Here is a 54,707-nt window from a genome sequence, read left to right as displayed (position 1 = left end):
AAACTGGCCAATGGCAGCTTTCAGGTGGTGCCTGCCGCCAACCTGCGCAAAGGTGATGTGGTGCGCGTCGAAGCGGGGGAGATGATCCCCGGTGACGGCGAAGTCATCGAAGGGATCGCGGCGGTCAATGAAGCGGCGATTACCGGTGAGTCGGCGCCAGTGATTCGCGAGTCCGGCGGCGATCGCTCGGCGGTCACCGGCAACACGCGCCTGGTGTCCGACTGGTTGCTGGTGAAGATCACCGCCAACCCCGGTGAGTCGACCCTCGACCGCATGATCGCACTGGTCGAAGGCGCCAAACGCCAGAAGACCCCGAACGAAGTCGCGCTGGATATCCTGCTGATCGGCCTGACCCTGATCTTCCTGCTGGTGGTGGTGACCCTGCAACCGTTCGCCCACTTCGCCAACGGCAGCCTGCCGCTGGTGTTCCTGGTGGCGCTGCTGGTCACGCTGATTCCGACCACCATCGGCGGCCTGTTGTCGGCCATCGGTATTGCCGGGATGGATCGTCTGGTACGCCTGAACGTGATCGCCAAGTCCGGTCGCGCCGTGGAAGCGGCCGGTGACGTGCACGTGCTGCTGCTGGACAAGACGGGCACCATCACCTTCGGCAACCGTCGTTGCAGCGCGGTGTATGCCGCGCCGGGCGTGAGTGGTCGCGAGTTGGCCGAAGGTGCGTTGTTCGCCTCGCTGGCGGACGAAACCGCCGAAGGCAAGTCCATCGTCGAATACCTGCGCGGTCTGCACCCGCAATCCGAGCCAGCGCTGGATACCTTGACTGCCGTACCGTTCAGCGCGGAAACCCGCCTGTCCGGTGTCGACTATCAGGGCCGCGTGTACCGCAAGGGCGCCGTGGATTCGCTGCTGGCCTTCCTTGGTCAACAACGCTCCGATCTGGCCCCGGCGCTGTCGCGGGAAATCGACAAGATCGCGCAGAGCGGCGGTACGCCGTTGCTGGTCTGCGCCGACGGCAAACTGCTGGGTGCGATCCACCTCAAGGACGTGGTCAAGCCAGGCATTCGTGAGCGTTTTGCCGAGCTACGCAAACTGGGGATTCGCACCGTGATGGTCACCGGTGACAACCCGTTGACTGCTGCGGCCATCGCGGCGGAAGCGGGCGTCGATGACGTGCTCGCCGAGGCTACTCCGGAGAAGAAACTGGCGCGTATCCGCCATGAACAGAACGACGGCCGTCTGGTCGCCATGTGCGGCGACGGCGCCAACGACGCCCCGGCGCTGGCCCAGGCTGACGTCGGCATGGCGATGAACGACGGCACGCAAGCCGCGCGCGAAGCGGCGAACATGGTCGACCTCGACAGCGACCCGACCAAGCTGCTGGACGTGGTGCAGATCGGCAAGGAATTGCTGGTGACCCGTGGCGCGCTGACGACCTTTTCCATCGCCAACGACGTCGCCAAATACTTCGCGATACTGCCGGCGCTGTTCGCCGCGATTTATCCGCAACTGGGCGTGCTGAACATCATGCACCTGACCAGTCCGCAAAGCGCGATCCTCTCGGCCATCGTGTTCAACGCCCTGATCATCGTGGTGCTGATTCCACTGGCATTGCGGGGCGTGCGCGTGCAGGCGGCGAGCGCCGCGGCATTGCTGCGACGCAATCTGCTGATCTACGGACTGGGCGGGATTCTGGTGCCGTTCGTGGGGATCAAGGCGATCGACATGCTGCTGACGGCGCTGCATCTGGTGTGATCCCTTCGCGAGCAGGCTCGCCCCTACAGTTGCAAATGCGGTCCCCTATGGGAGCCAGTCTGCTGGCGATGAAATCGACTCGGTCCACCTGAATTAACGCGGTATCCGCTTTCTGAATTCGAGGATTTTGCAATGTCCACAATGTTACGTCCGGCCCTGAGCCTGCTGGTGCTGATGACCTTGGTCACCGGTGTGGCCTATCCACTGGTGGTGACCGGCGTTGCCCAGGTCGCCTTTCCTGAACAGGCTAACGGCAGCCTGGTGCACGATGCCGAAGGCAAAGTGCGCGGCTCGTCGCTAATCGCCCAGGATTTCGTCGGTGATGCCTGGTTCCATCCGCGTCCTTCGGCGGGCGCGTTTGCGACCGTGTCCAGCAGTGCCAGCAACCTTGCACCAAGCAATCCGGCGCTGGCCACGCGGGTGATCGACGACGCCAACAAGTTGCAGGTGCCCGGCCAGGGGCCAGTGCCCTTGGCGCTGCTGACCACCTCCGGCAGTGGCCTCGATCCGCACTTGCCACCGGCGGCAATTGCCTATCAACTGGCGCGTGTCGCGCAAGCGCGCAACCTGCCGGTGGCGACCTTGCAGCAACTGCTCGATGCGCACATTGAACAGCCGCTGGTGGGGCCACCGGTGGTGAATGTGCTGGAGCTGAACATGGCGCTGGAAAAGCTGTAATTCGGCGGCGCGGCCATTCGCGAGCAGGCGCGCTCCCACAAGAGCAACACTGAACCTGTGGGAGCGAGCTTGCTCGCGAAGAGGCCACAACTGGCAACACATAAACATCTGACTGAAGAGATCAAGCATGAGCGACTCCGGCCGCGCCGACGCGCTGTTAGCAGACCTGCCACGCGACGGCCGTGGTCGGCTGAAGATTTTCCTCGGCGCCGCTCCCGGCGTCGGCAAAACCTACGCCATGCTCCAGGCCGCACACACGCAATTGCGCCAGGGCGTTAAAGTCATCGCCGGCGTCGTCGAAACCCACGGCCGCGCAGAAACCGAAGCGCTGCTCGGCGGTTTGCCGCAGCAGCCGTTGGTGCGCTCGGAATACCGAGGCGTGATGCTCGAAGAAATGGATCTCGACGGTCTGCTTGCGGCTAAGCCGAAACTGGTACTGGTGGACGAACTGGCGCACACCAACGCCCCGGGCAGTCGTCACGCCAAGCGCTGGCAGGATATTCAGGAACTGCTCGCCGCCGGCATAGACGTCTACACCACGGTCAACGTCCAGCACCTGGAAAGTCTCAACGATCAGGTGCGCGGCATCACCGGTGTGCAGGTGCGCGAAACCCTGCCGGACTGGGTGCTGCAGGAAGCCTACGAACTGCTGCTGATCGACCTGCCACCGCGCGAGCTGCTGGAGCGTCTGCGCGAAGGCAAGGTCTACGTGCCGGAACAGGCGCGGGCAGCAATCGATGCGTTTTTCACCCAGACCAACCTCACCGCGCTGCGTGAACTGGCGATGCAAACGGCGGCCGCGCAGGTTGATAACGATCTTGCGCAAGGCTATCGCCAACTCGGTCAGGCGGCTCCGGCGGTGCGTGGTCGGTTGCTGGTCGGCGTCGATGGCGACGCGCATGCCGAACGCCTGGTGCGTCACGCCAGCCGCGTGGCCCAGCGTCGGCATTTGCCGTGGAGCCTGGTGCATGTCGACAACGGCACGGTGCGCGACGAGCAATCGCGCCTGCGCCTGCAAAACGCCCAGCAACTGGCCGAACGCCTCGGCGGCGAGGTGGTGTTGTTGCGCGCCGGCGAAGTGGCAAAAACCCTGATCCAGCATGCCGCCGAACGCCGTGCGAGTCTGCTGCTGGTCGGCCAGTCGCGGCCGAGTCTGCGCCGTCGTCTGTTCGGTGGTGGGCTCGCCGCGCGTTTGTTGCGCCAGGCCCACGGCCTGGAAATCAACGTCCTCGATAACGACCATGAACACCCGCAGCCGCGTCTGCGGGCGACGCCGACGCTGGTCTGGTTCGACTATCTGTTGGCGCTGGTTGCCACGCTGTTGGCCAGTGCCCTGGCGTGGGCTGTCTCGAGTATTTTGCCGCTGCCGAACATCTCGCTGGTGTTTCTCGCGGCGGTGCTGCTGGTGGCGGTGCGCAGCAGTCTGGGGCCGGCGCTGGCGTGCGCGGCGCTGTCGTTTCTGACCTACGATTTTCTGTTCATTCCGCCGAATTTTTCCTTCGCCATCCAGCGCGAAGAAGACGTTTTGACCTTGCTGTTCTTCCTGCTGATGGCGGCGCTCACCGGTAATCTCGCTGCGCGTCAGCGACGGCAGTTGCAGGCGCTGCGCGACACGCAGGAAGAGACCACCGAGCTGCTCGACCTGTCGCGCAAACTCACGGCGGCGACGGATCGTCAGGCCGTGATCAGCGCTGCCGCGCAGCACCTCAATGGCTGGAGTGATCTGCAATTGTGCCTGCTCAACCGCGACGGTCAGGGCGGCTGGAAAGTCGAGACCGGCGGGCCGCTGGAATTCAGCGAATCCGAACGTGCCGCCGCCGACTGGGCCTGGCAGCACGATCAACCGGCGGGCATGGGCACCGGCACGCTGCCATTCGGTCGCTGGTGGTGGTGGCCGCTGTCGGTGGAAGACGGGCCGCTGGCGCTGCTCGGGGTCTGCGCCAAAGAGGGCCAGACTTTGAGCGGGCAGCGTCGACGCCTGCTCACCGCGTTGAGTCAGCCACTGGCGCAGGCACTGGCCCGGGCGCAGCTGGCGGACGATCTGGAAGCCGCGCGCCTGCACGGCGAAACCGAGCAATTGCGCAGTGCGCTGCTGGCCTCGGTATCCCACGATCTGCGCACGCCGCTGACCGCCATGCGCGGCAGCATCGACAGCTTGCTCGCCCTCGGCGAAGCGATCCCGCTGGAGGATCGCCGCGAGTTGCTCGAAGGCACGCGCGATGAAGCCGAACGCCTCGATCGCTACATCCAGAACCTGCTGGACATGACCCGCCTCGGCCACGGTGCATTGAAGCTCGCGCGCGACTGGGTAGCGCCGGCGGACATCGTCGGCAGCTCGCTCAATCGCCTGCGTGCAGTGCTCGCGCCGTTGCAGGTCAGCACCGATGTGCCGGCCGAGTTGCCGCTGCTGTTCGTGCACGCCGCGCTGATCGAGCAGGCGCTGGTCAATGTGCTGGAAAACGCTGCGCGCTTCTCGCCGCCACACGGTCGTTTGCAACTGAGTGCCGGCGCCAATGACGAAGAGATTTTCTTCTCGGTCAGCGACGAAGGCCCGGGAATTCCCGAGGACGAGCGGGCGAAGATTTTCGACATGTTCTACACCGCCGCCCGTGGTGATCGCGGCGGGCAGGGCACCGGTCTGGGGCTGGCGATCTGTCAGGGCATGGTCGGTGCGCATGGCGGGCGCATCAGCGTCGCCGACGGCATCGACGGCCGCGGCACTTGCATCACCTTGCACCTGCCGTTGCAGGCGCAACCGGGGATGGACCATGAAGCCTGATCGCGACTGCGCTACTCTCTTGCCAATCTTTTGTGTCGATGTGAATTCATGAGCCAGACCGCGACCATTTTGGTCATCGATGATGAACCGCAGATCCGTAAATTCCTGCGCATCAGCCTCGCCTCACAAGGCTACAAAGTGCTCGAGGCCGGCACGGGGGCCGAAGGCCTGGCACAGGCGGCGCTGAACAAGCCCGACTTGCTGGTGCTCGACCTCGGCCTGCCGGACATGGATGGCCAGCAGGTACTGCGCGAGTTTCGCGAGTGGGCCACCGCGCCGGTGCTGGTGCTCTCGGTACGGGCCAGCGAAGGGCAGAAAGTCCAGGCGCTGGATGGCGGCGCCAACGACTACGTGACCAAACCGTTCGGCATTCAGGAGTTTCTCGCCCGGGTCCGCGCGTTGTTGCGTCAGGCACCGGCCGGCGAGGCGCAACAGGCGGCGCTGACGTTCGGCCCGTTGACCGTGGATCTGGCCTATCGGCGGGTGTTGCTCGATGGCGCCGAAGTGGCGCTGACCCGCAAGGAATACGCGGTGCTGGCGCAGCTGGCACGGCATCCGGGGCGGGTGATCACCCAGCAGCAATTGCTCAAGGACATCTGGGGGCCGACGCATACCGAGGACAGTCATTACCTGCGGATTGTCGTTGGGCATTTGCGCCAGAAGCTGGCGGATGATCCGACTCGGCCGCGGTTTATTGTCACTGAAGCTGGCGTTGGGTATCGGCTGATTAGTGATAACAGTCTGTAGGTTTCGGGTTGGCTGAGCTGACGCCTTCGCGGGCAAGCCCGCTCCCACAGTGGACGGTGTGAAATACAAATTTCAATAACTGCGCAGAACCCTGTGGGAGCTGGCTTGCCAGCGATGAGGCCCTGACAGCGAGCCGGGATTTCAACCCTGCTCACTCTCATACCGATCCAGCGTATCCCGCGCAATTTCCCGCCCCAACGCGATCAGTTCCGGCGCTTTGTAGAATTCGAAAAACCGGCACACGCGCTTCGGCACGTTGATCAGGATGTCCGGCGGATAGCCGGCGATCTTGTACTGCGCCAACGAGGTCTGCATCACCTCGAAACTCTGGTTGATCAAGTCCAGCAGTGACGCCGGTCCGACGTTGTCGATGATGAACGAACCGGTGGCGGATTTCGGCGCGCCTTCGCGCTCGGGGGCCGCTGCCGGTTGCTGACTTTCCGGTTCGCTGCCTTCCAGCCACGGGTTGATGTCCGCCGCCTCCGCACGCAGGGCTTCCTGTTCAAGCAGCAGCAATTGCTCGGCCTGTTTGCGGCGGAACGGCATCTTCGAACCCAGCGAGCTGAGCAGGCTGTCAAAGCGCGAACGAAAGGCTGGCGGGCGCTGAATTACCGGCAATTTGTAATGCCGCTGGTTGGTGGCGTTGAGGTTGACCGCGATGATCAGGTCGCAGTGGCTGGACACCACCGGCACAATCGGCAACGGGTTGAGAATGCCGCCGTCCACCAGCATCCGATTGCCCTGCATCACCGGCGTGAACAGGCTGGGGATCGCCGCCGAGGCGCGCATCGCCTGATGCAGGCAGCCTTCCTGAAACCAGATTTCCTGCTGGTTGGTCAGGTCGGCGGCGACTGCGGTGTAGGGGATGCGCAGGTCTTCGATGTTGATTTCGCCGACGATCTTGCGGATCTGCCCGAAGACCTTTTCGCCGCGAATGGCCCCGAGACGAAAACTCACGTCCACCAGCCGCAGCACGTCCAGATAGTCGAGGGTTTCGATCCAGTTGCGGTACTGATCGAGCTTGCCTGCCGCATAGATTCCTCCGACCACCGCCCCCATCGAACAACCGGCAATGCAGGCAATGTCGTAACCGCGTCTTTCGATCTCTTCGATGACTCCGATATGGGCATAACCCCGGGCGCCACCGGAGCCCAGCACCAGTGCGACACGCTTTTTCATCAAGCTTCCTCCCCGACAAGGCTTCACAATGCACCCATCCGGGGGCGGGCGACAATCGTCAGGGTCGTTCGGGGCCGCAGGCGCGTCGTTTTTCGCTACGGCGTGACCACTCGGCGCTATGCTTTGGTCACCGCAGATTCATGGGGCGCCAAGGCACTTTTCCCGCGCCGTAACGTCTTACCTGCACGACTGTTGACCTATTTTGAGGTGTGAGTGATGAAAGCCTGGATCTGTGTGCCGTTGATTGCGCTGGCATTGGCCGGTTGCGCTGGCAAGACTGCTTATCGTGACAGCTGTGGCAGTCAGCTCGATGCGGCGTGGCATGAACTGGACCTGGCCAAGGCCGAAGGTTTTGCCGGCACGGTCAGTTACTCCAAGGCGCTGTCGTTGCTGACGGCGGCCAAGACTCAACAGCAATTCGAAGGCTTCGAAGGCTGCAGCAAAAAGGCCGAGAAAGCCCGTTTCTATATTCGCGAATCCCGCGCCGGACGCTAAGCTGCTGACTTGACGCAAGGATGCGCCTGCCTTCTGACGGCAGACTCATCCTTCAAGCCATGTGAATCAGGAGCAAGTGATGTCTGCGTTGGTTGACCGGTTGGTGGCTCATGTCCTGAGTCTGGAAGTGCGTTTGCTGGCCTGTCAGGCGCGTTTGACTGCGCGTACCGACCCCGAGGCGCTGCATGACTTGCGCACTACGGTACGGCGCTTGCGCAGCCTGCTTCGGCCTTTGCGCGGTTTGCCCGGGGTCGAGCAACTGGAAGGTGCGGCATCCGCGGTGGGGCAGTTGACCACGCCGTGGCGCGACCGCGAGGTGCTGGCGGCGTACCTGCTCAAGCATGATCAACCGCAAGCGGCGCAGCGGCGCATGGCGCAAATGGACGAAGCCTATCCAGCGTTGGCAGCCAGCGCCGAAGTGGCTTCGCTGCTGATCATCCTCGACGCTTTCCCGCGATTTTTGCGTGCCTCCGAGCGTCAGGGTCTGCTCAAGGGGCTGGGCAAACGCATCGAAAAACGCCTGCACAAACAATGGAAAAAACTCGACGAGGCCCTGCACGATCCGGCCCATGACCGGCATCGTCTGCGCTTGCTGATCAAGCGCGTGCGGTATGGCATCGAAGCCTATCCGGAACTGGATCGCCTGCCTGAGCCGGCGCTGAAGCGGCTGAAGTCGGCGCAGGGTGCGCTGGGCGACTGGCACGATTGCTGGCAGTGGCTGGCGCGGGCCGAGCAGGAAAGCGATCTGCAACCCTGCGTCGCGACCTGGCAGGCCGGCCTGATCAAGGCTGAAGCCAAGGCCGATCGCGTTCTGGAAAAACTCAGTTCAGCCTGCTTCAAATAACCTCGATATTACCCGGCCCCTGTAGGAGCTGCCGAAGGCTGCGATCTTTTGATTTTAAAAAACAAAGATCGCAGCCTTCGGCAGCGCCTGCAGGGGGTTTTGTTTGAATGGGAAATCGGGGTAAGGCCTTTCTGTCAGTCCATTTGACCGGAATAGACGCTGCGACGCTCTGCCATGCTGGTTAAGATCGCTGCATTCCTTTTTCGCTTGCCGAGGTTGTCATGCGCTTTTCCGATCTGCTCGAGGCGGTTCGTCGCCAGCCAGAAGTGACCATTCCCGCCGAATGGGGTCAGGGCCGGGCCAGTTTTGGCGGCCTGGTCGCGGCGCTGCAATACGAAACCATGCGCGCGAAAGTGCCGGCCGAGCGCCCGGTGCGTTCGTTGGCGATCACCTTTGTCGGCCCGGTTGAGCCGGACGTACCGGTGCGTTTCGAAGTCGATGTGCTGCGTGAAGGCAAAGCAGTCAGCCAAGTGCTGGGCCGTGCCCTGCAGAACGGTCAGGTGGTCACGATTGTGCAAGGCAGCTTTGGTGCCTCGCGACCTTCGGAAGTCGCGGTGGCAGCCTATCCGGCAGCCGAGATGAAGCACTGGGACGATTGCCAGGAGTTGCCCTATATCAAAGGCGTGACCCCGGAGTTCATGCGGCATCTGGCGATGCGCTGGAGTGTCGGCGGCATGCCGTTCACTGGCAATAAATCGCGGCAGATGGGCGGTTGGGTGCGCTTGCGTGGAGACGTTAAGGAAGAACCGGTCAATGAAGCGCATCTGCTGGCGCTGGTGGATGCCTGGCCTCCGGCACTGTTGCCGTATCTGAAGAAACCGGCGCCGGGCAGCACGTTGACCTGGACCATTGAATTCGTGCAGCCGTTACGCGACTTGAGCACCCTGGACTGGTGCAAATACCTGGCGGATATCGAGTACGCGGCTGATGGTTACGGCCATGTGGCCGCCAAGCTGTGGAGCTCGGAGGGGGAGTTGATCGCCATGAGTCGCCAGACCGTGACGATTTTTGCCTGAGTCACTCAGTGCCGACGATGGCGCTCCCGCCAGGCGCGCCACCAGCCGCCACTGAGGAAAAACCGTGGAAAGGTCAGGAACTGCTCGACCAGCAAGCGCGACACGGCATCTTTGCGATCACTGAACGGCTCGGAGGCTTGCGCCTCCAGGCTGTGGCCATGGCGCTGCAAACCCAGCGCCGCGACAATCCCGATTACGCCGATGGCGACACTGGCCAGGCTCAGGCTGAACACTCCGGACACGATCAACAGAAATGCGACGATGAACAACGGCACGGCGATCAGGTGCAACACCAGATTGGTCGGGTGCTGGTGATTGTTCGGGTACGCGCGCCATTGCCACGCGGGAAGGTTGGGATGACGTTTGCCCATGTTGACTACTCCTCGATCCATGTTGAACACATGCTTGAAGAATAGGCCGGGGCGGGTGGGGCGGCGAATCAAGGTTGGCTATTGGCATCATAGTAATGGTGAACAAAAAAAGATCGCAGCCTTCGGCAGCTCCTACATTGAAATGCGTATACCTGTAGGAGCTGCCGAAGGCTGCGATCTTTTGATCTTCAGAGTTTCAACTGCCCGATTGCCTTGTTGAGCTCCCCGGCCAACGTCGCCAACTCATTACTGGTGGTCGCCGAATCCACGGTCTGCTGCACGGTGTTTTCGGTCACATCACGAATGCTCACCACTGCCCGATTCATCTCTTCCGCCACTTGGCTCTGCTGCTCGGCCGCCACCGCAATCTGCGTGTTGCTCTCGCGCATCTGCGCCACGGCGCCAGTGATTTCCGCCAGCGCCTCGCCAGCCTCCTGTGCCTGCTGCACGCAGTCGTCGGCCTTGTACGAACTCTCCTGCATGAAGTCCACCGCATCGCGGGTGCCGGCCTGCAGCGCCGAGACCATGGTGGTGATTTCATCGGTGGAGGTCTGCACGCGTTTCGCCAGGTTGCGCACCTCATCGGCGACTACCGCAAAACCGCGGCCCATCTCGCCGGCACGGGCTGCTTCGATGGCGGCGTTCAGCGCCAGCAGGTTGGTTTGCTCGGCGATGCTGTGAATCACGCTGACCACGCCGTTGATCTTCTGGCTGTCTTCGGCCAGGCGCTGGATCATTTCGGCGGTCTGCTGCACGCCGCTGGAGAGTCCGGCAATCGATTGCTGTACGCGACTGACCACTTGCTGACCGCTGCCGGCCAGACCATCGGCGGTCTGCGACAGATCGCGGGTGGCGCCGGCGTGCTGGGCGATGTGATAAACCGTGGCGGTCATCTCGTTGATTGCGGTGGCGGCCTGATCGGTTTCGCTCTGTTGGCCGAGCATGCCGTGGCGCACTTCGTTCATGCTCGCCGCCAGACGCGCGGCGCCGACGTCGAGTTGCCGCGCGGTGTTGGCGACGGTGGTGACCACGCGTTGATAACCGGCCTGCATCGCGTTGAACGCATTGGCCATCTGCCCGACTTCGTCCTTGCACGCCAGCGGCACGCGAGCCGAGAGGTCACCGCTTTTCTCCACATGCAGCATCACGTCTTTCAATGTGTTGAGTTGGCTGAGCAGGAAGCGGATCAGCAGTTGCGAAGCGCCGAGCATGGCCAGCATCAGGATGAACACTGCCACCGCGTAGTTGGCAAAACGTTCACTGAACACTTGCGCCAGGCTTGGACCATAGGCAATGACTGCCACCTGCTGGCCGTCGGCACGGCTGAACACTTCGGCGCCCATTAACGGGTTATTGCCGAACAATGGCAGGTGATTGATTTCGTTCCAGCCGTTGTTGTCACTGATCTCCAGCACCGGCTGATCGTTGAGGCGCGGCGCTTCCCCGCGTTTGAAGGTCAGAATCTGATCAGCCTTGGGCAATGCCTGCCCGGCCGGCCAGGCCTTGAGCAATTGTGCCTGGGCCTGGGCGGAGGCCTGCGCCGCGTGGCTGCGCGCCTGCTGTTCCAGTTGCACGGCGTACAGCACCAGCAACAGAGTGGTGACGAAAGCGACCGCGTTGACCGCCCAGAATTTGTATTTCAGCGAGATATTGCTAAGCCAGGCACCCATGGAGGTCTTCTCTGATAGCGGAAACAGTTTTGGCAAGGTGCCAGCATTGTGCCGCCATGCAGATCTGAAGATCTTGATACATATCAAAAGAACACATTCCCCCTGTGGGAGCGAGCCTGCTCGCGAAGAGGGCGTGTCAGCCAACACCCATGCCATCTGAACCACGGCTTTCGCGAGCAGGCTCGCTCCCACAGGAGAATTTCGGTGTGTCAGGGAAGGGCGGGAAGGTTGAAAAACGCACGGGCACACGCGGTGGTGTGCGCCGCCAGGTCTTCCTCGCTCTCGCCTCGGTGCAGCGCCACTTCGCGCAATACTTCGGTCAGATACGCCGGCTCATTGCGACCGTTCTTCGGCTTTGGCCGCAGGGTGCGGGGCAGCAGGTACGGCGCGTCGCTTTCGAGCATCAGTCGTCCGCGTTTGATCTCCTTGACCAGCGAGTGCAGGTGCGTGCCGCGGCGCTCGTCGCAGATCCAGCCGGTGATGCCGATGTGCAGGTCCAGATCCAGGTAACTGAACAAGGCTTTCTGCTCGCCGGTAAAGCAGTGCACCACAGCGGCGGGCAGTTGATCACGAAAGTCCCGGAGGATTTCCAGCAGACGCTGACTGGCATCGCGTTCGTGGAGAAACACCGGCAATTGCAGTTCTACCGCCAGCGCCAGATGTTCTTCGAGGACTTTTTCCTGTTGCGGGCGCGGCGAGAAATCACGGTTGAAATCCAGCCCGCATTCACCCACGGCGACCACGTTTGGCTCGTGCAGCAGACTGCGCAACCGGCGCGCGCTGTCAGCATTCCAGTCACTGGCCGAATGCGGGTGAATGCCGGCGGTGGCGAACAGCTGTTGGCCACCGTCATCCAGTTGCCGGCATAGCTCCAGCGCCTGTTCGCTACCTTCGACGCTGGTACCGGTCAGTACCAGTTGGCAGACCCCGGCGGCGTAGGCGCGGTCGAGCACGGCCTGATGTTTTTCAGCAAAACCGGGGTTGGTCAGGTTGACGCCGATATCGATGAGTTGCATGGTTCTACCTCGGGCCGAAGGCCGGAAAGCATACCAGAGCTGTAGATTTATAAGAAAAGCCAAGAACTACAAAGAGTTATAGCTGTCTTTTGATGCCGTGACAGAGCCCGGGTTGGCGGATAAGCCATCACTGTGCCAGTCTCTCGCACTTTGCCAGCGCTCCAGGCGCTCTGTTTTCGTCGGCGATTTCGACCGTTCAGCGGTTAAAAAACGCCCCGTATTCTTTCCGGAGAGTGGATGCATCGTCCCTCGGTTTTGCTCCTGTTGTGTGCGTCGCTGCTACTGCCGATAACGGCGGTTGCGCGCTTGCCCGGGCCACAGCAAGCCGTGCCGGCCGCCAAGGTCCGCGACCTGTCGGAGATACGCAGCAGCCGCGTACTGCGAGTGCTGGTCAACCAGAGTCGCAACAGCTCCGGAGAAGTCCAGGGCCAGGCCATCGGGGTCGAATACCATCGCCTGCGCGCCTTCGAGCAATACCTCAATGGCCACGCCCGCGACGGCCAGGAAGTCACTCTCAAGATCATTCCCAAAGCCAAGGATCAACTGCTCGGCGCGTTGCAACGCGGCGAAGGCGACCTGGTGGCGCCCGGCGAGCTGCTTGATCTGCAGCCGGGCCACGCGGTGGCCAGCAGTGAGCCGATCGCCAGCAACGTGCCGCTGGTACTGGTCGGCATCAAGGGCGAGCGTCGTTACACCAAGGTCGAGCAGCTTTCCGGCAAGACCCTGGCCTTGCCCACCGGCAGTGCGGCGGGGGACGCGGTTAGCCAGCTCAATCAGAAACTGGCGCTGCACAAACTGGCACCGATCAAGATCGAATGGGTCGATCCGACGCTGGCGGTCGAGGACGTGCTGGAGATGGTGCAGGGCGGAATCTTCCACCTGACTATCGTTGAGCAACCGATCGCCGAGCGCTGGGGCAAGATCCTGCCCAAGCTGCGTTTTGACCGGCAATTGATGATCAGTGAACCGGGTGAGGAGTACTGGTTCGTGCGTCGTGATGCCTCGATGCTGCGGGCGAGCATTGATCGCTTCCTCGGCGGCTACAAGAAACCGGCGAACGAGGATGCCGAATTTTTGCGGATCTATCGGCGCCTCTACCAAGTGCACTATCCGTTGGCCAAGGCTGACCGTCAGCGTCTGGAAAAACTGCGCCCGACGCTGCAAAAACACGCCGATGCGCAGAACATGGACTGGCTGAACCTGGCGGCGCTGGCCTTCAAGGAGTCGGCCCTGCAACCCGACGCCCGCAGCGGCAGCGGCCCGACCGGGTTGATGCAGATCACCCCGTCCGCGGCGCAGCGGGTCGGTGTGAACAACATCCAGAATCTCGATGCGAATGTGCAGGCCGGGGCCAAGTATCTGGCGATGATCCGTCGCAAGTTTTTCAACAGTCCGAAACTCAATGAGCGCGAGCGCATGGCGTTCACCCTGGCCGCTTACAACATCGGTCCGGAACGGGTGCAAGGCATGCGCGCCGAGGCTCGGCGGCGCGGGCTGAATCCCAACCAGTGGTTTTTTCAGGTCGAGCGCATCGCCATGGAGCAGGTGGGCATGGGCCCCGTCAGCTATGTTAATAGCGTGAACAAGTACTACCTGGCGTTCGACCGGGAGCGGGAGTCACTGGAGCCCCGGGAACAGAAAGTCGCCTCACGTAAATGATCAAATAATTTGATTGTTATGGCGGAATAATTGCGCTTTTAACATGAATTTAACTGATTAATATAGCGGCCAATCCCAACACACTTCTCGCAAAACAAGGAATGCCCCATGAGCTCACTGATCAACAAGGTTCTGTTCACCCGCGCCGGTTACGGCCTGACCATTCTGCGTATCGCGGTCGGCGTGATCTTCGCCGCCCACGGTTCGCAAAAACTCTTTGGTCTGTTTGGCGGTTACGGTCTGGCAGGCACCGCGCAGTACATGGACAGCATCGGTCTGCACCCGGGTTACCTGATGGCCACATTGGCCGGCGGTACTGAGTTTTTTGCCGGTCTGGCGTTGATCATCGGCCTGCTGGTGCGCCCGGCGGCGCTGGGCCTGACCTTCCTGTCGCTGGTGGCGATCTTCACCGTGCACATCAGCAATGGTCTGTTCATGGCCAACAACGGTTACGAGTTTGCCCTGGCGCTGCTCGGTGGCAGCCTCGCGGTGATGATCGAGGGCGCCGGCAAGCTGTCGGTGGATCGCGCCATCGCCGGTTGAGCGCTCTGGATCAAGCAAAAGGCCCGCATTGTGCGGGCCTTTTTTTGTTGTGGCTGATTCTTGACACTCATCGGTCACGTTCTCTAGGATGTTGCACATGCGCCGATTTAAACAGCTACTTGCGGGGCGCCAGGTGACTCAGACAGTTGCCGTCAGAAGCCGGAACAGGGCTTCGAAATACCGCTAAAGCGCTGGTTCGGTGTTGCCTCTCACCTGCCATGCAGACTTTTGAGGCAGAGACACGACACGATGAATGCACTACGCCCTCCAGCACGTCCCGCGCCGATCACGGCACATATCACCCAACGCAATCCAAAAATCCTGCTTGGCGGCAAACACCAGCCGACGCTGTTGCGTTATCTGGATGGCTGGCCACGTCGCAGCGGCGGTCCTGCCGCGTTCCTGATCCAGTTCGTTGAAGACGGCGAGTCGCTGGCGCGCTTTGCCAGTGACAGTTTTGACCTCGCCGTGATTCAGGCGCCGAGCGCTGAAGACGCCCCAGAAATGATCAAGCAACTGACCCGCGTTGCGCGGCAGGGACTGATCACGCGCCGCTGAGCGTTACGGATACTCGATCGCCACGATATAGACAAACTGCTCACCGGTTGGCGTCTGCACCCGAACCTCGGCGTCCAGCGCCTTGCCGATCAAGGCACGAGCCAGCGGTGAGTCAATGCTGATCAGACCCAGTTTCAGATCCAGTTCATCCGGGCCGACGATACGGTAGCGCGACTGCTTGCCGTCTTCGTCCTCGATGGTCACCCAGGCACCGAAGTACACCTTGTTCGGATCGCTGGGTTTTTCGCTGACGACCTTCAGTGCTTCGAGTCGCTTGGTGAGAAAACGCACGCGGCTGTCGATCTCGCGCAGCATTTTCTTGCCGTAGGTGTACTCGGCGTTTTCCGAACGATCACCCTGCGCCGCTGCCTCGCTGACTGCCTGCGTCACTTGCGGGCGGCGCACATGCCACAGTTCATGGAATTCGGCGCGCATCCGCGCTTCACCTTCAGGGGTGATCAGCGCGGTGCCGGCGGTGCGGGGAGGGCGATAACGACTCATGGCAACTTCTTCTGGTGACGAAGGCTGGAGTCTATCAACCCTCGCGCAAGACTGTCAGCGGACTCGCATTCAGTGCTCGACGCGTGCCGAACACCCCGGCACCGCCAATCAGTGCGGCGCCAATCAATGGCAGCACCAGCAGCCATGGATGCGGATGCCATGGCAGATCGAAGGCAAAGCGATACAACACCAGACTCACCACTTCCGAACCGATGGCCGCCAGCAAACCGCTGACCGCGCCGAGCAGACCGAACTCGATACGCCGCGCCTTGACCAGCAACTGCCGTTGCGCGCCCAGTGCGCGTAACAACGCGCCTTGGCGAATGCGCTCGTCCAGCGTGGCCTGCAAGCCAGAGAACAGCACCGCCATCCCCGCCGCCAGCACAAACAACAATACATACTCCACCGCCAGGGTGACCTGGGCGAGGATGCTGCGCAGTTGTTCCAGCAGAGCTTCGACCTGAAGGATGGTCACCGCCGGGAATGCCCGTGACAGCTCGACAATCTGCTGATCGTGACCAGGTGCCAGATAGAAACTGGTCAGGTAAGTCGCCGGCAGATCCCTCAGGGTGCCGGGCTGGAAGATCATGAAGAAGTTCGGCTGAAAGTTGTCCCAATTGATTTCGCGCAGACTGGTGACCCTGGCTTCACGATTGACCCCGCCCACGCTGAACACCATGCGATCGCCGAGTTTGAGCTTGAGGCTTTCGGCGACTTTGCCTTCCACCGACACGCCCGGTATGTCCTCCGAGGGTTGCCCGGTCCACCACACACCGGCGGTGAGCGTGTTGCCGGCCGGCAAGTCGGCGGCCCAGGTCAGGCTCAAGTCGCGTTGCACTGCACGGTCGCCGGCGGAATCCTTGCTGACGATCTGCTGCACCGGTTCGCCGTTGATGCTGATCAGCCGTCCTGGCACCACTGGGTACAACGGTGCCGCTTGAGCCGAGACTTTGATCAGGTGGTCGGTGAAGGCCTGTTTATCCGCGGGCAGGATGTTCAGGGCAAAGTAATTCGGTGCGTTTTTCGGCAACTGGTTTTGCCAGGTGTCGAGCAGCTCGCCGCGAAGCAGAGCGATCAATGCCATCGACAACAGGATCAGACCGAACGCCAGCGCTTGCCCGGCCGCCGCCAGCGGATGACGCAACAACTGCCCCAGACCGAGGCGCCACGGCAGCGGCGCACGGGCGAGCATCCGTCGCAGGCTGTTGAGCAGCAACAACAGCAAACCACCCAATACCAGCGCCGCGATTACACCGCCGCCCAGCAGGGCGAAAGTCAGCAACAGATCCAGACTCAGGCGCCACATGATCAGACCCAGTGCGCCCAGTGCCGCGCCATAGACCATCCAGGTACTCGACGGAATCGGCAGCATGTCACGGCGCAGCACGCGCAGTGGAGGCACCCGACCCAGCGCGGCAAGCGGTGGCAGGGCGAAACCGGCCAGTGCGACCAGTCCCGTACCGATGCCGGCCATTGCCGGAAACAGGCCGCCCGGCGGGACATCTGCCGGCAGCAGATCATGCAGCAGGGCAAACAGCCCCAGTTGTGCCAGCCAGCCAAGCACCGCACCACTGAGGGCGGCGAACAGACCCAGTACGCTCAGTTGAATACTGAACAACAGCATGGTTTCTCGACGCGACAAACCGAGGCAGCGCAGCAAGGCACTGGCGTCGAAGCGACGACTGGCAAAGCGGTTTGCAGACAGCGCCACGGCCACGCCGGCCAGCAGGACCGCGACCAGACTCGCCATGTTCAGGTAGCGCTCGGCCTTGCCCAGTGCGCCGCCAATCTGCCGGTTGCCGTCGCGCGCATCCTGAATGCGCTGATTGGCGGCCAGGCCCGGTTTGAGCAATTGCCGATAGGTTTCCAGCGCCTGCGGTTCGCCGCGCCACAGCTCGCGGTAGCTGACGCGGCTGCCGGGCTGTACCACGCCGGTGGCGGCAAGGTCGTCGAGGTTGATCATCACCCGAGGCGTCAAGCTGTAGAAATTGCCGGCGCGATCCGGTTCGTAGGTCAGCACGCGGGTCAGTTTCAGCGTTTTCATGCCGACGTCGATGCTGTCGCCGATTTTCAGATCCAGGGCGGTCAGCAAACGTGCCTCGACCCACGCTTCACCGGGTTGCGGTTCGCCGCCGGTTGTCTCGGCGGCAAACGGCGCCGGGGCACTTTTCAGTTCGCCGCGCAGTGGATAAGCGCGGTCGACGGCTTTGATGCTCGATAACTGAATGCCGTTGTCGGTGGCGACGACACTGGAAAACTCCACGACCCGTGCATGATTCAAACGCAGCTCGGTGCCGCTGCGAATCTGTTCGTCGCGGGCCGGCGAACTGCCTTCAAGGACCAGGTCGGCGCCAAGGAACTCGGTGGCGCGCAGCATCATCGCGCCGTTGAGACGGGCGCCGAAGTAGCCGATGGCGGTACTCGCGGCCACCGCCACCAGCAGGGCGAAGAACAACACGCGAAGTTCGCCGGCGCGAGCATCGCGCAGCAATTGGCGAAGGGCGAGACTGAACAGACGCAAGAGCGGCAGACGTGCCATCAAGGCTCCAGAGGGGCGACCAGCAGCCCGGCTTCAAGTCGAATCAGGCGCCGGCAGCGATGGGCCAGGCGTTCGTCGTGGGTCACCAGTACCAGCGTGGTGCCGCGTTCCTTGTTCAGTTCGAACAGCAAGTCGCTGATGCGCTCGCCGGTGTGGCTGTCGAGGTTGCCGGTGGGTTCGTCGGCGAACAGCACGTCGGGCTCGGCAGCGAAGGCGCGGGCAATCGCCACGCGCTGCTGTTCGCCGCCGGAGAGCTGGCGCGGCGAGTGCGTCAGGCGCTGGCCGAGGCCGACGCGCTGCAACAATTCAGTGGCGCGCTCACGGGCGTCCTTGCGGCCATCGAGTTCCAGCGGCAGCATGACGTTTTCCAGGGCGTTGAGGCTGTCGAGCAACTGGAACGACTGAAAGACGAAGCCTACGTGCTCGGCACGGATGCGCGCGCGCTGGTCCTCGTCGAGACTGCTCAGGCCCTGGCCGGCGAGAATGACTTCGCCGCTGCTCGGCAAATCGAGACCGGCGAGCAGGCCGAGCAGGGTGGATTTGCCGGAACCGGACGCGCCGACGATGGCCAGGCTGTCGCCCTGGTTCAGTTCCAGGCTGAGTTCGTGCAGGATAGTCAGTTCACCTTCCGCGCTGGGAACCACTTTGCTGAGGTTCTTCGCGGTGAGAATGCTTGCGCCCATGGAGAATCCGATGCGTGTGTGGTTTTTGAGTGCTGGCCTGGCCTTGATGTGCATGGCCCAGAACGCAGCGGCGGGTACTGTCCTGATCGTTGGCGATAGTATCAGCGCCGGTTTCGGACTGGATACCCGCCTGGGGTGGGTATCGCTGCTCGAGCAACGGCTCAAGGCTGAAGGTTTTGACGACAAAGTGGTCAACGCCTCTATCAGCGGTGACACCAGTGCCGGAGGCCAGGCGCGCCTGCCGGCGCTGCTTGCAGAGCATAAGCCGGAACTGGTGATCCTCGAACTGGGCGGCAATGACGGCCTGCGCGGAATGCCGCCAACGCAATTGCAACAAAACCTTGCGGCAATGATCGACCGCTCGCGCCAGACCGGTGCCAAGGTGCTCCTGCTCGGCATGCAATTGCCGCCCAACTACGGCAAGCGTTACACCGATGCCTTTGCCGAGGTCTACGGCAAACTTGCAGACGAGAAAAACATCCCGCTGGTGCCGTTCTTCCTCGAAGGCGTGGGCGGGCATCCCGAGCTGATGCAGGCCGATGGTCTGCACCCGGCAGTCGGGGCTCAGGGCAAGTTGCTGGAAAATGTCTGGCCGACGCTAAAACCGCTGTTATGAGGCTTTTCTAGTGGCAGGCTTTCGGCTAATGTGGCGCCCCCTTATTTGGAGCCCCCGATGCCGCGTCCTGCCTGGTCCCTGTTTGCCTACCAACTGATCGAGCCTGACGAACAGCTGGATCTGTTCGCCTGCCAGGAAGTGCGGGTGCATCTGGTGACCCGTCAGCTCGAACTCGGTGGCTCGGCCGACCGCACGTTGTGCGGCAGTCTGTTGCCGGCGCAACCGCGCTGGTCGAGTGTGGATCGCCGGGTGTTCCAGGATCAGCGACTGTGTTCGTTGTGCCGGGCGATTCTCGAGTCACAAAAACGCGGCACCTCGCCGATCTGGCCTGAGTTGCGTTTCGAGCTCTAGGACCAACAGATCGCAGTCTGCGGCAGCGCCTGCATGAAGACTTCTGGCTGCCCATCGGCGCATCTCCCCGAATTCCCGAGGCGCGGTGTACAATCGCGCCCTTATACCCCTTGTTGATCATGCGAAGGATTTTCCGGATGTTGCCGCGCTTTCCTGCCGTCACCCGCTGCCTGTCACTTGCCGCCCTGTGTGTGGCCGGTCCCGTTGCTGCATTGGAGTTTCCCCTGCCACCGCCTGGTGAGGACATCATCGGCCAGGTGCAGGTGATCAAGGCCAAGTACGAAGACACTTTCGCTGACCTGGGAACCAAGTACGACCTGGGCTATTCGGAAATGGTCGCGGCCAACCCGGGTGTCGATGCCTGGCTGCCGGGCGCGGGTACTGAAATCGTTCTGCCGACTCGGTTCATTCTGCCGCCGGGGCCGCGCGAGGGTATCGTGATCAACCTCGCCGAATACCGTCTCTACTACTACCCGAAAGGCCGGAACGTGGTGTACACCTTCCCGCTGGGTATCGGCCGTGAAGGGTGGGGTTCGCCAATCGCGCATACCTCGATCACCGCCAAGACGCCGAACCCGACCTGGACCCCTCCTGCGTCGATCAAGGCCGAGCACGCTGCCGATGGTGATCCGCTGCCGAACGTGGTGCCGGCCGGTCCTGACAATCCGTTGGGCCCGTTCAAGTTCACCCTGGGCACTCCGGGCTACCTGATCCACGGCTCGAACAAGAAGTTCGGCATCGGCATGCGCACCAGCCACGGCTGCTTCCGCATGTTCAACAACAACGTGCTGGAAATGGCGGCCATGGTGCCGGTCGGCACTTCGGTGCGTATCCTCAATGACGCGTACAAGTTCGGCAGCAGTGGCGGCAAGGTCTATCTGGAAGCGCACACGCCAATCGACGACAAGGGCAATCCGTCGGTAGTCGACAAGCACACCGCGGTGATCAACGCGATGCTCAAGCGCGAAGACGTGACCAACAATCTGCGCGTGAACTGGGATGTGGTGCGTGATGTGGTGGCGGCTGAAGACGGTCTGCCAACCGAAATCGGCACGCCGAACACCTCGGCACCGATTGTCTCGAGTGCGCCGATCGACCTGCAGCAATAAGCTCGATTAAGACCCGCCGATGCGAGAAGCGTCGGCGGGTTTTTTATTGTCCGGACAAAAGCTGCAGGCACAAAAAAGCCGACCCAGAAACTGGGTCGGCTTGATAACAATCCCGAGGGATTATTACTTGCGGCTAGCTTTGTCCAGCATACGCAGAGCACGCTCGTTAGCTTCGTCAGCAGTCTGTTGTGCTTTTTGAGCAGCAGCCAGAGCTTCATCAGCTTTACGGTATGCTTCGTCTGCACGAGCCTGGGCGCGAGCAGCTGCGTCTTCAGTAGCGGTCAGACGTGCTTCGGTTTCTTTCGATGCGCTGCTGCAACCGGTAGCCAGAACTGCGGCCAGAGCCAGAGCAGAGAATTTCAGAACGTTGTTCATCGTGTTCCCCTTCAAGGACTTTCAATTAAGTGGCTTTCTCCTCCGATTGAGGAAATAGCCGGCGTACATACTACCCATTACTTGTAGTAAGTAAACTGACGTAGCGCAAGAAGCAAAAAAAATTGTAGGCGTTGATTCTTTTTCGAGCAACTTTTAACGGGGCTGATTAAAAAATATCCAGCTGCAAGCCCCTGCCTGAGCGAGTTAATGAGAAAAAGTTCCCGCTGTCACGTGCTGTTTTCGGCGTCTCGCACCAAGTCTGCCTAGATGAATTCGTCTACACTTTTGTTCCGATTTTGCATGACGCCTCACATATCTTTGTCGCTCTTGAGGTGACTTTAAAGAAGAGCCTGCGTCTTAAGTCTCGACATCCGGCAATGTTCAGGTGAGCGCCTCGGGATATGTTCCCCGCGCCTGCCACTACGCCCATCGGAGTTATCCGTACAACCTGCACGATGACGAGCGCACCTTGAGCATTTTTGCCAATGGTGCCTACTATTTATCACGTGCTCGGTTGCGCGAGATCGGTGTGGCTTTTCTCGGTGTCCATCAGGCACGGGGTGGCGTAGATGTTCCTTCGCCGGAAAAACATCGGTAAGGTAGGGGTCAGAATTCAAGACCCGCGAGGAGTAGTGATGAGCGAGGCGTTGTCCATCCACCATGACCAGGCTGGTCATCAGTTCGAGACCAATGTGGACGGTCATCGTGCCTACCTGACCTATATGGATCTGGGGAAACAGACCCTGGATATCTACCGCACCTTCGTGCCCAACGCCCTGCGCGGTCGAGGCATCGCGGCAGCGCTGACCGAAAGCGCGCTGCAGTACGCCGAGGAAATGGGCTACACGGTGATTCCGTCGTGCTCTTACGTCGAGCGCTATATGGAGCGCCATCAGAAGCGCGCGGCGAAAATCTGATTACCCCTACACACAAAAACGCCGGGCAATGCCCGGCGTTTTTTTATGCCTGCGAAACGCTGATCAGCTGCGCTGACGCTTCGGCAGCACATCCTTGAGCTTGGCGTGCATGCTGCGCAGGGTGTTCTCGGTGGCGGACCAGTCGATGCAGGCATCGGTGATCGACACGCCGTATTGCAGGTCGGCGAGGTCTTTCGGGATGGCCTGACAGCCCCAGTTCAGATGGCTCTCGACCATCAGGCCGATGATCGACTGGTTGCCTTCGAGGATCTGGTTGGCGACGTTCTCCATCACCAGCGGTTGCAGGGCCGGGTCCTTGTTGGAGTTGGCGTGGCTGCAATCGACCATGATGTTCGGCTTGATCTTCGCCTTGTTCAGCGCCTGCTCGCACAGGGCGACGCTGACCGAATCGTAGTTCGGCTTGCCGTTGCCACCACGCAGCACCACGTGACCGTAGGCGTTGCCCTTGGTGGTGACGATCGACACGCCACCTTCCTGGTTGATACCGAGGAAACGGTGCGGGCTGGAAACCGACTGCAGGGCGTTGATCGCCACGGTCAGGCCGCCATCGGTGCCGTTCTTGAAGCCGACAGCCGAAGACAGGCCGGAAGCCATTTCACGGTGGGTCTGGGATTCGGTGGTACGCGCGCCGATGGCCGACCAACTGATCAGGTCCTGCAGGTACTGCGGGGAGATCGGGTCGAGGGCTTCGGTGGCGGTCGGCAGGCCTTTCTCGGCCAGGTCCAGCAGCAACTGGCGACCAATGTGCAGGCCGTCCTGAATCTTGAACGAGTCATCCAGGTACGGATCGTTGATCAGGCCTTTCCAGCCGACGGTGGTCCGTGGCTTCTCGAAATACACACGCATGACCAGGTACAGGGTGTCGGAGACTTCCTCCGCCAGCACCTTGAGGCGGTCGGCGTACTCGTGGGCAGCCTTGATATCGTGGATCGAGCACGGGCCGATCACTACGAACAGACGGTGGTCGGTGCCATCAAGAATGTTGCGAATGACTTCGCGGCCCTTGGTGACGGTGCGCAGGGCAGCGTCGCTCAGAGGGATATCACGCTTGAGCTGATCGGGAGTGATCAGGGTCTCGTTAGAGGCGACGTTTAGGTCGTTGATCGGTAAATCAGCCATCGTTTACTCGTCAGGTCACGGGTGCCGGCCGCCAGCGATCCCCGCGCGGCGGAGCACAGCAGATTTAAGCGCGTCGGGGAGCCGAACCTTAGCGCGTCAGACGCGGCTCGACAATGGGCAAGCGCCGCTTTAATCCAGTACTGGCTGGGCAAAAGCCTTGCGCACGCTGTCGTGGGAGAACTCGTTGGCGTGTTGTTCGACCCATTGCAGGGCCAGCGCCTGAATATCCTGCAAGTCGTCATGGGCCTCGTTCATGCGGCAATAGCGTTCGATCTGGCACACCTGCTCGCCCATCCGGGCGCTGAACAACGTCTGCTCATCAGTGAACGCGATCCCCACCAGATAGCCCTTTTTGCGTCGCAGGCACCACGCCACATAGCCCGGAAAACAGAGGTCGGCATTGAGCGTCGGCAGACGCACTTCAAGGGCGGTGCCGTGGCGCCAGGCGCGGTGATAATTGCAAGCGATCCCGCCGAGGCTGATAGTGTGCAGCTGTTGCCTGGAAATACACTCGGGCTTGAGCAAGGTTAATTCAACCGGCACTTCGTCCGGATGAGGAATGAAACGTCCCATGAGCACAGACTCCCTGTGTCGGCCATTTGACATTGTTTCCCCCAGTATAGTGGTCGAATCCGAGCTGACCGATTTCGACGCCGACCAGCGGCTGCTGGCGATGAGCGGTGTTTCGCTGGTGATTTTCACCAGTGTCGGCTGTTCCAGTTGCCGCTATGCCAGAGAAGTGTTGCCCGGGTTCGCGCTGGCGGTCGATCGCCTGTGCTGGATTGATGCCGGCAATAACGGTGGGCTGGTGGAGCGCTATCAGGTCTTTCATTTGCCGGCGCTGTTTGTGGTGCGCGACGGCGAGTTCTTTGGGGCATTGCACACGCGCCTGACCGCCGCTGCGCTGAACGCGGCAGTGGCGCAGGCGCTGGGTCGAATTGCAGAGGAGTTGCCATAGATGGTGGGAGCAGACAGCAAACCGGTGATCGGGATTATCGGCACCGGCGCAATTGGCGGGTTTTACGGTTTGATGCTGGCGCGGGCCGGTTTCGATGTGCACTTTTTACTGCGCAGTGAGTTTTCAGCGGTGGCCGAGCGGGGGTTGCAAGTGGACAGTGCCGTGCATGGCACGCTGACACTGAACCCGGTGCAAGCGTATGCCAAGGCCGAGGACATGCCGGCCTGCGACTGGTTGCTGGTCGGCGCCAAGACCACCAGCAGCGCGGGTCTGGCCCCGGCGATCATTGCCGCGGCCAGGCCCGGCGCGAAAGTGCTGGTGCTGCAGAACGGTCTGGACGTCGAAGACAGCTTGCGTGAGCTGCTGCCCGACTCCCTGCATCTGCTCGGCGGTCTGTGCCTGATCTGCGTGCATCGCGAAGGCCCGGGGCACATCACCCATCAGGCCTTGGGGGCGGTGAACGTCGGCTATCACAGCGGCCCGGCGATGGGGGATGCGGCGCGCATGGCGCTCGTTGAAGAGGGCGCCAGTCTGTTCCGTGCCGCGGGCATCGATTCGCAGGCAATGGCCAATCTGCAACAGGCGCGCTGGCAGAAACTGGTGTGGAATATTCCCTACAACGGTCTCTCGGTGCTGCTCGGCGCCGGCACCACGCCGCTGATGGCCGACGCTGACAGTCGCGCGTTGATTCAGGCATTGATGGCTGAAGTCGTGCAGGGCGCCAAGGCCTGCGGTCACGACATGCCGCCCGCTTACGCCGAGTACCTGTTCACAATGACCGAGAAAATGCCCGACTACTGGCCGAGCATGTACCACGATTTTCTGCACAAACGGCCGCTGGAGCTGGAAGCGATTTACGCCCGGCCATTGGCCGCCGCCAAGGCGGCAGGATGTGAATTGCCACGAATCGAAGCGTTGTATCGCACGCTGGGTTTCATCGACCGACGCAACACCTGAGTCGGTTTTTTGCGGGAGTGGGGGAAGGCATGGCCAAGAACATCGATGACAAACTGGTGCTGGCGATTTCGTCTCGCGCCTTGTTCGACCTGAGCGAGAGTCACAAGGTCTACCTGTCGAGCGGCGTTGAAGCCTATCGGCAATACCAGATCGAACACGAAGACGAAATCCTCGCCCCCGGCGATGCGTTCCCGCTGGTGGAAAAACTCCTGAGCCTCAACAGCCGCCTCGACCGCGCCCGGGTCGAGGTGATTCTGGTTTCGCGCAACAGTGCCGATACCGGCCTGCGCGCGTTCAACTCGATTCATCACTACGGGCTGGACATTTCCCGGGCGGCCTTCGTCGGCGGACGCAGCCCGTATCCGTATCTCAAGGCCTTTGGCTGTGACCTGTTTCTGTCCACGCACGCCGAGGACGTGCGCGCCGCACTGGATGCCGGATTTGCTGCAGCGACAATTCTGTCTGGTGGCGCCAGCCGTGCCGCGAGTGATGAGTTGCGCATCGCCTTCGACGGAGACGCGGTGTTGTTCTCCGACGAATCCGAGCGCATTTATCAGTCCGGCGGGCTGGAGGCGTTCCAGGCCAAGGAACGCGAGTCGGCACGCGAGCCATTGCGCGGCGGGCCTTTCAAAGGATTTCTGGCGGCGCTCAATGCGCTGCAGCGCGAGTTCCCCGAGGACGACTGCCCGATCCGCACGGCGCTGGTCACCGCGCGTTCGGCACCGGCCCATGAGCGGGTGATCCGTACCTTGCGCGAGTGGGATATCCGCCTCGACGAGTCGCTGTTCCTCGGCGGTCTGACCAAATCGGCATTCCTCGAAGCCTTTGCCGCCGACGTGTTTTTCGACGATCAGGCCGGACACTGCGAGCTCGCCCGTGAAGTGGTCGCCACCGGCCATGTGCCGCATGGCATCAGCAACGAAACGTCGATTTAAAGCCCCTGTGCTTCAAGACGTTGCGTCGCACGTCGTAGTCGCCAAGGCACTGCTAAGCTGAATCAAATCTCCGCCATGTTGGCACGCGAGGAGGTCATATGATTCGTTCGATGCTGTATGCCACTGACCTCGGTCTGTACGCACCGTTAGTGATGCAGCATGCCCTGGCACTGGCGCGGACATTCAATGCCGACTTGTACGTGGTGCATGCAGTGGAGCCCATGGGGCTGTTTGCCGAATCGGTGTTGCAGAGTTATCTCGACGAACAGGCATTGAACGAATTTCACCGTCAGGGTCTGAAAACTGTCATCGCCAGTATCGAGCAACGGGTGCTGGACAGTTTTCGCGAAGAATTGGGGGATGACGGTGAACAGGATCTGCAGCGGATTCGCGCAGTGCGGGTTCTGCAGGGCGATCCGGCGCAGGTGATTCTCGACCAGGTGCGGAAACTCTCTGTGGATTTGCTGATCGTAGGCACTCACAGCCACGGCGTAGGGGCGGAAACGCCTTTGGGGCGCACGGCGACCCGGGTTCTGCAATTGGCCAAGGTGCCGGTCTATCTGGTGCCGTTGATGGAGCGTCGGCGCCGGGGGGATCGCTGAAGCGGGAATAATGGCGTTTTGATAAAAAAGTTCTAGATTTATTCATCAAACCATTAATATAGTTATATACCGTCGCTGATGCCCGTGGCGTCTACCTGCTTTGAGGGATACATATGAAGCTTCAACAATTGCGCTACATCTGGGAAGTGGCGCACCACGACCTCAACGTTTCCGCTACCGCCCAAAGCCTTTACACCTCGCAACCGGGTATCAGTAAACAGATCCGCCTGCTGGAAGACGAACTTGGCGTTGAAGTGTTCGCTCGCAGCGGCAAACACCTGACCCGCGTCACCCCGGCCGGCGAGCGCATCATCACCACCGCTGGCGAAATCCTGCGCAAGGTCGAAAGCATCAAGCAGATCGCTCAGGAATTCTCCAACGAGAAGAAAGGTACCCTGTCGATCGCCACCACCCACACCCAGGCACGTTACGCATTGCCGCCGGTGATCAGCAATTTCATCAAGCAATACCCGGACGTGGCGCTGCACATGCACCAGGGTTCGCCGATGCAGATTGCCGAGATGGCCGCTGACGGCACCGTCGATTTCGCCATCGCCACCGAAGCGCTGGAGTTGTTCGGTGATCTGGTGATGATGCCTTGCTATCGCTGGAACCGTTGCGTGGTCGTGCCCCAGGGCCACCCGCTGACCAAGTTGCCGAAGCTGACCCTCGAAGCGCTGGCCGAATACCCGATCGTGACATACGTGTTCGGTTTTACCGGCCGTTCGAAACTCGACGAAGCCTTCAGCCATCGTGGCCTGACGCCGAAAGTGGTGTTTACCGCCGCCGACGCCGACGTGATCAAAACCTACGTGCGTCTGGGTCTGGGTGTGGGCATCGTCGCCAAAATGGCGGTCGACACCAAGCTCGATAACGACCTGGTGGTGCTGGATGCCAGCGAACTGTTCGAGTCGAGCATCACCAAGATCGGTTTCCGTCGCGGTACGTTCCTGCGTGGTTTCATGTGCGACTTCATCGAGAAGTTCGCCCCGCACCTGACCCGCGAAGTGATGGCCAAAGCCATCCAGTGCCACAACAAACAGGAACTGGAAGAGCTGTTCGACGGCGTCGAATTGCCGGTCCACTAAGTCCCCGCCTCAAAGCACCTCGGTGACAGCGAACTGTTGCCGGGTGCCTGCCACCAGAATCTCCACCTCATCGCCCTCGAGCTTGCCCAGCAGGCTTTTGCCCAGCGGCGAGCGTGGGCTGATGACGGTAATCGGCTGACCCACCACATCGACTTTCAGGCCCGCCGCATCCGGCGCCAGAAACAGCCATTGCTCGCGCCCCTTTTCGTCTTCCAGACCGAGCAGGGCGCCGATCTCGATGCCGCGATTTTCGTCGTAGGCGCGCAGCGTCAGGTTCTGGCACAGCGCCAGTGACTGACGGATTTCCTCGACCCGTTTCGCCTGGCCCGCCGCCAGATAAGACGCCTCAAGCCCGAGCGTGTCGTACTTGTTCTCGGCAATGTTCTCTTCGTGGGTCGCGGTTTCGTAAGCGGTCTGCGCGGCGCGCTCGGCGATGTCGAGGTCGACGCGCAGTTTGTCTAGGATCAGTTGGTGGACGGTGTGCTTGTTCATGATCAATCGCAGAATTGCAAAACGTTGGCGCGGCTCTTTTCGCTCGGCGCGGTCTGGTCCTGTTGCAGCCAGAACTGGCATTTCGGATTCGACTGGTTGCGACTGCTGCCGCGAGCCTGATCCAGACGTGCCTGCTGCTCGTTCTTGCGCAGGTTTTCTTCGTACTGCTCGAACAGCGGGCTCTGTGGCGGAATGTCCGGTTGTACCTGAACGGCCGCTGGCGGCTTGGCCAGTTGCTGCACCGCCTGAGCGACAGGTGCCAGTTGTTCGGTGAACACCAAGCGCGAGAGCAGCCAGCAGGTCAGGGCGATGGCCAGAAAGCCCAGCCACATGCCCAGGGCAATGCTGCCGGTCAGTTGCAGCGCGCTAAGCTGAACAGGCAACGGACGACGCGGGTTGGGACGATAGGGCATGGCTGCCTCCTGGCGGATGATTGCGGGCAAGTGGCGATTGTCGCACGAAGATTAATCGCCGTCGGCTCTTCTGCGCGAGGTCATTTATGCGGACAATCAGCGCTTTTGCCAACGGGAGTCTTTGCATGCCGGTACCGAAAACCCGCTGGGATATTTTTTGCACCGTGGTCGACAATTATGGCGACATCGGCGTGACCTGGCGTCTGGCCCGGCAACTGGTGGCCGAACACGGGCTGGCGGTACGCTTGTGGGTCGATGACCTGCGCGCCTTCGAACGTATCTGCCCCGAGATCGACATCAACCTTGCGCAACAATCGCAGCAGGGCGTCGAGGTGCGGCACTGGCCGAGCGACTGGCCGCAGACGGAGGCGGCGGACGTGGTGATCGCCGCATTTGCCTGCCAACTGCCAACGGCGTACATGGATGCCATGACCGAGCGGCAACAGCCACCACTGTGGATGAACCTCGATTACCTCAGCGCCGAAGACTGGGTTATCGGCTGTCACGGTTTGCCGTCGGTGAAGTACAAGTCGGTACAGAAATTCTTTTTCTTTCCCGGATTTCAGCCGGGGACGGGCGGCTTGCTGCGTGAAAGCGGTCTGCTTGAGCGGCGTCGGCAATTTCAGCAGGACGCGGCTGCGCAGCGACAATTCCTGCAAGGCCTGGGCGTAGATCGCGCAGCGGACGCACAGCTCATCTCGTTGTTTGCCTACGAAAATGCCGGGCTGGCCAGTTGGCTGGATGCGTTGGCGGCCGACAGCGCGCCGACCCATCTGCTGGTGCCGGAAGGGCGGATTCTCGGTGACGTTGCGCGCTGGCTCGGGGTCGACTCTCTGGCCGTTGGCGACTTGAACGTGCGTCAGGCGCTGACGGTGCAGGTGCTGCCGTTCGTTCGTCAGGATCAATACGATCAGTTGTTGTGGTGCTGCGATTTCAACGCAGTGCGCGGAGAAGACTCGTTCGTCCGTGCACAGTGGGCCGGGCGACCGATGCTCTGGCACATCTATCAGCAGGATGAAGACATCCACCTCGACAAGCTCGATGCCTTTCTCGCGCTCTACACCAAAGGGCTTTCCCCGGCTGCTGCCGAGGCGACGAGCGGTCTGTGGCGGGCCTGGAGTGCCGGGCAACCGATCGGCGAGCACTGGCTCAAGGCCCGTAAACACTGGCCAGAACTGCAGGAAAACGCCGAGGCGTGGTGTCTGGAACAAGGCTTGCAGGCGGATCTTGCCACGGCGCTGGTACAGTTTTACCTAAATTGGATATGATACGCGGCCTAGATTTTTGTAAATCCCATCCAAATTCGGATATTCGCAATGAAAACTGGTAAAGAACTCAAACCCGGTACCGTGATCCGTATCGACAACGATCCTTGGCTGGTTCAGAAAGCTGAATTCACCAAGTCGGGCCGTAACAGCGCGATCATGAAGACCAAGCTGAAGAACCTGCTGACCGGTTACAAGACCGAAACCGTTTACGGTGCGGACGACAAGCTGGACGACGTGATCCTGGATCGTAAAGAAGCCACCCTGTCTTTCATCAGCGGTGACACCTACACGTTCATGGACACCACTGACTACACCATGTACGAGCTGAACGCCGAAGACATCGAAAGCGTTCTGCCTTTCGTTGAAGAAGGCATGACCGACGTTTGCGAAGCCGTGTTCTTCGAAGAGCGTCTGGTGTCCGTAGAGCTGCCGACCACCATCGTGCGTCAGGTTGACTACACCGAAGGTTCCGCTCGCGGTGACACTTCCGGCAAGGTGATGAAGCCTGCCAAACTGAAGAACGGTACCGAGCTGTCGGTGGCTGACTTCATCGAAATCGGCGACATGATCGAGATCGATACCCGCGAAGGCGGTTCCTACAAAGGCCGTGCCAAATAAGCACTGCTTTTCGCGGAAAGAAAAAGCCCGACCATTGCGTCGGGCTTTTTTGTGCCTGATGAATTACTTCTTCAGGTGCTGTTTCAGTTCTTCCGAAGCCTGCAGCATCGCCGAACGCACTGCCGGTACCTGGCTGACCACGTTGAGCAATCCGTAGTCGTGGATCATGCCGTTGTAGCGCACTGAGGTCACCGGCACGCCGGCTTCGTCGAGTTTACGGGCGTAGGCTTCGCCTTCGTCACGCAGCACGTCGGCCCCGGCGGTCTGGACCAGTGCAGGCGGCAGATCTTTCAATTGCGCGGTCGTGGCCCGCAGCGGCGAGGCGTAGATCTCGTTTCGCTGGTTGGCGTCGGTGGTGTAGTTGTCCCAGAACCACTTCATCATGTTGCGGGTGAGGAAGTGCCCCTCGGCATACTGGTTATACGAACCGGTGTCGAAATTGGCATCGGTCACTGGCCACAGCAGCACCTGGAATTTGATCGCCGGGGTGCCTTTGTCTTTGGCCATCAAGGCGACGACTGCGGCCATGTTGCCACCGACGCTGTTGCCCGCCACCGCCAGACGCTTGCCGTCGACGTTGATCTCTTTGCCGTGTTCGGCCACCCATTTGGTCGCGGCGTAAGCCTGGTTGATCGCTACCGGGTAATGCGCTTCCGGCGAAGGGGTGTAATTGACGAACACCGCCGCCGCCCCCGAACCGGCCACCAGATCCCGCACCAGACGCTCGTGGGTCGGGAAGTCCCCCAACACCCAGCCGCCGCCGTGGAAGAACATGAACACCGGAAGCTCGCCCTTGACCCCGGCCGGCCGGACGATGGTCAGGCTCAACGGTTGGCCATCGACCTGAATAGTCTTCTCGCTGACGTCCGCTTTGGGCAGCGTCAGTTTGACCCCGGACTGCGCGCCTGTCAGCACGGCGCGGGCATCCTTGGGAGTCAGCTGTTCCATCGGTTTGCCAGTGCCTGCATTCAGTACATCGAGGAATGCCTGGGTGTTGTGTTCAACCTCCCCGGCAAATGCGCTCTGGATGGACAGGGCGAGAAGGGTACCGGTCAAGACTTTGCTGAAAGTGTTCATGTTCATTTCCTGTACGGGCCTGAGTGTCAGTGATTACACGGTGACATGCAGACGCACATCGACGTTGCCGCGAGTGGCGTTGGAGTACGGGCAGACCTGGTGGGCAGCGTCGACCAGGCTTTGTGCGTCAGCCTGTTCCAGGCCCGGCAGATTAATGTGCAGATCGATGTCCAGACCGAAACCGCCAGGAATCTGGCCAATACCGACGTGGGCGGTGATCGAGGCGTCGTCCGGGATTTTGCGTTTGGTCTGACTGGCAACGAATTTCAGCGCGCCGATGAAGCAGGCCGAGTAGCCGGCAGCGAACAGTTGCTCAGGGTTGGTGGCCGCGCCGCCGGCACCGCCGAGTTCTTTCGGGGTGGCGAGTTTGACGTCAAGGACGTTGTCGCTGGAGATCGCACGACCATCACGGCCGCCAGTGGAGGTTGCGATTGCGGTGTAGAGCGTTTGCATGGTGTGAGCCTCTTCAAGTGTGATTGTTGCGCTAATTGTTTGCGCGCTAACTAGGTGCGAAGTAAATGTACTTCGCTAATATTTAGCGCGCAAGATAAATTTTTGAAGAAAGCGTGGATCGGCACTTGGATTGGGCAGTGTCGTGATCTCAAGCGTTTGATATGGAAGGTTTTCTAACGTGAAACGAGAGAAAGAATTTTTCGGGGGATAAGCGGGGGGAATGTGCGATTCGCCTGCAGACGCAAGGCTGCGCCCACAGGGAAGGGGAGTCTTAAGCGAGGCTGTCCTGCAAATGTCCACGCAATGCCTGCAATTCAGCTTGCAGGTTTTGCAGGCGCTCCAGCGTGAAGCCACTGGCCCCCAGAATGCATTGAGGCACGGTTCGGGCCTTGTCTTTCAAGGCGCGTCCCTGTGCAGTCAGTTCAACGATCACCACGCGTTCATCCTCACGGCTGCGGGTTCGGCTGAGCAAACCTTCACCTTCCAGCCGCTTGAGCAGCGGGGTCAGCGAGCCCGGATCGGTCAGCAGGCGCGTGCTGATTTCTCCGACGGTCAAACCGTCCTTCTCCCACAGCACCATCATCGCCAGGTATTGCGGATACGTCAGGCCAAGCGCTTGCAACAGCGGCTTGTAGACCTTGGTCATCATCAGCGAAGTGGAATGCAGGGCGAAGCAGGCCTGATTGTCGAGCAGCAGGTCTTCGCAATGGTCGGTGGCGTCGCGGTCGGTGGTCATGTCAGTGCCTTGAACGGTGATGCAGATGAATCTAGCGCTCGAATCTTTAATGCGCCAGACAATTGTGCCCGGTGGCGGATCGGTCAGTGCCGGCCCAGTTCACGTTGCAGCGCCAGATCCCACGGCGGCACGGGGCTGAAACGGGTCTTGAGGTATTCCAGCAGCAGGCGGCTGCGGGAGCTGGCCTGTTGTTCCAGCCGCAGCGCATAGATGCCGGTACTCTCCGGTTTTGGCAGGCCGTTTTCACAGAACAGCGGCAGTAACTCGCCACGTAACAGGTATTCGCTGGCCAGCCAGGTGGGTAGATGCGCGATCCCGAGTCCCGCAAGCGCTCCGCAAACCAACGCCTCAGCGTTGTTGGCGCTCATGCGCACCCGCGCCGGGCGGTGCAATTGCATCTGCCCGTTTTGCTCGAAACGCCAGGCGAAGGGCGGGGCGAGGCCGTCCCAATCGAGGCCGTCATGCTCGCTCAATTGTGCGGGTTCGCTCGGCACGCCCCGGCGCTTGAGATAGTCGGGGCTGGCGCAGGCGATGCGCACCATGCTCGCCAACGGAGTGGCCACCAGCCGGGTGTCGGCCATCTGCCCGGCACGCAATACCAGGTCGACCTTGCCCAGGTTTGAACCGTCCATGTCGACGAAGCTGTCGATCAGATGCAGTTGCACATCCAGCCCCGGATACAGCACCAGAAAATCGGCAATCACCGGCGCCAGATGTCGGCGCCCGAACGCCGCTGGCGCATCCACCCGAATCAGCCCCTCCGGCGCGCTGCTCAGAGACACCGCTTCAGCCCGCGCCAATTGCAGCTCGGCAACGATTCGGCGCGCCCGTTCGGCAAACGCCAGCCCGGCCGGCGTGGCGCGCACCGCATGAGTGTTGCGGATAAACAGCTGGCTGCCGACGGCGCTCTCCAGACTGTCGATGCGTCGGGCGACGGCGGATGGCGTCAGCGGATGTCGACGCGAAGCCGCAGAAAAGCTCCCGCTCTCCAGCACATCGAGAAACAGCCCCAGTTGTTCGGTCAATTGATTGGAATTCATGAACCAGCTCAGTGCCTATGCGGTTTTGGCACAGCCATTGTGCGTTGCTGTGCGTTTCCCCGCCAGTCACGACTGCGTAGGATGGATCGCCTGACGGATGAGGACATCGCTGTGATCGAGTTTTTGCTGTACCTGCTGTTTGGCGCCGCCTTGGGGACATTGGGCGGAATATTCGGTATTGGTGGCGGGCTGATCGCCATTCCGCTGCTGGGCGTGTGGTTCGGCCTCGATCAACAGATCGCCCAAGGCACGGCGCTGGTGATGGTCGTGCCGAACGTGATGCTGGCGCTGTGGCGTTATCACCAGCGTAACCGCATCGAACTGCGCCACGCGCTGCCGCTGGCGATCATGGGTTTTTGCTTTGCGTGGATCGGTTCGATCTGGGCGGTGGGCATTGATGCGCAAACCATGCGGATCGGTTTTGTCGCTTTCCTCGTGGTGCTCTCGGCGTACAACCTGCTGAAGATGTTCGGCAAAAAAACGGCAGTGAGCTCAGAGATGCGTTACTCATGGCCATGGCTGGGTGTGCTTGGCGCGGCGTCCGGAACCATGGGCGGTCTGTTCGGTGTCGGCGGGGCCGTGGTGGCGACGCCGGTCCTCACCAGTCTGTTCGGTACTAGCCAAGTGGTCGCTCAAGGCCTGTCGCTGGCACTGGCGCTGCCCAGCACCGGCGTGACCCTGGTGACCTATGCGGTGCATCACGAGGTCGACTGGATGATCGGCCTGCCCCTGGCCATCGGCGGTCTGGCGAGCATCAGTTGGGGCGTGAAAGTCGCCCACGCCATGCCGGAAAAACTGCTGCGCGGGCTGTTCTGCGGTTTCCTGGTGCTGTGTGCGGTGATGCTCGCGTTTAAAGTTTGAAGCCTTCGACGATGTGCTCGGCCAGGCATTCGGTGATCGGCGACGGGTTGTTCAGGTTGCGGATCAGCATGATGCTGGCCTCGGGCAGCAGCGGCAGGTCTTCGTTGGCACCGAGAATGCGCATGTCCGGGGTGATCAGGCTTTCCAGTTGCGCGGTAATCGCCAGACCCGCGCTCACCACCGCCATCAGTGCCGACAGGCTGGTGCTGTTGTAGGCGATGCGGTAATCGCGGCCCATCGCGTCCAGCGCATTGCACGCCCACAAACGGCAGAAACAATCACTGTTGAACATCGCCAGCGGCAACGGCGTCTGCTCGTGGGCGCTGAAATTCTGCGCCTCGGCCCAGACGAAACGCTCCTTGCGCAGCAACTGGCCGATCTCGTTGCCCGGCTCGCGGGTGACGATCGACAAGTCCAGATCGGTGCGCTGCAACAGCTGTTTGCTGGACTCGCAATGCACTTCGATCTGGATCAACGGGTAGAACTGCGCGAACCGCGACAGGATCCCCGGCAGAAACCGCATCACGTAATCGTCCGGCGTACCGATGCGCACGGTGCCGACCATGTGTGGCTCGCGCAGGGTGTTGAACACTTCGCTGTGTAATTTCAGGATGCGCCGCGCATAACCCAGCAACACCTGGCCTTCGGCGGTCAGGCGTACCTGGCGGCCGTCGCGCTCGAACAGCTGACGCTGCAACACGTCTTCTTCCAGACGTTTCATCTGCATGCTCACCGCCGATTGCGTGCGGTTGACCATTTCGCCGGCGCGGGTAAAACCGCCCTGATCGGCAATCGCGACGAAGGTGCGCAGAACATCGGTATCGATACTGGGGTAGGCCGACAAATGATGAATCTCCGTGATGAATGCCATCAGAAACATTCGTTGGATTGATCTTAGCGCCAGCGCGAGACTTGAGCCATCCACAAGGAGGGCAACACGATGAAAGGTCAAAGAGAGTATGTAGACGACACGAAATTTTCCGGCCACGGCCATATCGTTTCCGATCTGTTGCACAGGTTCAGCCGCTGGTACGAACTGCACCGTGAGCGCGAGTTGCTCGCCAGTCTGAGCGATGAAGCGCTGAAGGACATCGGGGTCAGTCGGGCCGACGTCGAACACGAGGCGATTCGGCCGTTCTGGGACGATCCGATGCATAAATGATCGGCGCCTTACTACACAAACCACTTTCAGGTGAGGTAGGTTGCGAGCAGACAAGGAGATGCTCATGCCCGCGACTCTGGCCTTTTCTCTCAAACAGGCGCGACGTCTGGCGCTGGCCGCCCAAGGATTCAACGGGCGCCAGCCGCCAACCGTCAAGGCGCCGCAACTTAACCGGCTGATCGAACGGCTGGGCCTGCTGCAGATCGACTCCGTCAACGCCGTGGTGCGCTCGCACTACCTGCCGCTGTTTTCCCGTTTGGGTTCCTATTCCGCTGATTTGCTCGATCAGGCCGCCTGGAGTTCGGGACGACGTCGCACGTTGTTCGAGTACTGGGGCCATGAGGCATCGTTGTTGCCATTGGCCATGTATCCGTTGATGGGTTGGCGCATGCAGCGGGCGAGGAATGGCAGAGACATTTATCAGCAACTGGCAAAGTTTGGTCTGGAGCAGCAGAGCGTTGTGCGCCGGGTCTTGAGTGCGGTCGAGGAGCGCGGTGCATTGGGTGCCGGCAGTCTGTCGACCCGCGAGGACAAGGCCGGGCAGTGGTGGGACTGGAGCGCGGAAAAGCATGCGCTGGAGTGGCTGTTTGCCGCGGGTGAAGTGACCGTGGCCGGTCGTCGCGGTTTTGAGCGTTTGTATGATTTGCCGGAGCGGGTCATTCCCTCCTCGATTCTGCAACAAGCGTTACCTGACGAGGCGCAAGCGCAGCGTGGTTTGTTGCTGCACGCGGCGCAGGCACTCGGCGTCAGCACGGAAAAGGATCTGCGGGATTATTTCCGCTTGAATCCGTCTGATGCGCGACCGCGTCTGGCGGAACTGGTCGAGGACGGGCAGTTGCAGACCTGTGAAGTCAACGGTTGGCGACAGATCGCCTACTGCCTGCCGGAACCGAAGGTGCCGCGCAAAGTGGTTGCCAGTGCACTGTTGTCGCCGTTCGATTCGTTGATCTGGGAACGCAGTCGCACCGAGCGGCTGTTTGATTTCCGCTATCGGTTGGAGATCTACACGCCGCAGGACAAGCGCGTTTACGGCTATTACGTGCTGCCTTTCCTGCACAACGAACGGATTGCCGCGCGGGTCGATCTGCGCGCCGAACGAGCGTCGGGGCGCCTGGCGGTGCACGCGGTGCACGAGGAAGCGCCGGGGCTGGATGAAGAGGGGATGCTGGCGCTGGCGTTGAATCTGCGGCAGATGGCCGATTGGCTGAGGCTTGCGCGGGTGCAGCTTAATTGTCAGCGCGAGAGTGCGGCGCGGTTGCGGGTGGCGTTGGCGCAAATTGAGGGTGCCTGAACCGACCTCATCGCCAGCAGGCTGGCTCCCACAGAGATCTCTGGGTGATCTTGATCCTTGTAGGAGCTGCCGAAGGCTGCGATCTTTTGATTTTTTAAATCAAGATCAAAAGATCGCAGCCTTCGGCAGCTCCTACAGGGATAGAGGTCAATCCATGCCTGTTGGCGATGGGGCGACTCGGTCTAGCGGCGGACCTGTTTCAGGGTTTCCGCAATCAAAAACGCCAGTTCCAGCGACTGATCGGCATTCATCCGCGGATCGCAGTGGGTGTGATAACGATCCGACAACCCGTCTTCCGTGATCGGCCGCGCGCCACCAATGCACTCGGTGACATTCTGCCCGGTCATCTCGATATGAATCCCGCCGGCATAAGTGCCTTCGGCTTCGTGCACCTGGAAGAACTGTTTCACCTCACCCAGGATCTGCGCGAAGTCGCGGGTCTTGTAGCCGCTGCTGGCCTTGATCGTGTTGCCGTGCATCGGGTCGGAGCTCCACAGCACCTGCTTGCCTTCACGCTGTACCGCGCGGATCAGCGCCGGCAGGTGATCGCCAACCTTGTTCGCGCCCATCCGCGCAATCAGGTTCAGGCGGCCGGGATCGTTGTCCGGGTTGAGCACATCGATCAGGCGGATCAGGTCGTCCGGGTTCATGCTCGGGCCGACCTTGACGCCAATCGGGTTGTTCACCCCGCGCAGGAATTCGACGTGAGCACCGTCGAGCTGACGAGTACGGTCACCGATCCACAGCATGTGCGCCGAGCAATCGTAGTAATCGTTGGTCAGGCTGTCGCGACGCACGAACGCTTCTTCGTAGTTCAGCAGCAGTGCCTCGTGAGCGGTGAAGAAACTGGTTTCGCGCAGTTGCGGCGAGCTGTCCATGCCGCAGGCGCGCATGAATGCGAGGGTCTCATCGATGCGGTCGGCGAGGTGGCTGTATTTCTCGGCCAGTGCCGAGTTGGCGATGAAATCCAGGTTCCACTTGTGCACCTGATGCAGGTCGGCGAAGCCGCCCTGGGCGAAGGCGCGCAACAGGTTCGAGGTGGCGGTGGACTGGTGATAGGACTGCAGCAGGCGCTCCGGATCCGGCACGCGGCTCTTTTCGTCAAAACCGATGCCGTTGACGATGTCGCCACGGTAGGCGGGCAGGGTCACGCCGTCGAGGGTTTCGTCGTTGGCCGAGCGCGGCTTGGCGAACTGACCGGCCATGCGCCCGACCTTGACCACCGGGCAACCGGCGGCGAAGGTCATGACGATCGCCATTTGCAGCAACACTTTGAAGGTGTCGCGAATCTTCGCTGCCGAGAACTCGGCAAAGCTTTCCGCGCAATCGCCGCCCTGCAACAGGAACGCCCGGCCCTGAGTGACCTCGGCAAACTGGCGGCGCAGCTCGCGCGCTTCACCGGCAAACACCAGCGGCGGATAGCTGGCCAGGGTCTGCTCGACCTGGCGCAGATGCGCGGCGTCGGGGTATTGGGGTTGTTGCTGGATCGGCAGGGCGCGCCAGCTGTCAGGACTCCAGGGTTGGCTCATCACGGTCTCTAATGGGTTCTACGCACGGGAAGGCCATGGTAGCAGCAATTAGTGCGTGACCTGCTCCCGCCCCATCACCGACAATCGCCGCTTTGCCACGGCGCCGGAGCGGTGCCATCGCGTCACCGCGCCCGGTGGCCATCAGGAGACGAAATGACTGAGGAGCGCGTCGAGCTGTTGCTCGCCGAGGTACAGGATGAATTCGGCGTGATTCGCGTGCTGGAAGTGGCCGATTACCGCTTTCTGGAATTCGGCGATGCCATCGAGCAGAGCTGCGTGTTCACCGCCGATCCGAGCTGGCTCGAATACGACTACACCCGGGCGATGCTGATTGGCGCGTTGTGCCATGAACAACCGGAGAGCGCGCTGTTTCTTGGCCTCGGTGCCGGTACGCTGACCCAGGCCTGCCTCAAGTTCCTGCCGCTGGAAGATGTCGAAGCCATCGAACTGCGCCCGGACGTGCCGCGCCTGGCCATCGAATACCTGGGGCTGGATGACGATCCGCGTTTGTACATTCGGGTCGGCGATGCGCTGGAGTTGCTGCCGACGGCCGAGCCTGCGGATCTGATCTTTGTCGACCTGTACACCGATGTCGGCCCGGGTGTCGGGCATCTGGCCTGGAGTTTTCTCGGCGACTGTCAGAAGCGTTTGAATCCGGGCGGCTGGCTGGTGATCAATCAGTGGGCCACCGATGATGGCAAACCGCTGGGCGCCGCGTTGCTGCGTGGGCTCTACCACCGGCATTACTGGGAATTGCCGGTGAAGGAGGGCAATGTGATTCTGATTGTGCCGGCGGATCTCGATCAGGAGCTGGACATGCAGGCGCTGACCGCCCGCGCTGAAGCGCTGGCGCCGCGGTTGGGGTATTCGTTGCAGTCGTTGATCAAGGCCATTCGTCCGGCGACCTGAGTTGCCAGTGATGGCCCCATCGCTGGCAAGCCAGCTCCCACAGAGTTCGCGCCGCACGCGCGATGTGTGAACGGCTCGGTCACTGTGGGAGCTGGCTTGCCAGCAAAGGTGTTCTGATGTAACGACATCTTTCAGATCCCTTTGAAGATGCCTGGCCGCCGCTCAACCAGCGAGCTGATGCCTTCCTTGGCATCCTCACTCCCCAGCAACTTCTTCACCAGTGCCGGCAACCCCTGCGCCGCCGCCGTCTCACCTTCATACCGTGCCTGCCGCGCCGACATCAGCGTCGCCTGCACCCCCAACGGTGCCTGCCGGGCAATCCGCTCGGCCAGTTCGATCGCGCGGGGCAGCAGGTCCTCACTGGCCATTACTTCCTGTACCAAACCCAGGCGCAATGCATCATGCGCATCGAACTCATCGCCGGTCAGCAGCCAGCGCATCGCGTTGCCCCAGCCGGCCACCTGATGAAAACGCAAGGTCGCGCCACCAAAAGGAAAAATCCCTCGCTGTACTTCCATTTGCGCGAAGCGGGTATTGCTCGCGCACAGGTTGATGTCAGCGGCCAGCATCAACTCGATACCGATGGTCAGGCAGTAGCCCTGCGCGGCGACAATTACCGGTTTGCTCACGCGCGGCCCGACGAAAACGCCCCACGGGTCGCAACCGCCGGTCGGAACCTGCCAGCCTTCGGCGAGGGCGGCGCTGGCGTTGAGCAGATCCAGACCGGCGGTAAAGTGCTCGCCATGCCCGAACACCACGGCCACTCGCGCGTCACTGTCGGCCTCGAACTCACCGTAGGCCAGGCTCAGGTCATTGAGCATATCGAGGTCGAAGGCATTGCGTTTGGCGGCCCGGTCAAGGCCGATCAAGTGGATATGACCTCGACGTTCACGGCTGACGCGGCCGGGGCAGGGCTGATTCATGGGTAGATCCTCGGGCGGGAAGGGCGGGTGCAGCGACGGTATGCCGCACATCGATGAATCGTTTAAGCGTCATCACCCGCAAGGCCGGGCCTTTGCAAAATAGACCTTCGCACGATTATCCGCAAAACCCCGTTACACAGCGGTGACACCGCGATTCAGCTGATAAAAAAAGCTCCCTTTTTGGGCAAATTCCGGTATAGTGCGCGCCGGCCTTTAACCGGGCCGCGTTTAGGTAGCGCAATTCCCCGAAGTCAGCTTCGGCTGCACGTCCGCACTGCGGGCTCTTCCTTGACGATTCTTTTTCATTCATACGTTTTCGCAAATCCCCGCCGACAAAGCTGCCAGGGCGACTCTAGAGTCTCAACACGGCATGCGCAGCTTTGGAGCATGGGTCTTTGCGGATGCACTTAGAGGCAGACCCATGACCCAGGAAATCGGCGGCTTCGCCGCTCTTGAACTTCATCCCAATATTGTCGCTGCAGTAGTCGCTACCGGCTATGAAGAGCCTTCGGCCATTCAGCAGCAGTCGATCCCGATCATCCTCGCCGGTCACGATATGATTGGTCAGGCGCAAACCGGTACCGGTAAAACCGCTGCCTTTGCCCTGCCTATCCTGCACCGCATTGATCCGTCCAAGCGCGAGCCGCAAGCTCTGATCCTGGCCCCAACTCGTGAGTTGGCGCTACAAGTTGCAACCGCTTTCGAAACCTACGCCAAGCAAATGCCGGGCGTAACTGTTGTGGCTGTCTACGGCGGCGCGCCGATGGGCCCACAATTGAAAGCAATCCGTAACGGCGCACAGATCGTTGTCGCCACGCCGGGCCGTCTGTGCGACCACCTGCGTCGCGACGAAAAAGTCCTCGCTACCGTGAACCACCTGGTTCTGGACGAGGCGGACGAAATGCTCAAACTGGGCTTCATGGACGACCTGGAAGTGATCTTCAAGGCCATGCCGGAAACCCGTCAGACCGTATTGTTCTCGGCAACCTTGCCGCAGTCGATCCGTGCCATCGCCGAGCGCCACCTGCGCGATCCGAAGCACGTGAAGATCCAGAGCAAGACTCAGACCGTTACCGCGATCGAACAGGCTCACCTGTTGGTTCACGCTGACCAGAAGACTTCCGCCGTTCTCAGCTTGCTGGAAGTGGAAGACTTCGACGCGCTGATCATGTTCGTGCGCACCAAGCAAGCGACCCTGGATCTGGCCAGTGCCCTGGACGCCAAAGGCTACAAAGCCGCTGCGCTGAACGGTGACATCGCCCAGAACCAGCGTGAGCGCGTCATCGACTCGCTCAAGGATGGCCGTCTGGACATCGTTGTCGCGACCGACGTGGCTGCCCGTGGTCTGGACGTTCCGCGCATCACCCACGTGTTCAACGTGGACATGCCGTACGATCCGGAATCCTACGTGCACCGTATCGGCCGTACCGGCCGTGCCGGTCGCGAAGGTCGTGCGCTGCTGCTGGTGACTCCACGTGAGCGCCGCATGCTGCAAGTGATCGAGCGTGTCACCGGCCAGAAAGTTGCCGAAGTGCGTCTGCCGGACGCTCAAGCTGTGCTCGATGCACGCATCAAGAAACTGACCAATAGCCTGTCGCCGCTGGTCGCCGATGCCGAATCGACTCACGGCGAGCTGCTCGATCGTCTGACCGCTGACATCGGTTGCACCCCGCGTGCACTGGCTGCAGCCCTGCTGCGCAAGGCAACCAACGGTCAAGCGCTGAACCTGGCAGCGATCGAGAAGGAACGTCCACTGGTGCCGAACAACGCACCGCGTGGCGACCGTCCTGAGCGTTCCGGTGATCGTCCTGATCGTGGCGACCGCGAGCGTCGCGCGCCAATGCCTCTGGGCGAAGGTCGTGCCCGTTGCCGTACCGCGCTGGGTGCGCGTGACGGTATCGCCGCCAAGAACCTGCTGGGCGCCATCCTCAACGAAGGTGGTCTGGCCCGCGAAGCGATCGGTCGCATTCAGGTGCGTGACAGCTTCAGCCTCGTCGAGCTGCCGGAAGATGGTCTGGACAAACTCCTGACCAAGCTGAAGGACACTCGCGTCGCTGGCAAGCAGCTGAAACTGCGTCGCTACCGCGAAGATTGATCCGCCCTCGGGCTGATTGATCGAACATGAAAAATCCCCGACTGGTTCGGGGATTTTTTATGTCTGCTTTTTGCCTCGCCCCACAACCCTGTGGGAGCTGGCTTGCCAGCGATGACGTCAGCCGAAGCGATAGATATCCATACCCAGTGCACCCATCGTGAAGCCTTTATGCGCTACGCGGAACTCACCTCCCGCACCACGGGCAAAATACAACGGCAACAAATGCTCATCACTCGGATGGCTGCGCACCGCATTCGGTGCCTGCTGACGATAGTCGTGCAACGCTGCTTCGTCATTGGCCGCCAACTTGTCGATCATCCAGTCACGAAAATCCCGCGCCCACGGCTCGACGCTTTCCGGGCCGGCATGCCAGTCCAGCTCGCGCAGGTTGTGGGTGATGCTGCCGGAGCCGATCAGCAAAATACCCTGCTCGCGCAGACTCGCCAGTGCGTGCCCGACACGGGTTTGCAGCGCCGGGCCACCGCGACTCGGCAGCGACACCTGCACCACTGGAATATCCGCCTGCGGGTACATCAGCGAAAGTGGCACCCACACGCCGTGGTCGAACGGTCGTTGCGGATCGAGGCGAGCCGGCAGATGGGCAGCGTTGAGCAATTCGGCCACTTCGGTGGCCAGTTGCGGATTGCCCGGCGCCGGATATTGCACTTCAAACAGGGCGCGGGGAAAACCGCCGAAGTCGTGCCAGGTTTCGGGTTGCGAATGGCTGCTGACCCGCAATTCCTGGCTTTCCCAGTGGGCAGAGACAATCACGATGGCTTTCGGTTTAGGCAGTTCGGCCGCCAGGCGCGCGAGGGCCGGGCCGCTGGCGCCGGGTTCCAGGGCCAGCATTGGCGAGCCGTGGGAGATAAACAGGCTGGGAAACATGGAAAGGTTCCTGAGCGGTAAGATGGTGCCATCTTCAGTCAGATCATTGATCTAAATCTAATATAAGTTTTAACGCTTATTGATCGAATTTTTTGAGGTGAAACATGCAGCCTGAGTTTTGGCACAAGAAGTGGGAATCCAATCAGATCGGCTTTCACCTGCCTGAGGTGAATCCGTATCTGCAGCGTCTCTGGCCGCAGTTGAATATCCCGGCCCAGGCGCGAGTGCTGGTGCCGCTGTGCGGCAAAAGCCTGGATCTGTTGTGGCTGGCCGGGCGCGGATATCAGGTGCTCGGGGTCGAGTTGTCGCAGAAGGCCATCGAGGACTTCTTCAGTGAGCATCAGGTAACGCCGCAGGTCAGCGACGAGGGGCCGTTCAAGGTCTATCGCGGCGATTCCATCGAGTTGTGGTGCGGTGATTTCTTCGCGCTGACTGCAGACGATGTAGCGGACTGCGTAGCGTTGTACGACCGGGCAGCGTTGATCGCCTTGCCGCCTGCGATGCGTGAACGCTATGCGGCGCATCTGCAGCAAATCCTGCCGCCGGTTGTGCAAGGGTTGTTGATCACTCTGGATTATGATCAGGCGCAAATGTCCGGGCCACCGTTTGCGGTGAGCGATGATGAGGTGTGGCGCTTGCTGGCGGGTGCCTGGCAGGTGCGAATGCTGGAAGAGCAGGATGTGCTGGGGGAGAGCTGGAAGTTTTTGCAGGCGGGGGTGACGCGGTTGGAGGAGCGGGTTTACAGGGTTTCTGGTCGATAGGTTTGTATTGGCGGTGCGGGCCCCATCGCTGGCAAGCCAGCTCCCACAGGGTTTTGTGGTGTTTTCTGGATTCGAGGACGAATCAGATCACTGTGGGAGCTGGCTTGCCAGCGATGGGGCCAGATCCGCAACACACAATCCCGAGCACAAAAAGGCCCGCATCGCTGCGGGCCTTTTCGGTTGTCACGCCAGATGGATCAACCGCGACGACGCAGCGCGTCGATACGCTCTTCCAGCGGCGGGTGGCTCATGAACATGCGGGCAAAGCCCTGTTTGATGCCACCGTTGATGCCGAAGGCGTTCAGGGTGTCCGGCATGTGTACCGGCAGGCCCTGTTCGGCGCGCAGGCGTTGCAGCGCGCCGATCATCGCGTTGGTGCCCGCCAGACGAGCGCCGGCTTCGTCGGCACGGAATTCGCGCTTGCGCGAGAACCACATGACGATAGCGCTGGCGAGGATGCCCAGGACCAGTTCGGCGAAGATGGTCGCCACGTAGTAGGCAATGCCCTGGCCTTCTTCGTTCTTGAAAATCACCTTGTCGACGAAGTTGCCGATGATCCGCGCAAAAAACATCACGAAGGTGTTCACCACGCCCTGGATCAGCGCCAGGGTGACCATGTCACCGTTGGCCACGTGACCGATTTCGTGGGCCAGAACGGCTTTCACTTCATCTGGCGAAAAACGCTCGAGCAGGCCCTGGCTGACTGCGACCAACGCGTCGTTCTTGTTCCAGCCGGTCGCAAAGGCGTTGGCCTCGTAGGCCGGAAAAATACCGACTTCGGGCATCTTGATCCCAGCTTCGCGGGACAGTTGCTCGACGGTTTGCAGCAGCCATTGTTCATGCCGGGTACGTGGCTGGCTGATGATCTGGGTGCCGGTGCTCATCTTGGCCATCCACTTTGAGATGAACAGCGAGAACAGCGAACCGGCGAAACCAAAGACCGCACAGAAAACCAGCAGCTGACTGAGGTTGAGATCAACCCCGTTGGCCGCCATGAACCCGTTGAAGCCGAACAGGCTCAGGGTGATGCTGGCTATCAGCACGACCGCCAGGTTAGTGGCCAAAAACAGCAGGATGCGCATCATGGTTGTAGAAATCTCCTCAAGCTAAAGATGTAGCGTACTGCGGGGTATATAAGGTGCGGCACGGGGTGATTCAACTGAGTGACTATTTCAAACTGTGTCCTACAGCGGATTCCGGGGCTGCAGGCCATTGCCCACGACCGAAACCGAAAGGGATGACAGCCAGCCGCCACCCGCCACCACTGCGCCAGAGGCAAGTGGACTATATGAATCGCAAGTGTAGAAGGCCCTGCGAGGCGGGGAGGGCAGAAGTGTTGCTGAATCAGACAGTGCGCAACGTTCGGGCCGTTGCGCACGGTCGACCGGTTACTGGCGGTAGGACTTGAGGAAGTTGCCGATACGTCCGATGGCCATCTCGAGATCGTCGACGCGGGGCAGGGTCACCACGCGGAAGTGATCCGGCCACGGCCAGTTGAACGCCGTGCCTTGCACCACCAGCAACTTCTCGGAAAGCAGCAGGTCAAGGACGAATTTTTCGTCGTTGTGGATCGGGCAGACCTTCGGGTCGATCCGCGGGAATGCATACAGCGCGCCCATCGGCTTGACGCAGCTGACGCCCGGAATGTCGTTGAGCAACTCCCAGGTGCGGTTGCGCTGCTCCAGCAGACGACCTTGCGGCAGCACCAGATCATTGATGCTCTGATAGCCGCCGAGGGCAGTCTGGATTGCGTGCTGACTCGGCACGTTGGCGCACAGGCGCATGTTGGCCAGCATGTCGATACCTTCGATGTAGCTCTGGGCATTGTGTTTCGGCCCGGAGATGGCGATCCAGCCGGAGCGGAAACCCGCCACGCGGTAGGATTTCGACAGCCCGTTGAAGGTCAGGCACAGCAGGTCCGGTGCCAGCGAGGCGGTGCAGATGTGCACGGCATCGTCATAAAGAATCTTGTCGTAGATCTCGTCGGAGAACACCACCAGATTGTGCGCGCGGGCGATTTCCAGCATGCCCAGCAGTACTTCCTTCGAGTACACCGCACCGGTCGGGTTGTTCGGGTTGATGATCACCATGGCCTTGGTGTTCGGCGTGATCTTGGCCTTGATGTCGGCCAGATCAGGGAACCAGTCGGCACCCTCGTCGCACAGGTAATGCACGGCGTTACCGCCGGCCAGGCTCACGGCGGCGGTCCACAGCGGGTAGTCCGGGGCCGGTACCAGCACTTCGTCGCCGTTGTTGAGCAGCGCCTGCAGCGACATCACGATCAGCTCGGACACGCCGTTGCCCAGGTAGATGTCTTCGATGCCGACACCTTCGACATTCTTTTGCTGGTAGTACTGCATCACCGCTTTACGGGCGCTGAACAGGCCTTTGGAATCGCTGTAGCCCTGAGCGGTCGGCAGGTTGCGGATCACGTCCTGGAGAATTTCGTCCGGCGCTTCGAAACCAAACGGTGCCGGGTTGCCGATGTTCAGCTTGAGGATGCGCTGGCCTTCCTCCTCCAGACGTTTGGCGTGCTTGAGCACCGGTCCGCGAATGTCGTAGCAGACGTTGGCGAGCTTGTTCGATTTGCTGAACTGCATGGCGATGTGATCCCGAAAATGAACGATCCAGACGGCGGATGGCCAACCGTACTGGGATTCCTGCGTCTTCGCACAGGCGGAGTCTTGCGCGGTGGCGCCAATAATCCGTTTGAATGCGCCCGGTCTGGCTGCCAGACTGGCGTGTGACGAGGCGCAATCATACGTGCCACCCGATCCGTGGAAAAGGTACAGATCGGGCTTTTTCAGCCGTTGAGGTGTGATGATGGAAAAGTTGGAAAAAACCCTGGAAGAATGGCGTGCGATGCTCGACCCCGAGCAGTACAACGTGTGCCGGCTCAGTGCGACCGAACGGCCGTTCTCCGGCAAATACAACGCCACCAAAACCGACGGTATTTATCATTGCGTCTGCTGCAATGAGCCGCTGTTCGACTCCCAAACCAAATTCGATTCCGGCTGCGGCTGGCCGAGCTTCTACGCGCCGATCGGCGAAAGCGCCATGACCGAAATCCGCGATACCAGTCACGGCATGATCCGCACCGAGGTCAAATGCGCTCGCTGTGACGCGCATCTGGGCCACGTGTTTCCCGATGGTCCGCCACCGACCGGCCTGCGTTATTGCATCAACTCCGTGTGCCTGAACCTCGAGCCTCGCGATTGAACTGCTGGCTTGCCCGGCTGGTTTGATCCACCCCTGTAGGAGCTGCCGAAGGCTGCGATCTCTTGATTTTTTAAGATCAAAAGATCGCAGCCTTCGGCAGCTCCTACATGATGGCAACTCAATTAATTAAATTGCACACAATTTAATTGCTCGCTATGTTTGGCCTTTGCCGATAACCCGTGGAGCCGTCTCATGAGCGACAACCTGCTGAATATTCCTGTCACCACCATCAAGGGTGAGCAAAAAACCCTGGCCGATTTCGCCGGCAAGGCCGTTCTGGTGGTCAATACCGCCAGCAAATGCGGCTTCACCCCGCAATACAAAGGCCTGGAAGAGCTGTGGCAGACCTACAAGGATCAGGGCCTGGTGGTGCTGGGGTTTCCGTGTAATCAGTTCGGCAAGCAGGAGCCAGGCAACGAGGGTGCGATCAGCGAATTCTGTGAGCTGAATTACGGCGTGAGTTTCCCGTTGTTCAAGAAGATCGATGTCAACGGTTCTGATGCGCATCCACTGTTCGTGCAGTTGAAAAAACGCGCTCCGGGTCTGCTCGGCTCCGAGGGCATCAAGTGGAATTTCACCAAGTTCCTGATCGGCAAGGATGGGCAACTGGTCAAGCGTTTTGCCCCGACCACCAGGCCGCAGGACATCAGCGGCGAGATCGAAGCCCTGCTCAAATGAACAGCCTGCCCGACGATTCGCTGAAGCTCGACAGTCAGTTGTGCTTCAAGTTGTATGCCGCGTCCCGGGCGGTGATTCGCGCTTACAAGCCGATGCTCGATCAGCTCGGCCTGACGTACCCGCAGTACCTGGTGATGCTGGTGCTGTGGGAGTGGCAGGACAGAGCGCCGGAGCAACCGACGGTCAAGGCCTTGGGCGAGCGTCTGGCGCTGGACTCCGGCACTCTGACGCCGTTGCTCAAGCGGCTTGAGCAATTGCATTGGGTGCAGCGCCAGCGTTCTACGCGCGATGAGCGTGAAGTGCATTTAAGCCTGACCACCCAGGGTCAGGCGTTGCGCGAGCAGGTCGGGCCGCTCAAGGCCCGATTATTGTGCGACAGCGGCGTGGATCTTGAACGGCTCAACGATTTGCGTAACGGTCTCGATCACTTGCTGGGGCAGATCAAAGCGCTGACGTAGTCGGAATCCACTGATCGAGCAGGGTCGCCAGCTCTTCGCGGCGGAACGGCTTGGCCAGGTAATCGCTCATGCCGGCGGCACGGCAGCGTTCGCGCTCTTCCGACATGGCGTTGGCGGTCAGCGCGACGATCGGCAGATGCGGCCAGCGCCCGCTCTGGCGAATCTGCCGGCTCGCCTCGTAGCCGTCCATCACCGGCATGTTGCAGTCCATCAGCACCAGGTCGAACTCATCGTGCTCCAGTTGATCCAGCGCTTCGGCACCGTGGGCGGCGACCACCACGTCGCAACCGAGCTTGCCGAGCATGCCTTTGGCCACCAACTGGTTGACCGGATTGTCCTCCACCAGCAGCACGCGTCCGCGGCGTTGAACCGGCTGGCTTTCGTGCTGCGCATCGTTGTTCGTGGTGATGTCTGCCAGCAGAATGCGCCGCAGGATCTGATACAGCGCGTTGCGTGCCAGTGGTCGGGCCTGTTGCTGCAATGGCGCCAGCGCTGCGGCCTCTTCGCTGGGCATGAAGCTGCCATAAGCGGTCACCACCAGGATCGGCGCGCTAAGGGTCGGGCGCAGACTGAACAGGCATTCCGGGCAATCGGTGATCAGCAGATCGGGTGACAGGCCCAGCAGCGGGTCGTCCATGGTGCGCTGTTCGTAAGTCACGCCCCACACCGGCAACAGCATCTTGAGCAGTTCGGCGAGGCCGCTGCTGGCCGCGGTGATCGCCAATACCTTGCCGTGCAGCGGTGGCGGCATGATCGCCCGGGTATGGCACGGCAGCGGCAGGTCGGCACAGAACTGACTGCCGAAACCGGCCTCGGAACTGATGGTCAGTCGACCCTGCATGGCTTCACAGAGGTTGTAGGTCAGCGCGAGGCCGAGACCGGTGCCGCCGTACTGCCGGGTGATACCGGCGCCCGCCTGGGTGAACGGCTGGAATATTTTCACCTGGGCCTCCTGGGCGATGCCGATACCGGTGTCGCAGACTTCGATGCGCACCCCGTCGCCATGGGCCGACAGGCGCACATCAACCCGACCGAAGCGGGTGAACTTCAGGGCATTGGACAACAGGTTGCTGACGATCTGCCGCACCCGGGTCGGGTCTCCCAGCACCAGAGCGGGGAAGTGCGGATCGATCAGGCAGGTCAGTTCGACGCTCGGCGCGGCGTTCTGCGACAGCAGATTGGCGGTATCCTCGATCAGCGAGCCGAGGTCGAACGGGATGTGCTCGAGCTCCAGTTGTCCGGCATCGAACTTGGACAGGTCGAGAATATCGTTGAGCAGCTCCACCAGCACCTTGCCCGAGTCATGGGCTATTGACAGCTGTTGCTGTTGTTCGGCATTCAGCGGGCCGTCAAGGGACAGGGCGATCATGCCTAGCAGACCGTTGAGCGGGGTGCGGATCTCGTGACTCATGTTGGCAAGGAACGCCGAGCGTGCTTCGGCCATGTCCAGTGCGGTGCTGCGGGCGATCTCCAGTTCTTCGTTGGACTGGCTGAGCCGGGTGTTGATCGCCTTGAGCTCGGCGGTGCGGGCCGAAACGATGTGCTCCAGCTGCCCGAGGTAGTCGGTCAGGCGGTTTTCGGCGGTGCGGCGCTGCTGGATTTCCGTGGCGATGTTTTCGAACTGCTGGTTGGCGACTTTGACCAGCACGCCGATCTCGTCATTGGCGTGTCCGGCCGGGCATTCCAGCGTTGTCGGTTCTGCACTGCGTGCGTCGCGCGCACTGAGTTCACGAATCAGCCGTACCAGTGGCTTGGTCAGCATCACGTAGAACAACGCCAGCAGGATCCCGGTGAGGATCAGGCTGCGGGCAAACCCGTTGAGCAGAGTGACTTCGGCGCGGCGCAGGAAACGGCTGCCGAACGCGTACGTGTCGACTTCAAGGCTGAGGATGCCCAATGATTCGTCAGGCAGGTGGTCGAGGTACAGACGGTCTTCGAACTGGCGTTTGGCGCCGAACAGGAAGTCGCTGATCACTCGATAGCCGCTTTGCAGCTCCGGGCGTTTGACGTTGGCCAGCACGTTGCCATTGTTGTCCGTCAGTTGCGCCGAGATGATCGCCGGCGAACGCAACAGCCCCAGGGTCAGTTCCTGCGCCAGTTCCGCGTCGATGTTGTAGGCGATCCGCGATGCCGGATTGTGGCTGATTTCCAGCAAAGACAGGATTTCACGGTTGATGGAGGCGTCTTCGCTGGCATAATCGATGCCGATTTGCAGCAGGCTGAGCAGCGTGCCCAGAATGAACCCGACCAGCACAGTGAATCTGGCTTGCTTGTAAGACAGCCGGTGGGTGAATTTGATATCCATGGGGTGTTGAACCACTTCCGTTTCCCTTCGCTGCTCAAGCATAGTCGATCATGTATGGATACCGAGGTTCCCGAATCGCCTTGTAACAAGGCCTGAGCGGGGATTGAGATCTGTCTGTCGTCGCTGTATCGACATCATCACTGTGAACGTGCCCGAGGAGAAGACGTGGATTCCCGATTGAATGCTTTTCTTGAACGCGCCGAGTCGGTTCTGGCGCGGATCGAACCCTTGCTGCCGGCGCCACGTCCGCTGATCGACTGGAATACTTGCCTGGCCGCGCGCTGGCAGCGAGACGGGCGTAGCGGATACTTGCTGCCGCTGGACGTCAGCCTCGACATGCGCCTGTCCGACCTGATCGGTGTCGACCGTCAACTGGAGCAACTGGGCCGCAACACCCAGCAGTTTCTCGACGGCATGCCGGCCAACCATGCGCTGCTCTGGGGTTCGCGCGGTACCGGTAAATCCTCGCTGGTGCGCGCGCTGCTGGCTGAGCACGCCAAGGCTGGCCTGCGGTTGATCGAGATCGAACGCGACCATCTGGCCGACCTGCCGCGCGTGGTCGAGCAGATCGGCAAACTGCCGCAGCGCTTCGTGCTGTTTTGCGATGACCTGTCGTTCGAATCCGGCGAAGGCGATTACCGCGTGCTGAAAAGCGTGCTCGACGGCTCGCTCGAGCAGGCCCCGGACAACGTTCTGCTGTACGCCACTTCCAATCGCCGCCATCTGGTGCCGGAGAAGGAAAGCGACAACGAAAACTGGAAGCGTGTCGACGGCGAGCTGCATCCGAGTGAGGCGGTGGAAGACAAGATCGCCTTGTCGGACCGTTTCGGTCTGTGGCTGTCGTTTTATCCGTTTACCCAGGAACACTTCCTCAATGTCGTCGAACACTGGATCGGCCAGTTGGCCGCCAAGGCTGGCCTGAGCTGGCAGCGCGACGAACAACTGGACATTCTCGCCGTGCGCTGGGCCACCGGGCGCGGCAATCGCAACGGCCGTTGCGCGTACCAATTCGCCCGTTACTGGGTGGGTCTGAAATTGCTGGAGCACAAGGCATGATTGATTTGCAACAAAGCGGCCAGGGCCTCGAAGGCTACGGCATGTTGGCCGCACAACTGGAATCGCTGCTGGCGGACGAGCGCGATTTCATCGCGAATGCCGCGCAGTTTTCGGCGTTTCTGTTCAACCAGCTCGATGACTTGAACTGGGCGGGTTTCTACCTCAATCGCAATGAAGAGCTGGTGCTCGGTCCGTTCCAGGGCCAGATCGCTTGCGTGCGCATTCCGTTCGGGCGCGGCGTGTGTGGCGCCGCGGCGGCCAGTCTACAGACTCAGCGCGTCGAAGACGTGCATGCGTTCCCGGGCCATATCGCTTGCGACAGCGCTTCCAACAGCGAGTTGGTAGTGCCGCTGGTCAAGGACGGTCGGTTGATCGGCGTACTCGATCTCGACAGCCCGAAACTGGCGCGTTTTGGCACCGACGATCAGGCAGGTATCGAGCAATTGGCGGCGATCTTCCTGCGTCTGACCGACTGCTGATCAGGCACTCAGGCCAGCCTTGCGCAGCAGGCTGGCCGGATCCACCGCATCGATCTGGCGCGGATCGAGAAACCGCGCAGCGTATTGCATGTAAACCCCGTCATTGATGAACAGCGCGAACAGCTCGGCGTCGATGTGCGCCTCGCGGCACATGGTGGCCATGATCGCCAATGCCTCGCTCAGGGTTTTGGCTTTCTTGTACGGCCGATCCGCAGCCGTCAGCGCCTCGAAAATATCGGCAATCGCCATCATCCGTGCCGGCAGGCTCATGTCTTCGCGTTTCAGGCGCTTTGGATAGCCGCTGCCGTCCATTTTTTCGTGATGCCCCCCGGCGATTTCCGCGACGCTGTCCAGGTGCCCGGGGAAGGGCAGGTGGCTGAGCATCAGGATCGTCTGCACCATGTGGTGATTGATGATGTAGCGCTCTTCGCGGGTCAGGGTGCCCCGGGCAATGCTCAGGTTGTAGAGTTCGCCGCGATTGTATTTGTAACGCGGCACATCCAGTTTGAACCCCCACGGATTGTCTTCCGGAATCAGTTCACTCTCGGCGCGTTCGATCAGGTGTTCGGGCTTGTCCGCCAGCAGTGGCTCGCTGACTGGCAGCGTTGGCGCGGGCGTTTGCGCCTGACGGCGGTTTTCCTCCCATGACACCCCCAGGCGATCATCGAGGGTGCGCATCCAGCGCCGCTCGGCGATGCGCTCAAGGCGCTGCAGATCGGCGGGTGCCATGGCCTCGCCGCCCAGATTGCAGCGGGCAACAAAGGCAAAGTCATCGTCCAGTTGCGTCAGCGCGGCGTCACGCTGTTCGCTCAGTTGCGCCGCGTTGCCGCCGAGCGCCAGCGCCTGCCAATAACTGACCCAGGCGTCGCGCTTGAGCACTTCGAAACGGGTGCGAATTTCGTGGATGCGATCGTTGAGGGTTTCCAGTTTGGTCGCCTTGTCGACGACATATTCGGGAGTGGTGACCTTGCCGCAATCGTGCAGCCAGGCCGCGATGTGCAGGGCTTCCCACTCGTCTTCGCTGGGCTGATAACGCTGAAATGCCGGTGCCTGGCTGGCGGCAGCGGCCTGCGCAAGCATCAAGGTCAATTCCGGCACACGTTGGCAGTGGCCGCCGGTGTAGGGGCTCTTGGCGTCGATGGCGCCGGCCAGTAACTGGATGAACGCATCGAGCAACTGCTTCTGTTTCGCTTGCAGACGCTGACTTTCAATACTCACCGCCGCCGCACCGGACACTGCTTGCAGGAAGGCAATGCGGTCCGGGCGCAGTTTTTCCAGATCCTGAGCGTTGCCGCTGTCGTTGATCAGCAGAACCAACAGGCCAATGGTCTCGTTGTGGCGATTACGCAGGCGGATACCGATCAGGTGGATGCGCGGCGACTGCATGGCCAACAGGACGTTCTGCAAGTCTGCGGCCTGCTCGAAGCCGAGGCTGCTGACCACGTTGTCGGCGTGGATCAGTTGCTGAAACCACGCCGGGCCCTGATCTGCCAGCAGGTCCTGGCCGAGCACGTTGAACCCGCCCGGCTCCTGCGAAACACCGTCGATCACCAGTCCATAGGGTTCCATGCGGTTGCCGTCGCTTTCGCGCAGATAGATCAACCCTGCCTGGGCCTGGGCGATCTGCACCGTTTCGAACAGCACCCGTTGCAGCAGCGGGGCGAAGCGGGTTTCGGCGCTGAGGCTGTCGGTGATACGGAAGAAGCTGGCGAGTGTGTCTTTCATGCGCGCCATCGACAGGCTCAACTGGTCGACCTCCAGCACTGGCGAGCGGCGGGTGACCGGAAAATTGAAATCGAAACTGCGGATCGCGTCGGCTTCCTTGACCAGCGCGTGCAACGGTTTGACCAGAATCCGCGAGATCAGCCAGCCCAGCGGCAGGCACAGCAGCAAGATCGCGAGGGTGATCAGCGCGCCTTGCCAGCGCATGCGGTAGGCGTCGGCCAGCAGTTCGTCCTCCGGC

Annotated in this window: 56 protein-coding genes (2 of these 56 only partly in view); 32 read left to right on the top strand and 24 right to left on the bottom strand. The window is 61.1% G+C overall.

The window, feature by feature from the left end; all coding sequences use genetic code 11:
* The 4 genes from kdpB to AC193Q_RS11735 all read left to right on the top strand — a co-directional run.
* On the top strand, positions 1-1,710 hold the 3' portion of the coding sequence (gene kdpB / locus AC193Q_RS11750) for a potassium-transporting ATPase subunit KdpB (RefSeq protein ID WP_086794265.1). The gene continues 348 nt to the left of window position 1, outside the view; 1,710 of the gene's 2,058 nt are visible here — the last part of the coding sequence; the start codon falls outside the window, past its left edge; it ends in the stop codon at positions 1,708-1,710.
* A gap of 132 nt (positions 1,711-1,842) precedes the next feature.
* Complete coding sequence (gene kdpC / locus AC193Q_RS11745; protein WP_121186531.1) at positions 1,843-2,388, top strand: potassium-transporting ATPase subunit KdpC; 546 nt, start codon at positions 1,843-1,845, stop codon at positions 2,386-2,388.
* 127 nt (positions 2,389-2,515) lie between these two features.
* Positions 2,516-5,167, top strand: a complete 2,652-nt coding sequence (locus AC193Q_RS11740) for a sensor histidine kinase (protein ID WP_121186529.1) — start codon at positions 2,516-2,518, stop codon at positions 5,165-5,167.
* 48 nt (positions 5,168-5,215) lie between these two features.
* On the top strand, positions 5,216-5,914 hold the full coding sequence (locus tag AC193Q_RS11735) for a response regulator (RefSeq protein WP_121186527.1): 699 nt from the start codon (positions 5,216-5,218) through the stop codon (positions 5,912-5,914).
* A 141-nt stretch (positions 5,915-6,055) separates the two neighbouring features.
* Here the strand turns inward: AC193Q_RS11735 and AC193Q_RS11730 are convergent, their stop codons facing one another.
* Positions 6,056-7,093 carry a patatin-like phospholipase family protein gene (locus AC193Q_RS11730; RefSeq protein ID WP_047295500.1) on the bottom strand — a complete coding sequence of 346 codons (1,038 nt, stop codon included), beginning with the start codon at positions 7,091-7,093 and terminating at the stop codon, positions 6,056-6,058.
* Positions 7,094-7,309: 216 nt separating this feature from the next.
* Here AC193Q_RS11730 and AC193Q_RS11725 point away from each other — a divergent pair, with 216 nt between their 5' ends.
* The 3 genes from AC193Q_RS11725 to AC193Q_RS11715 all read left to right on the top strand — a co-directional run bounded on the left by AC193Q_RS11725 (position 7,310) and on the right by AC193Q_RS11715 (position 9,448).
* Positions 7,310-7,588 (top strand): hypothetical protein, encoded by a 279-nt coding sequence (locus tag AC193Q_RS11725; RefSeq protein WP_041069470.1) that lies wholly within the window; start codon positions 7,310-7,312, stop codon positions 7,586-7,588.
* A gap of 79 nt (positions 7,589-7,667) precedes the next feature.
* Positions 7,668-8,432, top strand: coding sequence for a CHAD domain-containing protein (locus tag AC193Q_RS11720; RefSeq protein WP_121186525.1), 765 nt, complete (start codon positions 7,668-7,670; stop codon positions 8,430-8,432).
* 221 nt (positions 8,433-8,653) lie between these two features.
* Positions 8,654-9,448, top strand: coding sequence for an acyl-CoA thioesterase (locus AC193Q_RS11715; RefSeq protein ID WP_047295496.1), 795 nt, complete (start codon positions 8,654-8,656; stop codon positions 9,446-9,448).
* A 5-nt stretch (positions 9,449-9,453) separates the two neighbouring features.
* On the opposite strand, the gene AC193Q_RS11710 is transcribed toward AC193Q_RS11715, so the two are convergent.
* The 3 genes from AC193Q_RS11710 to AC193Q_RS11700 all read right to left on the bottom strand — a co-directional run bounded on the left by AC193Q_RS11710 (position 9,454) and on the right by AC193Q_RS11700 (position 12,505).
* Positions 9,454-9,819: an Mpo1-like protein gene (locus AC193Q_RS11710; RefSeq protein ID WP_047295495.1), complete on the bottom strand. Its 366-nt coding sequence runs from the start codon at positions 9,817-9,819 to the stop codon at positions 9,454-9,456.
* Between the two features lie 188 nt (positions 9,820-10,007).
* Positions 10,008-11,489 (bottom strand): methyl-accepting chemotaxis protein, encoded by a 1,482-nt coding sequence (locus tag AC193Q_RS11705; protein ID WP_095668649.1) that lies wholly within the window; start codon positions 11,487-11,489, stop codon positions 10,008-10,010.
* 209 nt (positions 11,490-11,698) lie between these two features.
* Positions 11,699-12,505 carry a TatD family hydrolase gene (locus AC193Q_RS11700; RefSeq protein WP_047295491.1) on the bottom strand — a complete coding sequence of 269 codons (807 nt, stop codon included), beginning with the start codon at positions 12,503-12,505 and terminating at the stop codon, positions 11,699-11,701.
* A gap of 237 nt (positions 12,506-12,742) precedes the next feature.
* On the opposite strand from AC193Q_RS11700, the gene AC193Q_RS11695 reads away from it, so the two are divergent.
* From AC193Q_RS11695 to AC193Q_RS11685, 3 genes are all read left to right on the top strand, one after another.
* Complete coding sequence (locus tag AC193Q_RS11695; protein WP_483879555.1) at positions 12,743-14,164, top strand: MltF family protein; 1,422 nt, start codon at positions 12,743-12,745, stop codon at positions 14,162-14,164.
* A gap of 108 nt (positions 14,165-14,272) precedes the next feature.
* The gene (locus tag AC193Q_RS11690; RefSeq protein ID WP_007964771.1) at positions 14,273-14,707 is read left to right on the top strand and encodes a DoxX family protein; all 435 of its coding nucleotides are present in this window, start codon (positions 14,273-14,275) and stop codon (positions 14,705-14,707) included.
* A 249-nt stretch (positions 14,708-14,956) separates the two neighbouring features.
* Positions 14,957-15,265: a hypothetical protein gene (locus AC193Q_RS11685; protein ID WP_003226820.1), complete on the top strand. Its 309-nt coding sequence runs from the start codon at positions 14,957-14,959 to the stop codon at positions 15,263-15,265.
* A gap of 3 nt (positions 15,266-15,268) precedes the next feature.
* Here AC193Q_RS11685 and greB read toward each other — a convergent pair whose 3' ends face one another.
* Genes greB through AC193Q_RS11670 form a run of 3 tightly spaced genes read right to left on the bottom strand, consistent with a single transcriptional unit; the run spans position 15,269 to position 18,988 of the window.
* Positions 15,269-15,766, bottom strand: a complete 498-nt coding sequence (gene greB, locus AC193Q_RS11680; RefSeq protein WP_016770885.1) for a transcription elongation factor GreB — start codon at positions 15,764-15,766, stop codon at positions 15,269-15,271.
* 34 nt (positions 15,767-15,800) lie between these two features.
* Entirely contained in the window at positions 15,801-18,305 is a 2,505-nt protein-coding gene (locus AC193Q_RS11675) for an ABC transporter permease (protein ID WP_239777827.1), read from the bottom strand.
* Positions 18,305-18,988, bottom strand: coding sequence for an ABC transporter ATP-binding protein (locus AC193Q_RS11670; protein WP_041069503.1), 684 nt, complete (start codon positions 18,986-18,988; stop codon positions 18,305-18,307). Before AC193Q_RS11670 ends, AC193Q_RS11675 begins: the two co-directional genes overlap by 1 nt.
* Before the next feature lie 10 nt (positions 18,989-18,998).
* On the opposite strand from AC193Q_RS11670, the gene AC193Q_RS11665 reads away from it, so the two are divergent.
* The 3 genes from AC193Q_RS11665 (at position 18,999) to AC193Q_RS11655 (ending at position 21,064) form a co-directional block, all read left to right on the top strand.
* Positions 18,999-19,604: an arylesterase gene (locus AC193Q_RS11665; protein WP_047295484.1), complete on the top strand. Its 606-nt coding sequence runs from the start codon at positions 18,999-19,001 to the stop codon at positions 19,602-19,604.
* A 57-nt stretch (positions 19,605-19,661) separates the two neighbouring features.
* Complete coding sequence (locus AC193Q_RS11660) at positions 19,662-19,955, top strand: hypothetical protein (protein ID WP_003226812.1); 294 nt, start codon at positions 19,662-19,664, stop codon at positions 19,953-19,955.
* Positions 19,956-20,092: 137 nt separating this feature from the next.
* Positions 20,093-21,064 carry a L,D-transpeptidase family protein gene (locus AC193Q_RS11655; protein ID WP_041069516.1) on the top strand — a complete coding sequence of 324 codons (972 nt, stop codon included), beginning with the start codon at positions 20,093-20,095 and terminating at the stop codon, positions 21,062-21,064.
* 123 nt (positions 21,065-21,187) lie between these two features.
* On the opposite strand, the gene oprI is transcribed toward AC193Q_RS11655, so the two are convergent.
* The gene (oprI, locus tag AC193Q_RS11650; RefSeq protein WP_025113130.1) at positions 21,188-21,439 is read right to left on the bottom strand and encodes an outer membrane lipoprotei OprI; all 252 of its coding nucleotides are present in this window, start codon (positions 21,437-21,439) and stop codon (positions 21,188-21,190) included.
* Positions 21,440-22,074: 635 nt separating this feature from the next.
* Here oprI and AC193Q_RS11645 point away from each other — a divergent pair.
* Positions 22,075-22,356, top strand: coding sequence for a GNAT family N-acetyltransferase (locus AC193Q_RS11645; protein WP_025113131.1), 282 nt, complete (start codon positions 22,075-22,077; stop codon positions 22,354-22,356).
* 63 nt (positions 22,357-22,419) lie between these two features.
* On the opposite strand, the gene AC193Q_RS11640 is transcribed toward AC193Q_RS11645, so the two are convergent.
* Together AC193Q_RS11640 and AC193Q_RS11635 are read right to left on the bottom strand one after the other, a co-directional pair.
* Positions 22,420-23,496 carry a 3-deoxy-7-phosphoheptulonate synthase gene (locus AC193Q_RS11640; RefSeq protein ID WP_003226802.1) on the bottom strand — a complete coding sequence of 359 codons (1,077 nt, stop codon included), beginning with the start codon at positions 23,494-23,496 and terminating at the stop codon, positions 22,420-22,422.
* Between the two features lie 129 nt (positions 23,497-23,625).
* Positions 23,626-24,069, bottom strand: a complete 444-nt coding sequence (locus AC193Q_RS11635) for a PilZ domain-containing protein (protein ID WP_041069521.1) — start codon at positions 24,067-24,069, stop codon at positions 23,626-23,628.
* Here AC193Q_RS11635 and AC193Q_RS11630 point away from each other — a divergent pair.
* From AC193Q_RS11630 to cysB, 5 genes are all read left to right on the top strand, one after another.
* Positions 24,068-24,454 carry a thioredoxin family protein gene (locus AC193Q_RS11630; RefSeq protein ID WP_047295481.1) on the top strand — a complete coding sequence of 129 codons (387 nt, stop codon included), beginning with the start codon at positions 24,068-24,070 and terminating at the stop codon, positions 24,452-24,454. The two genes, AC193Q_RS11635 and AC193Q_RS11630, sit on opposite strands and share 2 nt — an antisense overlap.
* Positions 24,455-25,411 carry a putative 2-dehydropantoate 2-reductase gene (locus AC193Q_RS11625; protein ID WP_121186521.1) on the top strand — a complete coding sequence of 319 codons (957 nt, stop codon included), beginning with the start codon at positions 24,455-24,457 and terminating at the stop codon, positions 25,409-25,411.
* A gap of 29 nt (positions 25,412-25,440) precedes the next feature.
* Complete coding sequence (locus tag AC193Q_RS11620) at positions 25,441-26,346, top strand: 5'-nucleotidase (RefSeq protein WP_041069529.1); 906 nt, start codon at positions 25,441-25,443, stop codon at positions 26,344-26,346.
* A gap of 98 nt (positions 26,347-26,444) precedes the next feature.
* The gene (locus AC193Q_RS11615; RefSeq protein ID WP_121186519.1) at positions 26,445-26,948 is read left to right on the top strand and encodes a universal stress protein; all 504 of its coding nucleotides are present in this window, start codon (positions 26,445-26,447) and stop codon (positions 26,946-26,948) included.
* A 113-nt stretch (positions 26,949-27,061) separates the two neighbouring features.
* Positions 27,062-28,036, top strand: coding sequence for an HTH-type transcriptional regulator CysB (gene cysB / locus AC193Q_RS11610; protein ID WP_007908591.1), 975 nt, complete (start codon positions 27,062-27,064; stop codon positions 28,034-28,036).
* 9 nt (positions 28,037-28,045) lie between these two features.
* On the opposite strand, the gene AC193Q_RS11605 is transcribed toward cysB, so the two are convergent.
* Both AC193Q_RS11605 and AC193Q_RS11600 read right to left on the bottom strand, forming a co-directional pair.
* Positions 28,046-28,528 carry a GreA/GreB family elongation factor gene (locus tag AC193Q_RS11605; RefSeq protein ID WP_121186517.1) on the bottom strand — a complete coding sequence of 161 codons (483 nt, stop codon included), beginning with the start codon at positions 28,526-28,528 and terminating at the stop codon, positions 28,046-28,048.
* A gap of 2 nt (positions 28,529-28,530) precedes the next feature.
* Positions 28,531-28,941: a hypothetical protein gene (locus AC193Q_RS11600; RefSeq protein ID WP_115984010.1), complete on the bottom strand. Its 411-nt coding sequence runs from the start codon at positions 28,939-28,941 to the stop codon at positions 28,531-28,533.
* A 125-nt stretch (positions 28,942-29,066) separates the two neighbouring features.
* Here AC193Q_RS11600 and earP point away from each other — a divergent pair, with 125 nt between their 5' ends.
* Together earP and AC193Q_RS11590 are read left to right on the top strand one after the other, a co-directional pair.
* Positions 29,067-30,209, top strand: coding sequence for an elongation factor P maturation arginine rhamnosyltransferase EarP (earP, locus tag AC193Q_RS11595; protein ID WP_121186515.1), 1,143 nt, complete (start codon positions 29,067-29,069; stop codon positions 30,207-30,209).
* Between the two features lie 48 nt (positions 30,210-30,257).
* A complete protein-coding gene (locus tag AC193Q_RS11590; RefSeq protein ID WP_003226785.1) occupies positions 30,258-30,827 on the top strand; it encodes an elongation factor P in 570 nt (189 codons plus the stop codon).
* Between the two features lie 63 nt (positions 30,828-30,890).
* On the opposite strand, the gene AC193Q_RS11585 is transcribed toward AC193Q_RS11590, so the two are convergent.
* The 4 genes from AC193Q_RS11585 to AC193Q_RS11570 form a co-directional block, all read right to left on the bottom strand.
* The gene (locus AC193Q_RS11585; RefSeq protein ID WP_047295468.1) at positions 30,891-31,904 is read right to left on the bottom strand and encodes an alpha/beta hydrolase; all 1,014 of its coding nucleotides are present in this window, start codon (positions 31,902-31,904) and stop codon (positions 30,891-30,893) included.
* 33 nt (positions 31,905-31,937) lie between these two features.
* Complete coding sequence (locus tag AC193Q_RS11580) at positions 31,938-32,357, bottom strand: organic hydroperoxide resistance protein (protein WP_105343275.1); 420 nt, start codon at positions 32,355-32,357, stop codon at positions 31,938-31,940.
* Between the two features lie 271 nt (positions 32,358-32,628).
* Positions 32,629-33,093: a MarR family winged helix-turn-helix transcriptional regulator gene (locus AC193Q_RS11575; protein WP_095668659.1), complete on the bottom strand. Its 465-nt coding sequence runs from the start codon at positions 33,091-33,093 to the stop codon at positions 32,629-32,631.
* Between the two features lie 83 nt (positions 33,094-33,176).
* The gene (locus AC193Q_RS11570; RefSeq protein WP_483879554.1) at positions 33,177-34,133 is read right to left on the bottom strand and encodes a LysR family transcriptional regulator; all 957 of its coding nucleotides are present in this window, start codon (positions 34,131-34,133) and stop codon (positions 33,177-33,179) included.
* A gap of 111 nt (positions 34,134-34,244) precedes the next feature.
* Between AC193Q_RS11570 and AC193Q_RS11565 the strand changes: the two genes are divergently transcribed.
* A complete protein-coding gene (locus tag AC193Q_RS11565; protein ID WP_145594102.1) occupies positions 34,245-34,994 on the top strand; it encodes a sulfite exporter TauE/SafE family protein in 750 nt (249 codons plus the stop codon).
* Here the strand turns inward: AC193Q_RS11565 and AC193Q_RS11560 are convergent.
* Positions 34,984-35,838 (bottom strand): LysR substrate-binding domain-containing protein, encoded by an 855-nt coding sequence (locus AC193Q_RS11560; protein ID WP_047295460.1) that lies wholly within the window; start codon positions 35,836-35,838, stop codon positions 34,984-34,986. The two genes, AC193Q_RS11565 and AC193Q_RS11560, sit on opposite strands and share 11 nt — an antisense overlap.
* 96 nt (positions 35,839-35,934) lie before the next feature.
* On the opposite strand from AC193Q_RS11560, the gene AC193Q_RS11555 reads away from it, so the two are divergent.
* Both AC193Q_RS11555 and AC193Q_RS11550 read left to right on the top strand, forming a co-directional pair.
* On the top strand, positions 35,935-36,156 hold the full coding sequence (locus AC193Q_RS11555; RefSeq protein ID WP_047295457.1) for a DUF1127 domain-containing protein: 222 nt from the start codon (positions 35,935-35,937) through the stop codon (positions 36,154-36,156).
* A 64-nt stretch (positions 36,157-36,220) separates the two neighbouring features.
* The gene (locus AC193Q_RS11550; RefSeq protein ID WP_121186506.1) at positions 36,221-37,447 is read left to right on the top strand and encodes a winged helix-turn-helix domain-containing protein; all 1,227 of its coding nucleotides are present in this window, start codon (positions 36,221-36,223) and stop codon (positions 37,445-37,447) included.
* Positions 37,448-37,629: 182 nt separating this feature from the next.
* Here the strand turns inward: AC193Q_RS11550 and AC193Q_RS11545 are convergent, their stop codons facing one another.
* The gene (locus tag AC193Q_RS11545; protein ID WP_483879553.1) at positions 37,630-38,976 is read right to left on the bottom strand and encodes a class II 3-deoxy-7-phosphoheptulonate synthase; all 1,347 of its coding nucleotides are present in this window, start codon (positions 38,974-38,976) and stop codon (positions 37,630-37,632) included.
* 153 nt (positions 38,977-39,129) lie between these two features.
* On the opposite strand from AC193Q_RS11545, the gene AC193Q_RS11540 reads away from it, so the two are divergent.
* Entirely contained in the window at positions 39,130-39,885 is a 756-nt protein-coding gene (locus AC193Q_RS11540) for a spermidine synthase (protein ID WP_095668663.1), read from the top strand.
* Between the two features lie 131 nt (positions 39,886-40,016).
* Here AC193Q_RS11540 and AC193Q_RS11535 read toward each other — a convergent pair whose 3' ends face one another.
* A complete protein-coding gene (locus AC193Q_RS11535) occupies positions 40,017-40,808 on the bottom strand; it encodes a crotonase/enoyl-CoA hydratase family protein (protein WP_121186504.1) in 792 nt (263 codons plus the stop codon).
* Positions 40,809-41,229: 421 nt separating this feature from the next.
* On the opposite strand from AC193Q_RS11535, the gene AC193Q_RS11530 reads away from it, so the two are divergent.
* On the top strand, positions 41,230-42,903 hold the full coding sequence (locus tag AC193Q_RS11530; protein WP_007964821.1) for a DEAD/DEAH box helicase: 1,674 nt from the start codon (positions 41,230-41,232) through the stop codon (positions 42,901-42,903).
* Positions 42,904-43,020: 117 nt separating this feature from the next.
* Here the strand turns inward: AC193Q_RS11530 and AC193Q_RS11525 are convergent, their stop codons facing one another.
* Positions 43,021-43,788 carry a DODA-type extradiol aromatic ring-opening family dioxygenase gene (locus AC193Q_RS11525; RefSeq protein ID WP_121186502.1) on the bottom strand — a complete coding sequence of 256 codons (768 nt, stop codon included), beginning with the start codon at positions 43,786-43,788 and terminating at the stop codon, positions 43,021-43,023.
* 104 nt (positions 43,789-43,892) lie between these two features.
* Between AC193Q_RS11525 and AC193Q_RS11520 the strand changes: the two genes are divergently transcribed.
* Entirely contained in the window at positions 43,893-44,549 is a 657-nt protein-coding gene (locus AC193Q_RS11520; RefSeq protein WP_121186500.1) for a thiopurine S-methyltransferase, read from the top strand.
* Positions 44,550-44,746: 197 nt separating this feature from the next.
* Here AC193Q_RS11520 and htpX read toward each other — a convergent pair whose 3' ends face one another.
* On the bottom strand, positions 44,747-45,634 hold the full coding sequence (htpX, locus tag AC193Q_RS11515; protein WP_041069582.1) for a protease HtpX: 888 nt from the start codon (positions 45,632-45,634) through the stop codon (positions 44,747-44,749).
* A gap of 303 nt (positions 45,635-45,937) precedes the next feature.
* Positions 45,938-47,149, bottom strand: a complete 1,212-nt coding sequence (locus AC193Q_RS11510; RefSeq protein WP_003226761.1) for a pyridoxal phosphate-dependent aminotransferase — start codon at positions 47,147-47,149, stop codon at positions 45,938-45,940.
* A gap of 223 nt (positions 47,150-47,372) precedes the next feature.
* Here AC193Q_RS11510 and msrB point away from each other — a divergent pair, with 223 nt between their 5' ends.
* The 3 genes from msrB to AC193Q_RS11495 all read left to right on the top strand — a co-directional run bounded on the left by msrB (position 47,373) and on the right by AC193Q_RS11495 (position 48,904).
* On the top strand, positions 47,373-47,768 hold the full coding sequence (gene msrB, locus AC193Q_RS11505; RefSeq protein WP_041069831.1) for a peptide-methionine (R)-S-oxide reductase MsrB: 396 nt from the start codon (positions 47,373-47,375) through the stop codon (positions 47,766-47,768).
* A 192-nt stretch (positions 47,769-47,960) separates the two neighbouring features.
* Entirely contained in the window at positions 47,961-48,446 is a 486-nt protein-coding gene (locus AC193Q_RS11500; protein ID WP_483879552.1) for a glutathione peroxidase, read from the top strand.
* Positions 48,443-48,904, top strand: coding sequence for a MarR family winged helix-turn-helix transcriptional regulator (locus AC193Q_RS11495; protein ID WP_483879551.1), 462 nt, complete (start codon positions 48,443-48,445; stop codon positions 48,902-48,904). The genes AC193Q_RS11500 and AC193Q_RS11495 overlap by 4 nt, the downstream gene beginning before the upstream one ends.
* Here the strand turns inward: AC193Q_RS11495 and AC193Q_RS11490 are convergent.
* Positions 48,888-51,209, bottom strand: coding sequence for a hybrid sensor histidine kinase/response regulator (locus tag AC193Q_RS11490; protein ID WP_483879550.1), 2,322 nt, complete (start codon positions 51,207-51,209; stop codon positions 48,888-48,890). The genes AC193Q_RS11495 and AC193Q_RS11490 overlap by 17 nt on opposite strands.
* 165 nt (positions 51,210-51,374) lie before the next feature.
* Here AC193Q_RS11490 and AC193Q_RS11485 point away from each other — a divergent pair, with 165 nt between their 5' ends.
* Both AC193Q_RS11485 and AC193Q_RS11480 read left to right on the top strand, forming a co-directional pair.
* Entirely contained in the window at positions 51,375-52,265 is an 891-nt protein-coding gene (locus AC193Q_RS11485; RefSeq protein ID WP_047295439.1) for an ATP-binding protein, read from the top strand.
* On the top strand, positions 52,262-52,744 hold the full coding sequence (locus AC193Q_RS11480; RefSeq protein ID WP_039770434.1) for a GAF domain-containing protein: 483 nt from the start codon (positions 52,262-52,264) through the stop codon (positions 52,742-52,744). The genes AC193Q_RS11485 and AC193Q_RS11480 overlap by 4 nt, the downstream gene beginning before the upstream one ends.
* On the opposite strand, the gene AC193Q_RS11475 is transcribed toward AC193Q_RS11480, so the two are convergent.
* Positions 52,745-54,707 carry the 3' portion of an HD domain-containing phosphohydrolase gene (locus AC193Q_RS11475; RefSeq protein WP_483879549.1) on the bottom strand. 983 nt of this gene lie beyond the right edge of the window, so only the last 1,963 of its 2,946 coding nucleotides appear in the window; its start codon lies beyond the right edge, outside the window; it ends in the stop codon at positions 52,745-52,747. It abuts the gene before it with no gap.

It is taken from the genome of Pseudomonas sp. F2, assembly GCF_057174385.1.
This window is presented reverse-complemented; position numbering and strand designations above follow the sequence as displayed.

Excerpts from the sequence above, each read along its gene's own strand:
- AC193Q_RS11700 (WP_047295491.1), bottom strand. The coding sequence starts at position 12,505 with ATGCAACTCATCGATATCGGCGTCAACCTGACCAACCCCGGTTTTGCT.
- AC193Q_RS11715 (WP_047295496.1), top strand. The coding sequence starts at position 8,654 with ATGCGCTTTTCCGATCTGCTCGAGGCGGTTCGTCGCCAGCCAGAAGTG.
- AC193Q_RS11620 (WP_041069529.1), top strand. The coding sequence starts at position 25,441 with ATGGCCAAGAACATCGATGACAAACTGGTGCTGGCGATTTCGTCTCGC.
- AC193Q_RS11675 (WP_239777827.1), bottom strand. The coding sequence starts at position 18,305 with ATGGCACGTCTGCCGCTCTTGCGTCTGTTCAGTCTCGCCCTTCGCCAA.
- AC193Q_RS11660 (WP_003226812.1), top strand. The coding sequence starts at position 19,662 with ATGCCGCGTCCTGCCTGGTCCCTGTTTGCCTACCAACTGATCGAGCCT.
- AC193Q_RS11690 (WP_007964771.1), top strand. The coding sequence starts at position 14,273 with ATGAGCTCACTGATCAACAAGGTTCTGTTCACCCGCGCCGGTTACGGC.
- AC193Q_RS11705 (WP_095668649.1), bottom strand. The coding sequence starts at position 11,489 with ATGGGTGCCTGGCTTAGCAATATCTCGCTGAAATACAAATTCTGGGCG.
- oprI (WP_025113130.1), bottom strand. The coding sequence starts at position 21,439 with ATGAACAACGTTCTGAAATTCTCTGCTCTGGCTCTGGCCGCAGTTCTG.
- AC193Q_RS11655 (WP_041069516.1), top strand. The coding sequence starts at position 20,093 with ATGTTGCCGCGCTTTCCTGCCGTCACCCGCTGCCTGTCACTTGCCGCC.
- AC193Q_RS11510 (WP_003226761.1), bottom strand. The coding sequence starts at position 47,149 with ATGCAGTTCAGCAAATCGAACAAGCTCGCCAACGTCTGCTACGACATT.
- earP (WP_121186515.1), top strand. The coding sequence starts at position 29,067 with ATGCCGGTACCGAAAACCCGCTGGGATATTTTTTGCACCGTGGTCGAC.
- AC193Q_RS11670 (WP_041069503.1), bottom strand. The coding sequence starts at position 18,988 with ATGGGCGCAAGCATTCTCACCGCGAAGAACCTCAGCAAAGTGGTTCCC.
- AC193Q_RS11585 (WP_047295468.1), bottom strand. The coding sequence starts at position 31,904 with ATGAACACTTTCAGCAAAGTCTTGACCGGTACCCTTCTCGCCCTGTCC.
- AC193Q_RS11740 (WP_121186529.1), top strand. The coding sequence starts at position 2,516 with ATGAGCGACTCCGGCCGCGCCGACGCGCTGTTAGCAGACCTGCCACGC.
- AC193Q_RS11720 (WP_121186525.1), top strand. The coding sequence starts at position 7,668 with ATGTCTGCGTTGGTTGACCGGTTGGTGGCTCATGTCCTGAGTCTGGAA.
- AC193Q_RS11550 (WP_121186506.1), top strand. The coding sequence starts at position 36,221 with ATGCCCGCGACTCTGGCCTTTTCTCTCAAACAGGCGCGACGTCTGGCG.
- AC193Q_RS11545 (WP_483879553.1), bottom strand. The coding sequence starts at position 38,976 with ATGAGCCAACCCTGGAGTCCTGACAGCTGGCGCGCCCTGCCGATCCAG.
- AC193Q_RS11525 (WP_121186502.1), bottom strand. The coding sequence starts at position 43,788 with ATGTTTCCCAGCCTGTTTATCTCCCACGGCTCGCCAATGCTGGCCCTG.
- AC193Q_RS11730 (WP_047295500.1), bottom strand. The coding sequence starts at position 7,093 with ATGAAAAAGCGTGTCGCACTGGTGCTGGGCTCCGGTGGCGCCCGGGGT.
- AC193Q_RS11635 (WP_041069521.1), bottom strand. The coding sequence starts at position 24,069 with ATGGGACGTTTCATTCCTCATCCGGACGAAGTGCCGGTTGAATTAACC.
- AC193Q_RS11725 (WP_041069470.1), top strand. The coding sequence starts at position 7,310 with ATGAAAGCCTGGATCTGTGTGCCGTTGATTGCGCTGGCATTGGCCGGT.
- AC193Q_RS11685 (WP_003226820.1), top strand. The coding sequence starts at position 14,957 with ATGAATGCACTACGCCCTCCAGCACGTCCCGCGCCGATCACGGCACAT.
- AC193Q_RS11630 (WP_047295481.1), top strand. The coding sequence starts at position 24,068 with ATGAGCACAGACTCCCTGTGTCGGCCATTTGACATTGTTTCCCCCAGT.
- AC193Q_RS11695 (WP_483879555.1), top strand. The coding sequence starts at position 12,743 with ATGCATCGTCCCTCGGTTTTGCTCCTGTTGTGTGCGTCGCTGCTACTG.
- AC193Q_RS11535 (WP_121186504.1), bottom strand. The coding sequence starts at position 40,808 with ATGAATCAGCCCTGCCCCGGCCGCGTCAGCCGTGAACGTCGAGGTCAT.
- AC193Q_RS11520 (WP_121186500.1), top strand. The coding sequence starts at position 43,893 with ATGCAGCCTGAGTTTTGGCACAAGAAGTGGGAATCCAATCAGATCGGC.
- AC193Q_RS11665 (WP_047295484.1), top strand. The coding sequence starts at position 18,999 with ATGCGTGTGTGGTTTTTGAGTGCTGGCCTGGCCTTGATGTGCATGGCC.
- AC193Q_RS11605 (WP_121186517.1), bottom strand. The coding sequence starts at position 28,528 with ATGAACAAGCACACCGTCCACCAACTGATCCTAGACAAACTGCGCGTC.
- AC193Q_RS11710 (WP_047295495.1), bottom strand. The coding sequence starts at position 9,819 with ATGGGCAAACGTCATCCCAACCTTCCCGCGTGGCAATGGCGCGCGTAC.
- AC193Q_RS11570 (WP_483879554.1), bottom strand. The coding sequence starts at position 34,133 with ATGAATTCCAATCAATTGACCGAACAACTGGGGCTGTTTCTCGATGTG.
- AC193Q_RS11490 (WP_483879550.1), bottom strand. The coding sequence starts at position 51,209 with ATGGATATCAAATTCACCCACCGGCTGTCTTACAAGCAAGCCAGATTC.
- msrB (WP_041069831.1), top strand. The coding sequence starts at position 47,373 with ATGGAAAAGTTGGAAAAAACCCTGGAAGAATGGCGTGCGATGCTCGAC.
- htpX (WP_041069582.1), bottom strand. The coding sequence starts at position 45,634 with ATGATGCGCATCCTGCTGTTTTTGGCCACTAACCTGGCGGTCGTGCTG.
- AC193Q_RS11500 (WP_483879552.1), top strand. The coding sequence starts at position 47,961 with ATGAGCGACAACCTGCTGAATATTCCTGTCACCACCATCAAGGGTGAG.
- greB (WP_016770885.1), bottom strand. The coding sequence starts at position 15,766 with ATGAGTCGTTATCGCCCTCCCCGCACCGCCGGCACCGCGCTGATCACC.
- AC193Q_RS11600 (WP_115984010.1), bottom strand. The coding sequence starts at position 28,941 with ATGCCCTATCGTCCCAACCCGCGTCGTCCGTTGCCTGTTCAGCTTAGC.
- AC193Q_RS11540 (WP_095668663.1), top strand. The coding sequence starts at position 39,130 with ATGACTGAGGAGCGCGTCGAGCTGTTGCTCGCCGAGGTACAGGATGAA.
- AC193Q_RS11735 (WP_121186527.1), top strand. The coding sequence starts at position 5,216 with ATGAGCCAGACCGCGACCATTTTGGTCATCGATGATGAACCGCAGATC.
- kdpC (WP_121186531.1), top strand. The coding sequence starts at position 1,843 with ATGTCCACAATGTTACGTCCGGCCCTGAGCCTGCTGGTGCTGATGACC.
- AC193Q_RS11645 (WP_025113131.1), top strand. The coding sequence starts at position 22,075 with ATGAGCGAGGCGTTGTCCATCCACCATGACCAGGCTGGTCATCAGTTC.
- AC193Q_RS11575 (WP_095668659.1), bottom strand. The coding sequence starts at position 33,093 with ATGACCACCGACCGCGACGCCACCGACCATTGCGAAGACCTGCTGCTC.
- cysB (WP_007908591.1), top strand. The coding sequence starts at position 27,062 with ATGAAGCTTCAACAATTGCGCTACATCTGGGAAGTGGCGCACCACGAC.
- AC193Q_RS11495 (WP_483879551.1), top strand. The coding sequence starts at position 48,443 with ATGAACAGCCTGCCCGACGATTCGCTGAAGCTCGACAGTCAGTTGTGC.
- AC193Q_RS11625 (WP_121186521.1), top strand. The coding sequence starts at position 24,455 with ATGGTGGGAGCAGACAGCAAACCGGTGATCGGGATTATCGGCACCGGC.
- AC193Q_RS11555 (WP_047295457.1), top strand. The coding sequence starts at position 35,935 with ATGAAAGGTCAAAGAGAGTATGTAGACGACACGAAATTTTCCGGCCAC.
- AC193Q_RS11530 (WP_007964821.1), top strand. The coding sequence starts at position 41,230 with ATGACCCAGGAAATCGGCGGCTTCGCCGCTCTTGAACTTCATCCCAAT.
- AC193Q_RS11640 (WP_003226802.1), bottom strand. The coding sequence starts at position 23,496 with ATGGCTGATTTACCGATCAACGACCTAAACGTCGCCTCTAACGAGACC.
- AC193Q_RS11590 (WP_003226785.1), top strand. The coding sequence starts at position 30,258 with ATGAAAACTGGTAAAGAACTCAAACCCGGTACCGTGATCCGTATCGAC.
- AC193Q_RS11615 (WP_121186519.1), top strand. The coding sequence starts at position 26,445 with ATGATTCGTTCGATGCTGTATGCCACTGACCTCGGTCTGTACGCACCG.
- AC193Q_RS11580 (WP_105343275.1), bottom strand. The coding sequence starts at position 32,357 with ATGCAAACGCTCTACACCGCAATCGCAACCTCCACTGGCGGCCGTGAT.
- AC193Q_RS11480 (WP_039770434.1), top strand. The coding sequence starts at position 52,262 with ATGATTGATTTGCAACAAAGCGGCCAGGGCCTCGAAGGCTACGGCATG.